Genomic DNA, 56,780 nt, shown 5'->3' with positions numbered 1-56,780 from the left:
CTGGGTCTGGCCTCGCTGCACCTGTCGCTCCAGGCGGCGGAGCGCCGGGCCCACGCGGAGCTGCTGCTGGAGCGGCTGGCCGGCATGGACGTGCCGTACGCGATCGCCGCGGGCGACCTGAACGAGGGGCCGGACGGGCCGGCGTACGGGCGGCTGGCCACCGAGCTCCAGGACTGCCGGGCGGTGGCCCCTTGGGGCGACGGACCGACCTTCCCGGCGGTGGCGCCGGACCGCAGGATCGACGCGGTCTTCGCCACGAAGGGGGTGGAGGTGCTGGCCTGCGGTGTCCCCGCGGGGCTGCCGGGCCTCTCCACCGAAGACCTGCGGTCGGCGACGGACCACCTGCCGGTGCTCGCGGCCCTGCGCCTCGCGGCTGCGCCGTAGCGCGGCGATTCAGGGGGTCCGGGTGCGGGCCGGTTGCCGGGGGCGCCGCCCCCGGACCCCCGCGCCTCGAACGCCGGCGAGGCTGGAATTGCCCTCCGGGCAGCCAGGGCCACGGCATCAGCCGAATAGAGCCCCGCCGGCGATCGAGGCGCGGGGGTCCGGGGCGGAGCCCCGCGAAGCCTCGGTGTCAGACGACCGCGCCGCGGCCCGGGTCGTCGTCGTCCTCGTCGTCGTGCTGCATGCGCGCGATCAGCGTCGCGAAGCCGCCCAGGAAGCCGCCGATGCCCAGCGTCGTCAGCCACCAGGTCATCTCCCATTGCAGGAGCACCGCGAGCAGCAGCAGCACCGGGCCGCCGACGACCGCCAGCCACGCGAACTTCGCCGTCGTGTCGGCCGGCGGGAGCTCCGGCTCCGGGGGGACGAAGTGGCCCTCCTCCGCCGAAGTCAGGTCGCCGTCCTTCGGCTCCGCCGGCGAGTGGTCCCGGGGACCCGCCATGCCCACGCCCGGGGCGAAGACCACGGAGCTGCCCAGCGTCGCCGGAGGCTCCGGCTCCGCAGTCGGCTTCGGGTCCGGCTTCGGCTCGGCCTTCGGGTCCGCCTTCGCGTCCGGTCCGGTCTCCGGCGGCAGCGGCTTGACGTCCTCCTCCGGCAGGAGGAGGTTCTCGATCGGTCTGAACGGCCGGGCCCCCGGCGGGTCCGGCGGCTCCTGCCCGTACCCGGCGACGATCGCCGCCCACGCCGCTTCCTCGTCCAGCGGCGGAACCCCGCCCGACTGCTCCTCGTGCTCAGCCACCGGCCTCCGCCCCCTCCCTGCCCACGCTCTCCGCCAGTCGGCCGATGAACGCATAGCTGTCCGCGAAGATCCGCTCCGCGTCATGGTCCAACGTCGCCACGTGGTAACTCTGTTCCAGCAGGGTCTCGGTGACATCGGTGGAGGAGACCCGGGCCAGCACCCGCGCGGAGTCCACGGGCGGTACGACATGGTCCTGCGGGCTGTGCAGCAGCAGCAGCGGCTGCGTCACCTGCGGCAGCTCGGCGTCCACGAGCCGCAGGAACTTCTTCAGCGAGTGCGCGGCGTGGGTCGGCACCCGGTCGTAGCCGACCTCCTCCGAACCCGGCTTCGCGATGTCGCTGGCGATGCCCGGCGTCGACCGGATCAGGTGCTTGGTCACCGGCAGGGTCACGGCCAGCGGGTCGTGCACCTTGTTGGCCGGGTTGACGAGCACGAGGCCGCTGATCGCGTCCCCGTGCTTGGCCGCCAGCCGCAGGGACAGGGCCCCGCCCATCGACAGCCCGAAGACGAACACCTGCTCGCACCGGTCCAGCAGTTCCCGCAGGGCGCGGTCCACCTCGGCGTACCAGTCCTGCCAGCCCGTGAGCTGCATGTCCTGCCACCGCGTCCCGTGCCCGGGGAGCAGCGGGAGCGACACCGTGAGGCCCCGCCCGGCGAGGTACTCGGCCCAGGGCCGCAGGGACTGCGGGGAGCCGGTGAAGCCGTGGCAGAGGAGGACGCCGACCTCTCCGCCCTCGTGGCGGAACGGCTCGGCTCCAGGGAGGACGGGCACCAGGGTCTCCTTGATCACGATGTACGTCGGGTGGGTGCGTTGCTCTGTGTGACTTCACCGTACGCGACCGGGGTGGCACCGGCCAGGGTCGTCGGGCCCCTGCCGGTGTAGGCACGGGATATGGTCTGTTCGACAGACACAGGAAGGCTTTCGAGTTGATCTACGGCGCAATGAAGTTCTCCATCGGCGGTTCACTGAAGCTCGCATTCAGGCCGTGGGTGGAGGGCCTCGAGAACATTCCCGCGGAGGGGCCGGCGATCCTCGCGAGCAACCACCTGTCCTTCTCCGACTCCTTCTTCCTGCCGGCGGTGCTGGACCGGAAGGTCACCTTCATCGCGAAGGCGGAGTACTTCACCTCCCCAGGGGTCAAGGGCAAGCTGACGGCCGCCTTCTTCAAGGGCGTCGGCCAGCTCCCGGTGGACCGCTCCGGCGCCCGCGGGGCCGGCGAAGCCGCGATCCAGAGCGGCATCAAGGTCATCGAGGCCGGAGAGCTGTTCGGTATCTACCCCGAGGGCACGCGTTCACCCGACGGACGCCTCTACCGCGGCAAGCCCGGCGGTCTGGCCCGCGTGGCCCTGGCCACCGGCGCGCCCGTGATCCCCGTGGCGATGATCGACACGGAGAAGATCCAGCCGCCCGGCAAGGTGGTCCCCAAGCTGATGCGGCCGGGGATCCGGATCGGCAAGCCGCTGGACTTCAGCCGCTACCACGGCATGGACAGCGACCGCTTCATCCTCCGCTCGGTGACCGACGAGGTCATGTACGAGATCATGAAGCTCTCCGGCCAGGAGTACGTCGACATCTACGCGACGGCGGCCAAGCGCCAGATCGCCGATGCCGAGAAGGCCGAGAAGGCGGAGAAGGCCGAGAAGGCAGCCAGGACGGACAAGGCCGACAAGGCCGACGGCGCGTCGCAGTAGCTGCGCGCGGGCGTTACCGCCCGCGAGGGGTGGGGGAGATGGCGAAACGCGAACGCGTCGTACGCATGTCGGTCGAGCAGCCGCTCTGGCGTGCCCTGACCGGGTACCGACTGCTGACCATGGTCTACGCGGCGCTGCTGTTCGCGGCCGCGCACAAGGAGTTCCCCCGCCCGGGGGTCGCGATCGGCTACCTCGCGTTCCTCGCCGTCTGGACCCTCGCCACCTCCCACAAGGTGGCGAGCGCCGCCAGCTGCACCAAGGGCTTCCTCGTCGCCGACCTCACCGTCGCGGTCGTGGGCATCGCGCTGACCCCGGTCGCCGACACCCAGGCGCGGATCCACGCGGGCGGCTCCACCCTCCCCACCATCTGGACGGCGGGCGCGGTCCTCGCCTTCGCCATCAAGGGCGGCTGGCGCTGGGCCTGCTTCGCCTCCACCATCGTGGCGGCCGCCAACCTCGCCATCCACACCGGCCGGCCCACCGAGGACACCCTGCACAACGTCCTGCTCGTCTGGGTCGCCTCCGTGGCCATCGGCTACGTGGTCGAGGTCGCCCGGGCCAGTGAGAACACCCTCGCCCGCGCCCTGGAGATCGAGGCCGCCACCCGCGAACGGGAGCGGCTCGCCCGCGACATCCACGACGGGGTCCTCCAGGTCCTCGCCATGGTCCAGCGGCGCGGCAGCGAGCTGGGCGGCGAGGCCGAGGAGCTCGGTCGGATGGCGGGGGAGCAGGAGGTGGCGCTGCGCACGCTGGTCTCCAGCGGCCTGGCGCGGCCCTCCCGGGTCTCCAGCGACGAGTCGCGCGGCGCGCTGGTGGACACGTACGAGGTGGACGAACCGGGCGGCGAAGACGGGGAGTTGGACCTACGGACGCTGCTCGCCCCGCACGCCGGATCCCGCGTGAGCTTCGCCGAGCCGGGCACCCCGGTGCCGCTGCCGGTGCCCGCCGCGAAGGAACTGGCCGCGGCGGTCGGCGCCGCCCTGGACAACGTGCGCAAGCACGCCGGGGACGGCGCGCGGGCCTGGATCCTCGTCGAGGACTGGGGCGACGAGGTGATCGTGACCGTTCGCGACGACGGCCCCGGCATCCCGGCGGGCCGACTCGACCAGGCGGCGGGCGAGGGCCGGATGGGGGTGGCCCTGTCCATCCGCGGCAGGTTGCGTGATCTCGGCGGCAGCGCCGATCTGGTGTCCGTTCCCGGGCAGGGCACCGAAGTGGAACTGAAGGTACCCAGGGGGAGGACGGACAAGAGATGAGCGAGCGCACCGACGTGAACGACCCGAACCGGCCGAACGAGCTGCACCAGATCCGGGTGATGGTCGTCGACGACCACCCGATGTGGCGGGACGCGGTCGCCCGCGACCTGGCCGCCGCCGGCTTCGAGGTCGTCGCCACCGCCGGCGACGGCCCCGAGGCGGTCCGCCGGGCCCACGCCGTCACGCCCGACGTGCTGGTCCTCGACCTCAACCTGCCCGGCATGCCGGGCGTACAGGTCTGCAAGGAACTGGTCGGCGCCAACCCGGCCCTGCGGGTCCTGGTCCTGTCGGCCAGCGGTGAGCACGCGGACGTCCTGGAAGCGGTGAAGTCCGGCGCGACCGGCTACCTGCTGAAGTCCGCCGGCGCCCAGGAGCTGATCGACGCCGTCCGCCGCACCGCGGCCGGCGACCCGGTCTTCACCCCGGGCCTGGCCGGGCTGGTGCTCGGCGAGTACCGGCGGCTGGCCACCGACCCGCTCCCGGCCACCTCCGACGAGCCCAAGGCCCCGCAACTGACCGACCGCGAGACCGAGGTGCTGCGGCTCGTGGCCAAGGGGCTGTCGTACAAGCAGATCGCCGAGCGGCTCGTCATCTCCCACCGCACGGTGCAGAACCACGTCCAGAACACCCTGGGCAAGCTGCAGTTGCACAACCGGGTGGAACTCGTCCGGTACGCCATAGAACGCGGACTCGACGACGCGTAACACCCCCACGAGGGACGCCCACACCGCCCGTCGATCGTACTTACGACCTCGTACGAGTGAACGGGCGTACGCAACGCCTCACGATTCCACCGGAATTGCCCTCTCCAACCCCCTTGCTGTGACCTGGGTCACCACTAGCGTGACCGTCATGGCGATTGGAGATTCCATGAAGGTCGGAGTGCTGACCGGCGGCGGCGACTGCCCCGGGCTCAACGCGGTGATCAGGGCCGTCGTCCGCAAGGGCGACCAGGAGTACGGCTGCGGGTTCGTCGGGTTCAAGGACGGCTGGCGGGGCGCGATCGAGGGGCGGACCGTCCCCCTCGACATCCCCGCCGTCCGCGGCATCCTGCCCCGCGGCGGTACCATCCTCGGCTCCTCGCGCACCAATCCGTTCAAGACGGAGAACGGCGTGCGGGACATCAAGGAGAACCTCGCGAAGTACGAGGTGGACGCGCTCATCGCGATCGGCGGCGAGGACACCCTCGGGGTCGCCGCCCGGCTGTACGAGGAGTACGGCATCCCCTGCGTCGGCGTACCCAAGACCATCGACAACGACCTGTCCGCCACCGACTACACCTTCGGCTTCGACACCGCCGTCGGTATCGCCACCGAGGCCATCGACCGCCTGCACACCACGGCCGAGTCCCACATGCGGGTGCTGGTCGTCGAGGTCATGGGCCGGCACGCCGGCTGGATCGCCCTGCACTCGGGACTCGCGGGCGGCGCCAACGTCATCCTCATCCCGGAGCAGCGCTTCGACGTGGACGAGGTCTGCGCCTGGGTGACCTCCCGCTTCCGCGCGAGCTACGCGCCGATCGTGGTCGTCGCGGAGGGCGCGATGCCCAAGGACGGGGAGATGGTCCTGAAGGACGGCACCCTGGACTCCTTCGGCCACGTCCGGCTGTCGGGCGTGGGCGAGTGGCTGGCCAAGGAGATCGAAACGCGCACCGGCAAGGAGGCCCGTACGACGGTGCTCGGGCACATCCAGCGCGGTGGCACGCCGAGCGCCTTCGACCGGTGGCTCGCGACCCGGTTCGGGCTCCACGCCATCGAGGCCGTGCGCGACAGGGACTTCGGGAAGATGGTCGCGCTCAAGGGGACGGACATCGTCCGGGTGCCGATCGCGGAGGCCACGTCGAAGCTGAAGACGGTCGATCCCGCGCTCTATCAGGAGGCGGGAGTCTTCTTCGGCTGAGCGGCGACCCGCCACCATGGGCCGTATGGTGACGAACGGCCCATGGTTCGAGGTGCGGGAGCAAGCGTGGAGATCCTGGCATTCGGTGTGACCGCCGACGAGAAGCCGCTCCTGGAGCACGCCTTCGCGGGACAGCACGAGATCCGCTGCCTGGACGTCTTCCTCGACGAGGACACCGCGCCGATCGCCGCCGGGTACGAGATCGTCTCCTCCAGCGTGAACGCCGACCTGAACGGCCGGGTGCTACGGGTCCTGGCGGCCGGCGGGACGAAACTGATCGCCCAGCGGTCCACCGGCTTCAACAACATCGACCTGGACGAGGCCCGACGCCTCGGCATGACGATCAGCCGCGTCTCCGCCTACTCGCCCCACTCGGTGGCCGAGTTCGCCTGGGCCCTCGCCATGGCCGTCAACCGGCGGATCGTCCGGGCCTCGATCCGCACCCGGGACTTCGACTTCCGGCTGAACGGACTGATGGGACGCGACTTCCACGGACGCACGGTCGGCGTGCTCGGCACCGGCAAGATCGGCGAGGCGTTCACCCGGATCGCCCACGGCTTCGGCATGCGCCTGCTCGGCTGGGACGTGGTGCGGAACCCGGCCTGCCTGGAACTCGGCATGACCTACGTGGACAAGGACGAGCTGCTCGCCTCCTCGGACCTGATCAGCCTGCACGTACCGCTGCTGGAGTCCACCCGCCGCCTCCTCGACGCGGCGGCGCTGCGCCGGATGCGGGACGACGCGATCCTGATCAACTCCAGCCGCGGCGGACTGATCGACACCGAAGCGCTGGTCGACGAGCTCCGGGCGGGCCGCTTCACGGGCGTCGGCCTGGACGTGTACGAGGCGGAGGCCGGCGTCTTCTTCCTGGACAAATCCCTGGAGGCCGTCGAGGACGACACCCTGGCCCGCCTCGTCACCTTCCCGAACGTCGTGGTGACCTCCCACCAGGCCTACTACACGACGGACGCGGTCGGCCAGATCATCGCCACCACCGTCGCCAACGTGGCCGACCACCTCGCCGGCCGCCGCTCCGAGAACACCCTCGTCCCGCCCGAACAGGCTCCCGGAACCGGGAGTTCACCCGGACTTCGGCATCCGGCCACACCGACGGGCCGGGGCGGGGCTTAGATTCGGCCCCGTGGACGTCCCTTCCGTGTTCCGCTGGATCCTCGCGGCCTTCGCCGCCGTCCAGCTCCTCTACGCCCTCCGCGCCCTGCGGCCCGCCCTGCGCGCCGAGCCGGGCCGCCGGGTGGACCCCTGGCTGACCTTCGCCGATCACGTGGTGGGCGCCGCGGCGTCGGTGGCGCTGGCCGCCGGCGACCTCACCGCCTTCCTGTGCGCCTCGGTCGTGCTGGGACCGATCCTCACCTGGCAGCTGGTACGCCACCTCCGGCCCGGCGGATCCCCGGGCATCGAGAGCCGGACGGGCTGACGGCCCAGGGGGCGCCGGGCCCCCCGGAGCCCGGCCCGCCCGGCGTGCGGCCCCTCAGACCGGGGACACCGCCCGGATCCCGGCGAGCAGCTCGCGCAGCAGCTCCGCACCCCGCAGGGTGAGCACCGACTCCGGATGGAACTGCACCCCGGCGAAGCCCCCCGCCGCGGACCGCAGCGCGTGCACCTCGCCCGTGGCCGGATCGCGGGCCACCTCCACCCCCTGGGCCGCCAGCCGCCCGGCCAGGGCGTCGTCGCAGTGCGCGGTGTACGTGTTGTAGAAGCCGACCACCTCCTCGGCCCCGAACAGATCGATCCGGGTCTGCGCCCCCTGCGCCGGTTCCGCCTTGCGGATCAGCGGGAGCCCCAGCTCGGCCGCCAGCAGCTCATGGCCCAGGCAGACCCCGACCAGGCCGTGGCGGTGCCCGGCCAGCAGCTCGGCCGCCAGCGCGCGCAGCATCCGCATCTTCGGGTCCGACGCCTCGGCCGGATTCCCCGGACCGGGGCCCAGGACCACCGGGCCCTCCCAGGCCAGGGCCGCCGCCCGCAGCCCCGGATCGTCGAAGCGGCGTACGGTCACCTCCAGGCCGGCCACCCGCAACACATGGGCCAGCATCGCCGTGAAGGTGTCCTCACCGTCCACCACCAGGGCGTGCCCGGCCGGGGCCACGGGCCGCTCCTGCATCCGGAGCCAGAACGGCGCCAGGTCCAGGCGGCGAGCCGCCAGGGCCGCCCGCACCCGCGGGTCGTCCCCCGGCCGGGCCCCCTCGAACGCCGGCCGCGGCGCGGCCGGCCGCACCCCGAGCGCCGCCAGCACCCCCGCCGCCTTCGCATGGGTCTCCGCCACCTCGCCCGCCGGATCCGAATGCCGGACCAGCGTCGCCCCCACCGGCACCCGCACCGCGCCGTCCGCCGCGATGTCGGCGGTGCGGATCAGAATGGGGGAGTCGAGGGTCTGCGCCCCCGAGGCGTCCTGGCCCAGCAGGGCCAGCGCGCCCGCGTAGTAGCCGCGCCCACCCGCCTCGTACCGCTCGATGACGCGGCAGGCGTTCTGCACGGGGGACCCGGTGACCGTCGCCGCGAACATCGTCTCGCGCAGCACCTCCCGCACGTCCAGCGAGGACCGGCCGCGCAGCTCGTACTCGGTGTGCGCGAGGTGGGACATCTCCTTCAGCCGCGGTCCGACGACGACCCCGCCCATGTCGCCGACGGTGCACATCATCTTCAGTTCCTCGTCGACCACCATCGACAGCTCTTCGGTCTCCTTGCGGTCGCCGAGGAAGGCGAGCAGGGAGTCGACCGTCGGCCCCCCGGCCGGATAGCGGTACGTGCCGCTGATCGGGTTCATCACGACGGTCCGGCCGGACATCCGCACGTGCACCTCCGGGCTCGCCCCGACGAGGGTCCGCTCCCCGGTGTGGACCACGTACGTCCAGTAGGCGCCCCGCTCGCCCTCCAGCAGCCGCCGGAACAGCGCGAGCGCGTCCGCCCGGCCGAATCCGTCGATGTGGCCCTCGTAGGTGCGCCGGATGACGAAGTTCGCCCCCTCGCCACGGCCGATCTCGTCCTCGACGACCCGCCGGACGGTGGCCGCGTACTCCTCGTCGGGCACGTCGAAGCGGCCACCGTCGACCCGCACCCGATGGCTCGGCAACGTGGCCAGCGCCTCGGCGAGCGGGACCTCGTACGCCTCCTCGGCGACCAGCACGCTCAGTGGCGTGCCGTCGTCACGGACCTCGAAGCCACGCTCCCGGATCTGCCGGAAGGGAACGAGGGCCAGGGTGGGCGGCTCGCCGACGGGCAGGTCGGCGAGGTGTTCGACCTCGCCGACCTGCCCGATCAGCACCTCGACGGTGTCGTGGTCGCGGCCGGGCGTCCGCCGGCGCAGCAGGGCGAAGGGCGGACCGCAGGGGTCGAGCAGTCGGCTCAAGCGGTCGGGTCGGGTGGGGTTCATGGGGCGGAGCGTCCTTCCGGTGGGAGGAGCGGCCCCTGGGATCCGACAGCATGGTCGAAAACGCGGAAGGCCGCCCCTCGGGGCGGCCTTCGCGTCGTGCGTGTCTTCAGGTACGCGCGAGAAGTGGGCCGCCGGGAGCGGGCCACCACCAGTTCTGGTTCGTGTGCGCGTACATGGCGGCCACCTTAGCCCAGAGCGCCTCCGCGGGGCAGGATCTGTCTCGCGGCGTGAGCTGAACCATGGATTCCGTTCCGTCGGGCGCCCGCGACCTTTGAGCTGGTTCGTCTCACGTTGTGGGCGGGGGGCCGAACGCGGCGTGTGACGCCGTAATGTGTACGAGGTGACCGTGAACGCTGAAACCCAAGCCCCCGCCGCCAAGGCGACCTGGCGAGACCTTCCCGCGGCGCAGCAGCCTTCGTACCCCGATGCCGAGGCTCTGCGCGCTGTCGTCGCGGACCTCGAGTCGTATCCGCCCCTCGTTTTCGCGGGTGAGTGCGACCAGCTGCGCGCCCGTCTGGGAGCCGTCGCCAAGGGCGAGGCGTTCCTGCTCCAGGGCGGCGACTGCGCCGAGGCCTTCGACGGTGTCTCCGCCGACCACATCCGCGCCAAGCTGAAGACGCTGCTCCAGATGAGCGCCGTCCTGACGTACGCCGCCTCCGTGCCCGTCGTCAAGGTCGGCCGCATCGCCGGCCAGTACTCCAAGCCGCGCTCCAAGGACACCGAGACCCGCGACGGCGTCACCCTGCCGACCTACCGCGGCGACTCCGTCAACGGCTTCGCCTTCACCGAAGAGGCCCGCATCCCGGACCCCGAGCGGCTGAAGCGCATGTACAACGCCTCCGCCTCGACGCTCAACCTGGTGCGCGCCTTCACCACCGGTGGTTACGCCGACCTGCGCCAGGTGCACGCCTGGAACCAGGACTTCGTGAAGTCCTCCCCGTCCGGGCAGCGCTACGAGCAGCTCGCGCGGGAGATCGACAACGCGCTGAACTTCATGAAGGCCTGTGGCACCGACCCGGCCGAGTTCAAGGCCGTCGAGTTCTACGCCTCCCACGAGGCGCTGCTGCTCGACTACGAGGGCGCGCTGACCCGCACCGACTCGCGTACCGGCAAGCTGTACGACACCTCCGGCCACATGGTCTGGATCGGTGAGCGCACCCGCCAGCTGGACCACGCGCACATCGAGTTCTGCTCGCAGATCGCCAACCCGATCGGCATCAAGCTCGGCCCCACCACCACGGTGGACGAGGCGCTCACCTACATCGACCGCCTGGACCCCGAGCGCGAGCCGGGCCGGCTGACCTTCGTCGTCCGCATGGGCGCCGACAAGGTCCGCGACAAGCTCCCCGAGCTGGTCGAGAAGGTCACCGCCTCCGGCGCGATCGTCGCCTGGGTCACCGACCCGATGCACGGCAACACCTTCGAGGCGGCCTCGGGCCACAAGACGCGCCGTTTCGACGACGTGCTCGACGAGGTCAAGGGCTTCTTCGAGGTCCACAAGGCGCTGGGCACCCACCCGGGCGGCATCCACGTCGAGCTCACCGGTGACGACGTCACCGAGTGCGTGGGCGGCGGCGACGAGATCTTCGTCGACGACCTGCACCAGCGCTACGAGACGGCCTGCGACCCGCGGCTCAACCGCAGCCAGTCCCTGGACCTGGCGTTCCTGGTCGCCGAGATGTACCGCGACCAGTAAGGATCACTCAGTACCTTCGTACGACGATGGGGCGCGGATCGATGTGATCCGCGCCCCATCGTCGTACAGGGGGCTTTTAGGCCACCCTAACTTTGGGTACGGTTAGGTAAGCCTCACCGAAATGGGGATGGCTCGCTGAATCGCAGAACCATTCCGCCCAGGGAGGTGAACCGCGTGTACGTCTGCTCTTGCTTCGGTGTCACCGACAAGCAGGTCAAGGAGCACGCGGCCGCCGGGGCCTGCACCCCGCGCCAGATCGCCTCGGCCACCAAGGCCGGCACCGACTGCGGATCGTGCGTGCGCACCATCCAGGGCATCCTCGGCCGTGGCGCGTGCCCCCGCCGGGAGCTGCTGGAGAAGGGCCAGACGGCGGCCGTGCTCGCCGCGGAGCCGGGTGCGGCCCGTTCGGCGGAGCTGGCGGAAGCCGCCTAGAGCGGAAGCGGCCCGGAGTCGGGTCAGCTCGGCTGCTCGATCAGCTGCGCGATGTAGAGCGGCTCGCCCAAGGACTCGATGAGCTCCAGCTGGGTGTCGAGGTAGTCGATGTGGTGCTCCTCGTCCTCCAGGATCTCCTCGAAGAGCCGGGCCGAGGTGATGTCACCCTTGCCGCGCATGACCTCGATACCCCGCTTGAGCCGGTCGATGGCCTCGACCTCGACCTGGCGGTCCGCCTGGAACATCTCCGTGAGCGTCTGCCCGACGCGCACGTGGAAGAGGCGCTGGTAGTTCGGCAGACCGTCGAGCATCAGGATGCGCTCGGTGATCTTGTCCGCGTGCTTCATCTCGTCGATGGACTCTTCACGCGTGTACTTGGCGAGCTTGGTCCAGCCCTTGTTGTCCTGGATGCGGTAGTGCAGCCAGTACTGGTTGATGGCCGTCAGCTCGCCGGTCAGCTGCTCGTTCAGAAACTCAAGGACCTCGGGGTCGCCCTGCATCGCAGAGGCTCCTTCCAGGCAATGTCAGCTATGTGACGGGGCAGTTGCGCGCATCCTTGCACCGCCACCGGAGAGCGTCCAGTAAGTGCCTCCTTAGTGGGAGTTACCGCGACTTGCCCGAATCGACCCAGACCTGGTCATGACCACCCTGCCCAGTCTGTCACCATGGAGTCATGGGTCAGCCGGAAAGCCGGGAATCTCCGGGAGCAGAGCAGCTGGAGCTTCCACCGGGGCAGCGGCTGCAGAGGGGCTGGCCGGTCACCCACTACGGGCCCGTACCCAAGTTCAAGCCGGACCGTTGGGAATTCCGCGTCTTCGGCGCGACCGCCGACGGGGACAAGCACTGCTGGAACCACGAGGAGTTCACGGCCCTGCCGTTCGACTCCGTCGTGGCCGATCTGCACTGCGTCACGAAGTTCAGCATGCAGGGCGCCGAATGGGGCGGTGTACTCGCCCGCGAGATCCTCGCCCTGGCACCCCCCGCCCCCCAGGTCACGCACGTGATGGTGTGGGCCGAGTACGGCTTCAGCTCCAACCTGCGGCTGGCCGACTTCGCCTCCGACCGCACCGTCTTCGCCACCCACGAGGGCGGTGAACTGCTCACCGCCGAGCACGGGTTCCCCGTACGGCTGGTGGTCCCGCACCTGTACGCCTGGAAGGGCCCCAAGTGGGTCCGCGGCATCGAGTACATGACCGCCGACCGCCGCGGCTTCTGGGAGGAGCGCGGCTACCACAACATCGGCGACCCGTGGCGCGAGCAGCGCTACTCGTACCAGGAGGAGCCCGGGGAGGGCCCCGAACTCTGAGGCCCCGCCCCCGGCGGCGTCCAGAACGTCGATCGAAAGAGTGTCCGCGGCCGGCGCCACCCGGATGGCCGTACGGAGGTCCACGCCCCCGGGCATTCCTCGAGGGATCGGCGGATCACTGCGAGCCGCGCAGCTCCTTCAACAGCGCCACGTCCGCCGCATGCCCTTCCTTGCCCCCGGGCGTCTCGATGATCAGCGGTACGCCGTCCATCGCGGGGTGCGAGATCAGCTCCGCGAAGGCCTCCCGGCCGATGTGCCCCTGATCGATGTTGGCGTGCCGGTCCTTGTGGGCGCCGACGCCCTCCTTCGAATCGTTCGCGTGGACCAGCTTCAGCCGACCCTCGCCCACCGTGTCCACGAGCAGGTCCAACATCACCTTCGAACCGCCCGGCTCCGCCAGATCATGACCGGCCGCGAAGATGTGGCAGGTGTCCAGGCAGATCCCCAACTTCGGGTGGTGGTCGAGCGCCTCGAAGTACGGGCCGAAGTCCTCGGCGAGCGAGCACAACGAGAAACCCTGCCCGGCCGTGGACTCCAGCAGCAGGAACGGGTCGTCGTCATGCGTCAGCTCGTCCAACAGCGGCAGCATGTGCTCCCTGACCTGTGCGTACGCCACCTCGCGCGGGCGGCCCCCGGTCGCCGACCCGGTGTGCACCACCACCCCGAGCGCGCCGATCTCCCGGCCACGGCGCAGCGAGTGGCGCAGCGACTCCACCGACTTCTCCACGGTCGCCTCGGTGTGCGAACCGAAGTTGATCAGATACGGGGCATGCACGTACGCCGGGATCGACTCGGCCGCGCACTCCGCCCGGAACCGTTCGTCCTGCGCCGGATTGCCGACCGGCGTGGCCCAACCACGCGGATTGGCGACGAAGACCTGGACGGCCTCCGCCCCCATCTCCCGGGCATAGGTCAGCCCGACCGAGGCGAGCCCCCCGGCCACGGGGACGTGCCCGCCCACTGGATTGCGCATCACTACGACTTACAGCCCCTTGGTCTTGATCGTGATCGTGCTGCCCTCGGGAGCGTTCTGGCCGCCCGGCACCGACTGGGTGTCGATCGTGTTGCTGAAGGAGATCAACGGCCGGTCCACCTTCACCTTGAAGCCGGCGGCCTCCAGCGCCTTACGGGCCGCGTCCAACTCCTGACCGGTCACATTCGGGACCGGGACCTGCCGAGGACCCTTGGACACGGTCAGCGTGACCGTGTCCCCAGCCGCGGCCTGAGCGCCGGCGCCGATCGACTGGTTGGCGACCGTACCGGCCGGGAACGGGGCGTTGACCTGCTCGGGAGCCGTAGCGACCGTGAGGCCCAGAGCCTCCAGAGCCGCCTTCGCCTGGTCCACGGGCACCCCGGTCACGCTCGGCACCGCCACCGGGCGGCCCTTGCTGACGAGGAGCGAGACCGCCGTGTCGGGCGCCCGCTTCTCACCGCCCGCCGGATTCGTGCTGATCACCGAACCCTGGGCGATGTCCTGACTGAAGGCCTGCGTCACCATGCCGGGCGCCAGCCCGGACCGGGTCAGCTCCGCCTTCGCCTCCTCCAGCGGCCGACCCTTCAGATTGGGCACCGCCACGACCTCGGGGCCTCGGGAGATGGTGATGGTCACCGCGCCGTTGCCACGGATCCGCCGGCCACCCGGAGGATCGGTGTTCATCACCGTCCCGCGGTCGAACGCGTCACTGAACTTCCGGTCCACCCCCTTCACCCCGAGCCCGGCCGCGGACAGCTGGGAACGGGCCTGCGCCTCGGTCTTGCCGAGCAGGTTGGGGACCTTGGTGAACTGACCGGAGTTGATGTACCAGACCCCGACCCCGAGCCCGAGCGCGAGCAGCACCCCCGCGACGACGAGCAGCACCCCTCGCCGGGGCCGCCGCGCGGCGCCCCCGACGGGCCGGTGCGTGGGCGGAGCGGGTGGGGCGGCGGGCATCTCCAGACGGGAGGTGTGCTGCACGGGCTGCTGCGCGACCACCGGACGCGGGATCACACCCGTACGGTCCTCGGCGGACGAGCGCTCCTGCGCGTGCGCCTGCGGCGGTACGGCGTCCAGCTCGGCGTCGCTGAGCTGCGCGCGGGCCTCACGGGTGAGGCCGAGCAGGGCGGCCGCGTCGTAGGGACGCAGATCGGGATTGCGGGCGGCGGCCTGCGCGACCAGCTCGTCGAGCCCGACGGCGAGGCCCGGGACCACGGCCGACGGGGGTGGCACGTCCTCGTGCAGGTGCTGATAGAGCACCTGCGCGGCGGTCCCGCCGAGGTGGGGCTTGGAGCCGGTGAGCATCTCGTAGAGGACGACACCGCAGGCGTAGACGTCCACGCGGGTGTCGGTGATGCCGTTCTCGATCTGCTCGGGGGCCAGGTAGGAGACCGTCCCCAGGACGGACCCCGTGGTGTTGGTCACCGAGTCGACCGACCGGACCAGCCCGAAGTCGGCCACCTTCACCCGGCCGTCGTCCCCGATCAGGACGTTCTCGGGCTTCATGTCGCGGTGCACGAAACCGGCCCGGTGCGCGGCGCCCAGGGCGGCGAGCACCGGTTCGAGGATGTCGAGGGCGGCCCGGGGCTGGAGCGCGCCGCGCTCGCGCAGCACGTCACGCAGGGTGCAGCCGGAGACGTACTCCATGGCCAGGTACACGTACGGTCCGTCCGTGCCCTGGTCGAACACGGCGACCACGTTCGGGTGCGCGAGCCGGGCCACGGACTTCGCCTCGCGGATGAACCGGTCGACGAAGGCGGCGTCGGCGGCGAGTGCCGGGTGCATCACCTTCAGGGCGAGCACCCGGTCGAGGCGGGTGTCGACGGCCCGGTAGACCGTGGCCATGCCGCCGGCCGCGATGCGGGCGTCGATGCGGTAGCGGCCGTCGAGCACGCGCCCGACGAGGGGGTCATCCAGGGTCGTATCCACCCGGCGATTCTACGAGCCGCTACGCGGCACCCGTCCTGGGCGGGGTGCGTTGCAGCGCAGCTGTGACGTGTACGGGTCCAGGGGGGCGGGGCCATCGCCCCCGCGACCCCCGCCCCCGCCCGGCGGCTGCCCACCCGCCCCCTCGGCGCCGGGCGACATCCGGAGCGCCCTGCCGGGCGGGGACGAAAACGGCGCGAACGGCGAGGCGGCGCGTAGTACCGGGCGGGGGCTTCGGGGGGCGGGAGCCTGTCGGGCGGCATCGGGGAGGGGTATGGGGGTTTCCCGTCAGTCCCATCGTCCCTCCGGGGCGGACCGGTCCCTCAAGGGCGCTCCCTGCGGTCGCGTCGCTTCGCGATGGCCTGCGGCCACCCTTGACCGACCGTCCCGCCCCGGAGAAACGAAAGACTGCCGAGAAGCCCCCAAAAGAACGAGCCGGTCGTTCCTTTCAGGGACGGGGACATCACAGAAGCCCAGGCAGGCCCGGGTGGGCGCGGTCCCGAGACGGGCCCCCAGGAGGCCGTCCGTGTCGGTGGGGCGCGCCCGATCGCTACGCGCTCCCCACCTCTCAGCGTCCGACCACCGTCTGTGGCTGGACATAGGCCGCCCACGCCTCATGCATGCTCCCCATGCGAGGCGTCCGACGACCGTCCGGGGTGCAAGGGCGTGGAAGCACGGCTGTTCCGTGGTGGATGCGGGTCAGCGCGCGTGGACAGTCCGGACGACTGAAGGTTTGCCCTTATTGCCCCGCTTTGGGGGTGGGTTGGTGGTGCCGGGCTCGCGCTGACCCGGATCCACCACCGATGGGCCGAGCTGTCGGCCGTCCGCCCCTCTCATCGCCTCTCGTCAGCCCCCGACGGCCGCCGGTCGCGGTCAGCGAGAAGCGCCCAAGGGGGATGGCGGCCTATGTCCGGCCCCGGTCAGCCTGCGGGCGCCTCGGACGGGAAGCATCTGCGGGTCGTGGGTGGCCTATGTTCAGCCCAGTCGGCCTGCGGGCGCCTCGGACGGGAAGCGTCTGCGGGTCGTGGGCGGCTTATGCCCAGCCCAGGACGGTCGTCGGACGCTGAGGGATGAGGAGCGCGTAGCGATCAGGTGCGCTTCACCCGACCCAGGCCGGGGTACGGACGGGCCCCGTCTCGGGGCCGTGCTCACCCGGAGCAGGGGCGGGGGGCTGTGATGTCCCCGCCCCTCAGGCCTTGGACCGGCTCGTTCTTTTGGGGGCTTCTCGGCAGTCTTTCGTTTCTCCGGGGCGGGACGGTCGGTCAAGGGTGGAGCGCAGCGACATCGCGAAGCGACGCGACGAAGGAGCGCCCTTGAGGGACCGGCCCGACCCGGAGGGACGATGGGACTGACGGGAAACCCCCATACCCCTACCCGACGCCGCCCGAGCGGCTCCCGCTCCCCGAAGCCCCCGCCCGGCAGGGCGCTCCGGATGTCCCCCGGCGCCGAGGGGGGCGGGTGGGCAGCCGCCGGGGCGGGGGCGGGGGTCGCGGGGGCGATGGCCCCGCGCGCGTGGGACCGTACCCCCTCAGAACGCCGGGCGTTCCGGGTCCAGGTCGGCCCGGCCCTCGGTGGGGGAGGACGCTTCCGCGAAGCGGCGTTGGGGGATGCGGCCCGCGCGGAAGGCGAGGCGGCCCGCCGAGACGGCGTCCCGCATGGCCGATGCCATGAGGACCGGTTCCTGTGCGCGGGTCACCGCCGAGGCCAGCATCACCGCCGCGCAGCCCAGTTCCATCGCCAGGGCCGCGTCGGACGCGGTGCCCGCGCCCGCGTCCAGGATGACCGGGACGGACGCGCGTTCCGTGATCAGCTCGAAGTTGTGCGGGTTGCGGATGCCCATGCCGGATCCGATGGGGGACCCGAGCGGCATGATCGCCGCGCAGCCCACGTCCTCCAGCTTCCGGGCGAGCACCGGGTCGTCGTTGGTGTACGGGAGGACGGTGAAGCCTTCGTCGACCAGGGTCTCGGCGGCGTCCAGCAGTTCGACGCCGTCGGGCAGGAGGGTTCGTTCGTCCGAGACGACCTCCAGCTTGATCCAGTCCGTGCCGAGTGCCTCGCGGGCCAGCCGGGCCGTGAGGACGGCCTCGCCCGCCGTGAAGCAGCCCGCGGTGTTGGGGAGGACGGAGATGCCGAGCTTGGTCAGTACGGACAGGACGGAGCCCTGGACCGTGGGGTCCAGCCGTCGCATCGCGACCGTGGTGAGTTCGGTGCCGGAGGCGACGAGGGCGCGTTCCAGGACGTCGAGGCTCGGGGCCCCGCCCGTGCCCATGATCAGGCGGGAGGTGAAGGTCCGGCCGCCGAGGGTGAAGAGGTCGTCCGCCATGTCGGTCAGCCCCCCTGTACCGCGGTCAGGATCTCGACCCGGTCGCCGTCGCCCACGACGGTGGCCGACCACTGCCCGCGCGGGACGACGATCTCGTTGAGTGCGGCGGCGACGCCGGAGGGGGCGGTGGTCAGGGTGGCGACGACCGCGTCGAGCGTGGCGCCGGCGGCGACCTCGCGCGGCTCGCCGTTGACGGAGATGGTCATGCGTACGACTCCTGACGTTCGGCGGAGAACCGGCGGGGGGTGAAGGGGCGCGCGATCTCCGGTAGTTCGCCGGTGGCCAGCAGCTCGGCGAGGACCTCGCCGGTGAGGGGGGTCAGCAGCACCCCGTTGCGGTAGTGCCCGGTGGCCAGGTGCAGGCCCGGTAGGTCGGTCGGGCCGAGCAGCGGGGCGTTGTCGGGGGATCCGGGGCGCAGTCCCGCCCGGGTCTCGGTGAGGGGGAGTTCGGTGATGCCGGGGACCAGTTCGTGGGCGTCGCGCAGGAGTTCGTAGACCCCGCCCGCGGTGACGGTGGTGTCCCAGCCGAGTTCCTCGCTGGTGGCGCCGACGACGAGTTCGCCGTTCTCGCGCGGGACCAGGTAGACGTGGCTGCCCCGGACGACGGCTCGTACGGTCCGCGACAGGAACGGCGCGTAGGCGGCCGGCACCGTGAGTCGTAGGACCTGGCCCTTGACCGGCCGTACGGGGGCCACGACCTCCGGTGGTACGCCCGCCAGCCGGCCTGTGTACGAGCCCGCGGCGAGGACGACCTGGTCGGCGAGCAGCTCCGTGCCGTCGTCGAGAAGGGCTCCGGTCGCCCGGTCGGTGGTGGTGAGCAGCCGCTGCGCGGCCGCCCGGTGGATGGTGACGCCGGCGCGTTCGCAGGCGGCCAGCAGGGCGGCCGCGAGTCGGCGGGGGTCGACCTGGTGGTCGCCGTCGACGCGGAGGCCGCCGCGTACGCCGGGGGCGAGCATGGGTTCCAGGCGGCGGCATTCGCGGCCGGTGAGCCACTCGGACTCCAGGCCGCAGCGGCGCTGGAGGGCGTGCAGTTCGCGCAGGTGGAGGCGGTCGTCGGCGTCGAGGGCGACGGCGAGGGTGCCGCAGGCGCGGTAGCCGATGTCCAGGCCGCCGCTCGCCTCGGCGAGCTCGGCGGCGAACTGCGGATAGCGTGCGGAGGAGGCGAGGCCGAGGCCGAGCAGGGCTTCCTCGCCGTAGTGCAGTTCGGTGACGGGGGCGAGCATGCCGGCCGCGACCTGGGCGGCGCCGCCGCCGGGTGCGGGGTCGGCGAGTACGGTGCGCAGTCCGCGCACGGCGGCCCGCCAGGCGGTGACCAGGCCGATGATTCCGCCCCCGATGACGAGGACGTCGGATCCCGTGGCGGAATCCTTCCGAGATGAGTGCATGGGCGTCCAGCCCCTCCCTTCGCCGGCATGACCCGGATCAGGTTCGTACGGTCGGAGGCCGTCCAGCCTCCCTCTCAGCCCGGTGCGCCGGACTCCCGCGATAGGTACGGTGGCCAGACTAACCCGGCCGTGGATGGCGGGTAAGGCGGCACCTATTCCTGACGGAGCGTCAGGTGATTAGGGTGGCGGCGTGAGCGAGCAGACGGAACAGAATCAGCACGGCGTCGTGATCGTCGGCGCCGGAATGGCCGGCGTGCAGACCGCCGTGGCCCTGCGCGAACAGGGCTTCACCGGCCCCGTGACCCTGCTGGGAGCCGAACCCCACCAGCCCTACGACCGGCCCCCGCTGTCCAAGGCGGTACTCCTCGGCAAGGCCGAGGACTCCGCCTTCGACGTGGACTTCCAAGGCCTCGACATCGACCTCAGGCTCGGCGTCGAGGTCACCGGACTGCGTGCCGCCGTCCACGAGCTGGACACCGAGAGGGGACCGGTCCCGTACGGAACCCTCGTGCTGGCCACCGGCGCGGAGCCGCTGACCGTCCCCGGCACCGAGGACGTGCCGGGCGTGCACCTGCTGCGCACGCTGGACGACGCCGCCCGGCTGCGCCCGGTGCTGGCCGCGTCGCCCCGGGCCGTGGTCGTCGGGGCGGGCTGGATCGGCGCCGAGTTCGCCACCGCCGCCCGGGAGGCGGACTGCGAGGTCACCGTGGTCGAGGCGGCGGACCGGGTCCTGGCGGGGGCGTTGCCCGCCGAGGTCACCGAGCCGATGGCGCGCTGGTACCAGGAGGCCGGCGCGGAGCTGATCACCGGGGCGAAGGTCGCCGGGATCGAGGAAGGGCGCGTCCTGTTGGCGGACGGGCGGGCCCTGCCCGCCGGTGCGGTGGTGGTGGGCATCGGTGCGCGCCCCGCCACCGGATGGCTGGACGGGACCGGCGTGGAGCGCGGCTCCGACGGCTCGATCACCGCGGACGCGTACCTGCGGACCTCGCTGCCCGGGGTGTACGCGGTCGGCGACTGCGCCTCCTTCCCCTCCGGGCGGTACGGGACGCGGCTGCTCGTGCACCACTGGGACAACGCCCTGCAGGGGCCCCGGGCGGTCGCGGCGAACATCCTGGCCGGGGAACCGGCCCAGGTGTACGACCCGGTGCCGTACTTCTGGTCGGAGCAGTTCGGTCGCTTCGTCCAGTACGCGGGCCACCACGGTGGGGCCGACACCCTGCTCCTGCGGGGGGACCCGGCCGGCCCCGCCTGGTCGGCGTGCTGGCTGCGCGAGGGCGCGCTGGTCGCCGTCCTGGCCGTGGGGCGGCCGCGGGACCTGGCGCAGGGCCGCCGCCTGATCGAGACGGCGGTTCCGGTGGACCCGGCCAAGGTCGCGGATCCCGGGACCCCGCTGAAGTCGGCCACCGCCTGACGGGCCGGGCCGTCCCTCCGTTCCCGGGCGCCGGCGGGGCCGGATGGTCGGGGGTGGGACCCGGACGGGGTCGCTCAGGTACCGGCGGCGGAGCCGAGATGGCAGGCTTGTGCCTGTGACCGAGATTGACGCAAAGATCGATGCCCTTGTCCCCTCATGGCTGTACCTCCCCGACATCGCGGAGATGCTGAACATCGAGGTGACCCGGGTCCGCCAGATGGTCAAGGAAGGGCAGCTCATCGCCGTCCGCCGGGGCGAGAACCGCTCCCTCCAGGTGCCGGCCGCCTTCATCGACGGCGACAAGGTCGTCAAGGGCCTTGTCGGTCTGCTGACCGTGCTGCGCGACGACCGCTTCACCGAGGAGGAGATCCTGGAATGGCTCTTCACCGCGGATCCGACCCTGCCCGGCACCCCTGTGCAGGCGCTGAGCGAGAATCGCGGCACGGAGGTGAAGCGCCGCGCTCAGGCGCTCGCCCTCTGACCTGATCGCTTTCGCTCCACAGCGGTGTACGGGCCGGGCCGCGGCCCGGCCCGTACACCGCGTCCACCACGGGGGGTACCACCCATGCAGCTGTCCGACGCCCGGCTCTACCTCTGCACGGACGCCCGCAAGCGCCAGGGTGACCTCCCCGAGTTCCTCGACGCCGTGCTGTCCTCCGGCGTGGACATCGTCCAGCTCCGCGACAAGGGCATGGAGGCGGGGGAGGAGCTCGAACACCTCCAGGTCTTCGCCGAGGCCGCCCGCCGCCACGGCAAGCTCCTCGCCGTGAACGACCGCGCCGACGTCGCCCACGCCATCGGTTCCGACGTCCTGCACCTCGGCCAGGGCGACATCCCCGTCCCCGCGGCCCGCGCCATCCTCGACGAGCGGGTGCTGATCGGCCGGTCCTGCCACGCCGAGGACGAGGTCGACGCGGCCGTCGCCGAAGCCGGCGTGGACTACTTCTGCACCGGCCCCTGCTGGCCCACCCCCACCAAGCCCGGCCGCCACGCCCCGGGCCTGGACCTCGTCCGGTACGCGGCCTCCCTGGAGCAGGAGCGGCCCTGGTTCGCCATCGGCGGCATCGACGGCTCCAACCTGGACGAGGTACTCGACGCCGGCGCCACCCGCATCGTGGTCGTCCGCGCCCTCACCGAGGCCACCGACCCCGGCGCGGCCGCGGCGGAGCTCGCCGAGCGGGTCCGGGCCCGCCTCGGCTGAGTCCCGTCCGCCCGGACGACGGGCGATCGCGGCGGTCGCGGTACCCCGTACGGACGTCTTCCGGCCGGAGCAGGCCCGACAGGTGTCCAAAAACGTGTCCAAAAGGCGGACAAGGCTTCGGCGTCCGCCGGGCCACGTCTAACCTGCCCCCATGGCCTCTGGTACCGCTTCCACCTGGTCGGACCGTGCACACACCGTCCGCGACCTCCTCGCGTCCGGGCGCTCGTACTCCTTCGAGTTCTGGGCCCCGAAGACCGAGAAGGGCGAACGCAACCTCTGGAACGCCCTGCGCCGGGTCGAGGCGGTATCCCCGAGTTTCGTCTCCGTGACCTACGGCGCCGGCGGCTCCACCCGCGGCGGCACCGTGAAGGCCACCCAGGAGATCGCCGCGGACACCACCCTCACGCCCGTCGCGCACCTCACCGCCGTGGACCACTCCATCGCCGAGCTGCGCCACGTCATCGGCCAGTTCGCCGACGCCGGGATCCGCAACATGCTCGCCCTGCGCGGAGACCCGCCGGGTGACCCGATGGCCGACTGGGTGGCCCACCCCGAGGGCGTGCACTACGCCGCCGACCTGGTGCGGCTGCTCAAGGAGTCCGGAGACTTCTGCGTCGGCGTCGCGGCCTTCCCCGAGATGCACCCGCGATCGACCGACTGGGATACGGACATCCGGCACTTCGTGGACAAGTGCCGTGCGGGCGCGGACTATGCGATCACCCAGATGTTCTTCGATCCCGAGAATTATCTGCGGCTGCGCGACAGCGTCGAGAAGGCCGGCTGCGAAACCCCGATCATCCCCGAGGTCATGCCTGTTGTGGGTATCAAGCAGCTCGACCGACTGCCGCAACTCAGCACCGCGCTCTTCCCCGAGGACGTGAAAGAGCGCATGCTCGCCGTCAAGGACGATCCGGCCGCTGTACGCTCCATTGGCATCGAGTTCGCCACGGAGTTCTGCGCGCGGCTGCTGTCCGAGGGTGTCCCGGGGCTGCACTTCATCACGCTCAACAATTCCACGGCGACTCTCGAAATCTACGAGAACCTGGGCCTGCACCAGCGGGCCTGAGCGGCCGTCCCCGTTCCCGCGCCGGCGGCCGTACCGAGAGGGGCCATGCATGGGAATGACGGTCCTCTACATCGCGTTCGGTTTCGTCGCGCTGTGGCTGCTTGCCGAGGTCCTGATGCAGTACAAGGCCCGGCTCCGCTGGCGCCTGCTCGCCTTCGCCGGCTTCCTCGGCGTGGTCGCCGGCGTCATACTGCCGTCGGTGCCGGTCATCGGCGCCGGCGCGTTGGCGTTCGCCCTGGGCCAGACCCTGGTGACGCTGTCCTTCCGCAAGGGCTTCGTCGCCGGCTGGGCGCTGCGCCGCGGCGGTGAGCCGGTACGCCGGACACGCCGCCGTCGGGGCTCGGGCACCAAGGCGGAACCGGCCCTCCAGGTCACCGCGCTGGAGTACGAGGACACCGACAGGTCCGGATCCGAGGACCGGGACGGGGCCACGGAGGAGCGGCCGTTCCGCGACGCGCCCCCGGTGGTCTACGACACCGAGCCGGTACCCGAGGACACCGGTTCCTACGGGATACAGAGTTTCGCGCCGCCCGCGGTCGACCGGACCGCGGCCTTCGCCTCGCCCTTCACCACGGCCGAGCAGGACGCCCACCAGTACGCGGCGTACTACGACCAGCAGAACCAGGGCGGCTACGACTACTCGGGCGGCTACCCGACGGGCGACCAGCAGCAGGTCTACGCCGCCTACTCGGACCCGTACATCGGCACCGGCGGCGGCGTCGCCCCGCCCCAGCCGTACGACTACACCCCGTACGCCGACTACGGGCAGCAGCAGTACTCCACGGACACCCCGCCCGGCGGGGTCTGGGTCCCGCAGCAGCGGTCCACCGACGGGGCCGGCCAGTCCTACCCGATGGAGGACCAGGGCGAGCAGCCGCAGCAGTACCCGTACCCCCAGCAGGGCGGGTACGAGCAGTACCGCTACTGACGCCCACCACCGCCGGTCACTGGGAGCCGCGGAACTCCGCGCCCTCCACGATCAGTCCGGCCACCAGGGCTCCGGTCATCCCGGCGTGCGCCAGCCCGCCGCCGGGGTGGGCCCAGCCGCCCGCCAGGTACAGCCCGGGCAGGTCCGTGGTGTTGGCCGGCCGGAGCAGTCGACCCCCGGCCCCCGCGAGGGCGGGCGGGGGTACCGCGCCGCCCAGCGCCCCCGTCGCCGCCTCGACGTCGGTCGGGGTGCGCACCTCCTGCCACAACAGCCGCTCCCGCAGGCCCTGTACGGCCTTCTCCGCCAGGTTCAGCAGCTCGGTGGGCTCCGAGGTGCCGGGGCCGGGTACGGCGCTCACGGTGACCGCCTCGTGCTCCTCGTCGGGCCGGGTGGCCGGATCGTCCGGACGCATGACGGTGACCTGGGTCCCGGGAGCGTGGACGACCGTCCGGTGCACGGCCGTGGCGGGGCGGGCGCCGCGCAAGGCGAGCAGCAGGGTGATCCGTCCCGGTACGCCGTCCCCGCTTGCGGGAACCGCGTCCGACGGCCACGGCGGCGAACCGGCCGGCAGCTGCCGGGGGTCGATCCCGCACACCACGGTGTCGGCGGCCGCCTCGGTGCCGTCGGCCAGCCGCACACCGGCCGCCCGACCGTCCGAGACCAGGACCTCCCGGACCTCCGCCCCGAAGACGAAGGCCACCTGGCGCTCCAGGCAGCGCTCGTACACGGCGGTGGCCAGCGCCCGCATCCCCCCGCGCACGTACCAGCTTCCGAAGGTCTGCTCCATGTAAGGCAGCACGGCCGCCGACGCGGGCGCGGTGGTGGGGTCGATCCCGTACCCGCGCACCAGGCCGGTCAGCAGCTCCGCGAGGGCGCCGCCCAGCTCCCGGTCGGCCACCTCGGCGAGGGTCGGCGGGCGGCGGCGCAGCAGACCGCTCCTGCGCAGGGCCGGGTACGGGTCCTCGCCCAGGCTCCGGCGGGCGCCGGGCCGCAGGGGCTCTTCCAGCAACGGGCGCCGGGTGGCGTCCCAGGCGTCGCGGGCGCGGCCCAGGACGGCGTTCCAGCGCTCGCCCGCGCCCGGGCCGAAGGCCGATTCCAGGGCGGCGGCGACACCGCCGTGCGAGGCGCCGGGGAGGGTGACGTCGATGCCGTGGTGGGGGAGGACGTGCCGGACGGCCGGGTTCACCTGGACCATGTCGACGCAGGTCTCCAGCGGCCGTTTGCCGGTCTTCACGAAGAGGTCGCGGTAGACGGCCGGCAGGTGCAGCAGCCCCGGGCCGGTGTCGAAGACGAAGCCCTCGCGCTCGTACCGGCCCACGGATCCGCCGTAGGTCGTCCCGCGTTCGTACACCGTCACCCGGTGCCCCGCCACGGCCAGCCGGGCCGCTGTCGCCATCGCGCCCATGCCGGCGCCGATCACCGCAATTCGTGCCATGCGGCCGAGCCTATCGACCCAGGTGGGGGCGCTGTGGTCAGCGGGGTGGTGCTCCGGTGGTCTCGCGGACCTCGGCGGCCAGCCGCTTCTCCTCGCGGCGCTGGGCGCGGCGGCGCAGGAAGCGGCGGATCCGGCTCCAGAGGAAGACCACTATGGCCAGTCCGGCGGCCAGCAGCACGGCGGCGATGATCGCGGCGGCCTCGGGATGGAACATCGCGAAGGTGACGAGCCCGGCCACACCGAGGTCCTCGGCGATGCTCATCCCCACGTTGGTGAAGGGTTCGGGCGAGGTGTTGATCGCCATCCGGGTGCCGGCCTTGACGAAATGGCTGGCCAACGCCGTGGAGCCGCCGACGGCGGCAGCGGTGATCTCGGGGAGCGACCCGGTCTGCCCGGCCAGCAGCGCACCGATCACCGCACCGGACACGGGCCGGATCACCGTGTGGACGGTGTCCCATATCGAGTCCATGTACGGGACCTTGTCGGCGATCGCCTCGCACAGGAACAGCACGGCCGCGACGATCAGCACGTCCGTGCGCTGCAGGGAGGCGGGGACGTCGTCGGTCAGGCCGGTGCGGCCGAAGATGCCGAGCAGGAGGACCACGGCGTAAGCGTTGATCCCACTGGCCCAGCCGCTGGTGAAGACCAGGGGGAGCACACTCATCGGATCATCATGCCGTACGGGAACGCAGAAAAGTGAGGGGACGGCCGCACGGCGGCCATCCCCTCACCCACGTTGTCGGGGGCTAGTGCCCCTGTTCGTCACGGCGGCGCTGCCACCGTTCCTCGATACGGGTCATCATCGACCGACGCTGGCGGTTCCGGCCACGGGCCGGACCGCCGGTACTTCCGGAGACGGGCTGCTCGCCAGGCTTGGGTGCCTTGCGCCAACCGGTGACCACCAGGACCGTACATCCCAGCATGACGAGGAAACCCACCACGCTGATCCAGAGCACGTTCGGAATGATCACACCGGTCATGAGGAGCGCGATACCCACCACAATGCCTGCGACTGCTTGGTAGACCCGTCGCCGGGTATACGTACGCAGTCCGCTTCCCTCAAGCGCTGTCGCGAACTTGGGATCTTCGGCGTACAGCGCTCGCTCCATCTGCTCGAGCATTCGCTGCTCGTGCTCCGAGAGCGGCACGGGAGTCCTCCTCATCCGTCGGTCGCGGGGGTGGCGACCAGGGGTCCCCTTCAGGATAGGCGGGGAATCGCCCCCGTGACACCCGCCCTCTGTGCCGCGTTCCAAAAGGACACGACTCAGAAATGACGCAGCCGATGAAGGCGCTGCGTGAAACCGTACCGCCGAGGGGGCGGTCACTGAGGCCCTTATTCCCCAATGGTCCGTCCACCATGCCGGTCCTGCACCTGATCATACGGGGCCGACCGGCGGATCGGAGGGTGTGCGGCCGACTCCGCCCGCGGAAGGTCGCAGTTCAGGCCCGCTTCTCACCCAGGACGTGCAGCTGGGTGGCGACCGCGTGGAAGGCGGGCAGCTCGGCCGCGGCCTCCTCCAGACGCAGCAGCGCCTCCACGGCGCCGGGCTCGGTGTCCACCAGGACGCCGGGCACGAGGTCGGCGAAGATCCGTACGCCGTGGACCGCGCCGACCGCGAGGCCGGCGCCGCCGACCAGCTCGGAGAGCTGCTCGGCGGTGAAGCGACGGGGTACCGGATCACCGGAGCCCCAGCGGCCGGCCGGGTCGGTCAGGGCGGTACGGGCCTCCGTGAAGTGCCCGGCCAGCGCGCGGGCCAGCACGGCCCCGCCGAGGCCGGCGGCCAGCAGGCTGAGCGTGCCGTCCGTGCGCAGCGCGGCCACCGTGTTGGCCACACCCTCCGCGGGGTCGTCCACGTACTCCAGCACGCCGTGGCAGAGGACCACGTCGTAGGCGTCCCGCTCGACGACGTCCAACAGGCCCTGGGCGTCGCCCTGGACGCCGCGGACGAGATCGGCGACGCCGGCCTCGGCCACCCGGCGCTCCAGCCCGAACAGCGCGTTCGGGCTGGGGTCGACCACGGTGACCCGGTGGCCCAGACGGGCCACCGGCACGGCGAACTTGCCGGTGCCGCCCCCGGTGTCGAGCACGTCCAGCACGTCCCGCCCGGTCGCCTTCACCCGGCGGTCGAGTGCCTCCTTGAGGACCTCCCACACCACGGCGGTGCGGAGGGAGGCACGGGGGCGGGAAGTGTCCGACACGGCTGATGGCTCCTCGGCGCGGTAAAGGGTGAGCGGTCCTGGCCCACCCTATTGCCTTCCGCCGCCGGGCAGCTCATCCCGCGTCCGGATGCTCCGGGCGTGGTGGGGGCAGGGTCTGTCCCAGGGGCTGGGGTGGTGTCCGGACGGTGAGCATCCGCTCCACCAGGCGGAGGAACATCGAGGCCGCCCGCACCAGATCGTCCGCGTCCCGGGGGCTCGCCGCGTCCGCTATCCCCGCCTCCGCCTTGGCCCGGCGGGCGGCGCCGGAGGCGAAGAGCGCGCTCCACTCGGTCAGCTCCGGGGCTATTTCCGGCAGCACCTCCCACGCGCTGCGGATCCGGGGCCGCCGCCGCGGGTTCACCGGCTCGGGCCGGGCGCGCGCGGCGAGCACGGCCGCGGCGGTGCGCAGCGCGGCGAGGTGGGCGGTGGCGTAGCGCTCGTTGGGGCGGGTCAGCCGGGCGGCCTCGGCCAGGCCGCTGTGGGCCTTGGCGAGCAGGTCGAGGGCGGCCGGTGGGGCCGTCGACTTCCGCAGGACGGGGTGGACAGGGGACGGGGACGGTGTGGCCATGACGAACCTCCTGTCGATGCGTTGCCCCCATCGTGACGGGCCCCACTGACAATTGCGCTGACCTGGGCTTTTACGGTCACGAACCGGGCAACTGCCCCCTCCTGCGCACCTGGTGCGAAGAAGGATGCTAGTTTTTGAACTGACCGGTCAGTTCAAAAAGAAGGGGGACGGTGTGGACAGCCCGCACGGCGCGGCCGTCAAGGCCGAGGACTTCGGACTCAAGGGCCCGCGCGGCTGGGCCTTCCGGGGGGTCGGCATCGACGCGGCGCCAGGCTCGCTCATCGCGGTCGAAGGCCCCTCCGGCAGCGGCCGTACCTGTCTGCTTCTGGCCCTCACCGGGCGGATGAAACCCACCCGGGGCCACGCCGAGGTCGGCGGCCACCGGCTGCCGAAGCGGATGACGGCGGTCCGCCGGATCACCGCACTCGGCCCGGTCTCCGGGGTCAACGAGCTCGACCAGGCCCTCACCGTCGCGGAACAACTGCGCGAGGGCGCCCTGCTCCAGCGCCACTACGGCGCTCCGGTCCGCGCCATGTTCAGGCCCCGGGCCGAGCGCCGCGCCGCCGCCGAGGCGCGGATCGCCTCCGCCCTGGAGGCCGCCGGACTGGACCTCGCCACGCTGCCCAAGGGCGAGCGGACCTCCGTACGGGACCTGGAACGCCTGGAGGCCGTACGGCTGTCGGTCGCCATCGCCCTGCTGGGCTCCCCGGGACTGCTCGCCCTCGACGACCTCGACCTCAAGCTGTCGGACACCGAACGTGCCGAGGCCTGGGACCTGCTCCGCTCGGTCGCCGCCCGCGGGATCACCGTCCTCGCGGTGTGCAGCGAGGCGCCCTCCGACGCGGTCGTCCTGCGGACCTCCCCCGAGGAGCCGGACGCGGGGGACGACTCCGGGAACGACGGGGAGGACGACTCCGGGAGCGCCCCGAAGAACGACTCGAAGAACGACTCCGCGAACGACGACACGAAGGGGGCGGACGATGCGCTCGCCGAAGCTGGCCGCGCTTGAGCTGAAGCGGTTCGGGCGGGGGAAGCTGCCCCGAGCCGCTCTCGTCGCGCTGCTCCTGCTGCCACTGCTCTACGGAGCCCTGTACCTGTGGTCCTTCTGGGACCCGTACAGCCGTCTCGACAAGGTGCCGGTCGCCCTCGTCAACGCCGACCGGGGCGCGACCGTCGGCGGGGAGCGCTTCGACGCCGGCGCCGAGATAGCCAAGAAGCTGCACGGCAGCAAGAAGTCCTTCGAGTGGCACGACGTGAGCGCGAAGGAGGCGGCCGAGGGCCTGGAGAACGGTACGTACTACCTGACCCTGACCATGCCCGCCGACTTCAGCGCGAAGATCGCCTCCAGCTCCGGCGACGACCCCACCACCGGGGCCCTCCAGGTCCGCACGAACGACGCCAACAACTACATCGTCGGCTCGATCTCGCGCTCCGTCTTCGCCGAGGTCCGCTCCGCGGCGTCCACCAACGCCTCCCGGAAGTTCCTCGACAAGATCTTCGTCAACTTCTCCGACCTGCACGACAAGACCGCCGAGGCGGCCGACGGCGCCGACCAGCTCAAGGACGGCGCGGGCAAGGCCCAGGAAGGCGCCAAGGAACTCGCCGACGGCCTGGACACGGCGCAGGAGAAGTCCGGCGAGCTCAACAGCGGTCTGCAGAAGCTGAACACGGCCGCGGGCAAGCTGGAGACCGGCTCCAAGGACGTCGCGGACGGTACCCAGGCACTGGCCGACAAGGTCAACGGGGCCGCGGACAAGGCCCGCCCCTTCGTCAAGGACCCCAAGAACCTGGCGGACACCGCCGAACTCGTCGCCGACAGCGCGAAGGTGGTCAACAACCACCTCGGCACCTTCGCCGAGAAGGCCCCGGCCGCAGCGGCCGCCGCCAAGAAGGCCGCGACCGGCGCGGACGCCTACTACACCAAGCACTGCGTCACCCCCGGCGCCGAACCGCACCTGGCCTCCTGCCCCGACCTGAAGAAGGTCCGGGACAGCGCGGCCGAGGCCGCCGAGCTCAGCGGGGACGTCAACGCCCTGGTCAAGAACGCGAACGGGGACGTCGGCAAGCTCCGCACCCAGCTCACCGACCTGGAGAAGAAGGCCCGCGAGCTCGTCGACAAGGCTCCCCAGCTCGCGGGCGACCTCGACGCGGCCGTCGCCAAGGTCAACGCCCTCAACAGCGGAGCCCACAAGGTGTCCGCCGGCATGGCCCAGCTGCACACCGGACTCGGCACCGCCACCACCGGCTCCGGCGCCCTCACCGACGGCGTCGGCAAGCTCGGCGACGGAGCCCACAAGCTCGACGGCGGCATGTACAAGCTCGTGGACGGCACCGGCGAACTCGCCGGCGGCCTGCACGACGGCGCCGGCAAGATCCCCGACTACGACCAGCAGCAGCGCGACGCGCGCACCCAGGTCATGGCCGACCCGGTCCAGCTCGCCAACCAGTCCCTGCACAAGGCGCCCAACTACGGCACCGGCTTCGCCCCCTACTTCATCCCGCTCTCCCTCTGGGTCGGCGCGATGGTCGCCTACATGCTGATCGCCCCGCTGAACCGGCGGGCCCTCGCCGCCGGCGCCTCACCCTGGCGGGTCGCCCTCGCCGGCTGGCTGCCCGTGGCGGCCCTCGGTACGGCGCAGGTGGCCCTGTTGATGTCCGTCCTGCACTGGGCGTCCGGCCTCGGGCTGAAGATGGCCCACCCCGCCCTGACCATCGCCTTCCTGGTGCTGGTCACCAGCTGCTTCGCGGCGATCGTCCAGTGGTTGAACGCCAAGTTCGGCGCCGCCGGCCGCATCCTGGTGCTGGCCGTCCTGATGCTCCAGCTGACCTCGGCGGGCGGCACGTACCCCGTCCAGACCAGCCCGCACTTCTTCAACGTGATCCATCCGTACCTGCCGATGTCGTACATCGTCGAGGGCCTGCGTCGCCTCATCACCGGCGGCGACCTCGCCCCGGTCTGGCAGGGTGGTGCGGTCCTGCTGGCCTTCACCGCCGGCGCCCTGGCCCTCACCGCGCTCGCCGCCCGCGGCAAGCAGGTGTGGACCATGGACCGACTGCACCCGGAACTGAGCCTGTAGGGACGTGTTGACCTGTGACAATCAGCGCCATGGAAAGCAGCAGCACCGGTACGGGTACCGGCGGGGGCCGTCGTGCGATCACCCGGCAGAAGCTCTACGAAGCGGCCGTCACCCTGATCGCCGAGCAGGGCTTCTCCGCGACCACGGTCGATGAGATCGCCGAGCGGGCGGGCGTCGCGAAGGGCACCGTCTACTACAACTTCGCCAGCAAGAACGAACTCTTCGAGGAGCTGCTGCGGCACGGCGTCGGCCTGCTGACGGCCTCGCTGCGGGCGGCCGCGGAGGAGACGGAGGCCCGCGGCGGCAGCCGGGTCGAGGCGCTCGACGCGATGATCCGGGCGGGGCTCGTCTTCATCGACCGGTACCCGGCCTTCACCCAGCTGTACGTCGCCGAGCTGTGGCGCACCAACCGCACCTGGCAGTCCACGCTCATGGTGGTCCGGCAGGAGGCGGTGGCCGTCGTGGAGAAGGTGCTGCGCGAGGGCGTGGAGCGCGGTGAGCTGAGCGCCGAGATCGATGTGCCGCTCACGGCGGCCGCGATGGTCGGAATGGTGCTGGTGGCCGCCCTGGACTGGCAGTCCTTCCAGAGCGAACGGTCCCTGGACGACGTGCACTCGGCCCTGTCGCTGCTGCTGCGGGGCCGGGTCAGCGGCAACCGCTGAACCCCCCGGTCGGCGGTGCCGCGCGGGCGCGCCGGCCCGTAGAACTGGTGGGGCCGGCCGCGGCGGCTGAGTATCCGTACCTAGGCACGGATTTGAGTACGTGCGCGGATGGGCTCCCACCTGCGCGGACGCCAGACTGGGAGCAACGGACAGGAGACCCGGTCCGCACCGCCGGCACGGGGCTGCGGAGCGGACCGGGTGCCTCCTTCCGTCACCGGGACGGGGGAACGACGGGGGATCGGCGACCCGGTGGAGAGGTACGTGGAACGGCGGGGCTCGGGGGGATCGAGCCTCGCCGTTCCGCGTCCACGGGTTCGCGTCCGCGGGTTCGGCGGTTCGTGCGGTTCGTGCGGTGGCCCGCGGTGCGCGGGCGGGCCGGCGTTGCCCTCAGCCTCGGCTCCGCAGCGGGAGTCGGAGGCGGATGGTCGTCAAGCGGGTCGACACCGCCGTGGTCACCGCCGTCCGGCGGGCCGTGAGGGCCCAGGAGACGCGGGCCGCCGAGCGGGGCAGCAGCAGGGAGCGCAGCCGGGGCAGTCGGTCCGCGGACGCCAGCAGGCCCGCCCGGGCCAGCAGGACGTCGTCCGCCAGCTCCGGGTACGAGACCTCCGCGCCCGGGGGCGCGTACAGGGCCCGTTCCACCGCACCGGCGACCCGGTGCACGGCCGCCGCGGACTCCTGGTCCAGGCGGCCCAGATCCACGATCCGGTCGGCCGCCCGGCGCGGGGACAGCGCCTCGTCCGGGAGCACACCGGCGTCCCAGGCGGTGTCGCCCAGTTCCCGCCAGGCCGTCAGGACCTCCCCGGTCGCCAGACGCCGGGCCCGCAGCCGGGTCCGCCACAGCAGCGGGAGCAGGGGCAGGCCCAGGACCGCCACCGCGAGCGCCACCCAGCCGAGGACCGCCGTCACCGAAGGCCCGCCACCGTCACCCGTGTTCTGCGCGGCCGCGGCCGCCCCGCACTCGCCGAGCTTCTTCAGGTTCGGCGGGCACTCGGGGGTCGCCGAGGGCGCCGTCGAGGGCTGAGCCGCGCTCTGCGAGGGCAGCGGCGCCGGTGCGGACGGCTGGGCGGCCGGGGTCTGTGCCCGGGAATACTCCGGGATGTTGATGCCGGAACGGGGTGTCGGCTCGAAACGGGTCCAGCCCACACCCTCGAAGTAGAGCTCGGGCCAGGCGTGCGCGTCGCGCATCGACACGTTCACATTGCCGTCCGACTGCTTCTCGCCGGGCGTGAAGCCCACCGCGACCCGGGCCGGAATGCCCAGCGAGCGGGACATCGCCGCCATCGAGAAGGCGAAGTGGACGCAGAAGCCCTCCTTGTCGGCGAGGAACCGGGCGACCGCCTGCGGACCCGTGCCCGAGGCCGTTTTCGTGTTGTAGCGGAACCCGCCGTTCACCGCGAAGTAGTCCTGCAGCTTCACGGCCCGCGTGTAGTCGTCCTTCGCCCCCTGCGTCACCTGGCGGGCCGTCTCGGCGACCACGGGCGGCAGGTTGTCCGGGAGCTTGGTGTACTCCTCCTGCACCGCCGGGTCGGGCTCCGGGGCGTTCTGCAGCTGCTGGGCCGTCGGCTTCAGCAACAGGCTGCGCACCGTGTACTCGGCGCCCTGGACGTTCTGGAATTTGTCGCGGCCCAGCTGGTCGCCGACGAGGGTCCGGCCGGTCGGCTCGAACCGCCACTTGCCGCCGATGTTCACCGACGTCGCCGGATACGGCATGGGGAGGTAGCGCTGGGTGTAGTAGTCCGCCGCCGAGACGCTGGTGGTGACCTCGATGGCGGAACGGCTGACCGGGCCGCGGAGTCCCGGCGGGTCCGGCAGCTCCTCCGGCACGTCCACCAGGGCCCGCCCGGAGGCCTCCCACTTGACGCCGTTGAACTCGTCCAGGGCCAGGATCCGCAGGTACTGCTCGCCCTGTTGCGGGCTGTTCGTCCGGTACTTGAGGATCACGCGGTTGTCCTGCGCGTTGAGGTTGCTCTGCAGGGAGACCAGCGGGTTGACCGCCGAGATCGTCCCGCCCGCGCGGTCGCCGCTCTCGTCGGCGTCCTGGGTGCCGCCCAGCAGCCCGCCGCCGAGCGAGGGGAGCACGGCCGGCACCACCAGCGCGAGGCCCAGGGTCACCGCGCCGATCCGCCGCCCGAACTTCACGGGAGCCGTGGCCTGCCCGCCCGCCCCGTTGGCGAGGCCGGAGTCGGTGGCGCCCCGGCGCGGGGCCGCGCCGAAGACCCGGCCCCACTGGGCGAGTCGGTCACGGCCCTCGGACAGCAGCAGCATCAGGTAGCCGCAGCCCGCGAGCAGGAAGGAGAACCAGGAGGCGTCCCCGCCGCCCGCCAGACCCGAGGCCACCGAGTACAGCGCCAGCAGCGGCAGCCCGGCCGCGGCGGCCGTGCGCAGGGTCACCGCCAGCATGTCCACCAGCAGCCCGATCAGCAGCACGCCGGACACCAGCAGCAGCTTGATGCCGTCCGTCAGCGGGGCCGGGATGGCGAACTCGCCCACGTCCTGGATGCCCTGACCGAACAGTGCGCCGAAGTCCGTCACCAGGTACGCCAGCGGCCCGTCCCCGTGGGACTCGCCCTTGCCGGCGTAGAGGAACGCGAGCAGCAGCAGCGACACCAGTGCCTGCGCGGCCACGGTCAACGTCCGGGCCAGCGGCACCCGCCGGGCCCCCGCGCCCACCGCGCTCTGCACGGCGAGCAGCAGCGCCGCCTGGAGCAGCCAGGCCTGCGAGTCCACCAGTGCGTTCAGCGACCACGACGTGAACAGTGTCGCCAGTGCCGCGAACAGCGTCAGTTTCGCCCGCCCGCTCATTCCCGACCTCCGGAGGTTCCCGTACCGACGCGCGCGGTCCCGGCCTGGCGCCACAATTGCCCGAAGGCCACCCCGGGCGGGACGGCCAGTGCGGTCCATCCCGCGTCGCGCAGCCTGCGCAGCCGCTCCTCCAGCGGTGGCACGGCATGGCCCGGAGCGGGCTCGCCGCCCCAGCTCGCGGAGTCCAGTACGAAGGCCACCGCGCCGGAGGTGCGCTGACGCATCCGGGCGGCCAGTTCTGTCTGTACGTCGTCCAGGTCGCCGAAGAAGGCGATGAGGAGCCCGTCACCGCCGGCTCCGCCGAAGCCACCGCTGCCGCCGGCGCGCACCGCGTCGTAGGCGCGGGAGAGCCCGGCGCCGTCGGAGTGCCCGACGACCGCGAGGGTGTCCATCATCAGCCCGGCGGCCTCCGCGGACTCCTGCCCGCCGGAGGAGAAACCGCCGCCGCCCTCACCGGGCACCGAGCTGCCGGTGTCGGTGAGCAGTCGTGCGGAGAAGCCCTGTTCCAGGACGTGCACCAGGCTGGAGGCGGCCGCCGAGACGGCCCACTCGAAGGCGGAGTCGGGACCGGCGCCGTCGAAGGCCAGGCGCCGGGTGTCCAGCAGGACGGTGGCCCGGCTGCGCTGCGGCTGCTCCTCGCGGCGGACCATCAGCTCGCCGTAGCGGGCGGTGGAGCGCCAGTGCACGCGGCGCAGGTCGTCGCCGCGCCGGTAGCCGCGGGGGATCACGTCGTCGTCGCCGGCCAGGGCCAGGGAGCGGCGGCTGCCGTCGCCGTAGCCGTTGGACTCGCCGGTCAGGCGGACCACCGGGAGGGGCTCGGTGCGCGGGATGACGGTGAGGGTGTCGTAGGTGCTGAAGGAGCGGGTCAGCTCGACCAGCCCGAAGGGGTCGGAGAGACGCAGCTGGAGCGGGCCGAGCGGATAGCGGCCGCGCAGGTCGGAGCGGACCCGGTAGGACACCTCGCGGCGGCCGCCGGGCTCGACCCGGTCCAGTATGAAGCGCGGGCGCGGGCCCAGTACGTAGGGCACCCGGTCCTGGAGCATCAGCAGGCCGGTGGGCAGCCGGGAGACGTTGTCCATGCGCAGCTGCACGCGGGCCTCGCTGCCCGCGGGGACCCGCCCCGGGCTCAGCCGGCGGCTGCCGGAGACCCGGAAGCGGGTGCGGTGGAGGGCGTAGACGCAGATCAGCGGCAGGAGGGCGAGCAGCAGACCGACGCGCAGCAGTTCGCCCTGGCCCAGCACGTACGCGCAGGCCGCGGCGGCCGTCCCGGCGGCCAGGAACGAGCGGCCGCGGGTGGTCAGACCGGACAGCGACGCGCGCAGTCCGCCGCCGTCCCCCGGGCCACCGGCGCCGCGCGGGGCACCGGCGCTCATCAGAAGCCCCGGATGCCCGCGCCGGGCGGCATCTCGCCGCGGGCGTGCGCGGCCGGGACGGGGGTGCGCTGCAGGATCTCGCCGACGACCTGCTCGGCGGTGCGGCGGTTGAGCTGGGCCTGCGCGGTGGGCAGCAGCCGGTGCGCGAGGACCGGCGCGGCCAGGGCCTGGACGTCGTCGGGCAGGACGTAGTCCCGGCCGGCGAGCGCGGCGGAGGCCTTCACGGCGCGCAGCAGGTGCAGGGTGGCGCGGGGCGAGGCGCCGAGCCGCAGGTCGGGGTGGGTGCGGGTGGCGGAGACCAGGTCGACGACGTAGCGCCGGACGGGCTCGGCGACGTAGACCTCGCGGACCGCCTCGATGAGCTTGACGATCTCGTGGGAGTGCGCGACGGAGGTGAGGTCGTCGAGCGGGGAGACCCCACCGTGCACGTCGAGCATCTGGAGCTCGGCCTCGGGGCTGGGGTAGCCGACGGAGACGCGGGCCATGAAGCGGTCGCGCTGGGCCTCGGGCAGCGGGTACGTGCCCTCCATCTCCACCGGGTTCTGGGTGGCGACGACCATGAAGGGGCTGGGCAGCGTGTAGGTCGTGCCGTCGATGGTGACCTGGCGCTCCTCCATCGACTCCAGCAGCGCCGACTGGGTCTTCGGCGAGGCGCGGTTGATCTCGTCACCGATGACGATCTGCGCGAAGATCGCGCCCGGCTTGAACTCGAACTCGCGGCGCTGCTGGTCGTAGATGCTGACACCGGTGATGTCGGAGGGCAGCAGGTCCGGCGTGAACTGGATGCGCTGGACCGAGCAGTCGATGGACTTGGCGAGCGTCTTGGCGAGCATCGTCTTGCCGACGCCGGGGACGTCCTCGATCAGCAGGTGCCCCTCGGCGAGCAGCACGGTGAGCGCGAGGCGGACGACCTCGGGCTTGCCCTCGATCACGCTCTCGACCGACTGGCGCACCCGCTCCACCGTGCTGGTCAGATCCGCGAGGCTCGCTCGGTCGTCGTACGTCGTCACCTGGTTCTCCTCGGCCCTTTCCCAGGGCCGACGCCCTTGGCGCATGAACCGGCCCACCCCGAAACACGGACACCGGCCCGGGGGATCCCGGGTGGTGCCACCCCGCATTCTTGACGGCGTTAAGGCCTCGTGTCACTCAAGAGCTGGGATCGATCTCCCGCAGGAGCCCGGTGTGCACATCGAAGACGAAGCCTCGCACATCGTCCTTGTGCGGCAGGAAGGGGTTGGTGCGGACCCGCTGCATGGACTGGCGGACGTCCTGGTCGACGTCCCGGAAGGCCTCGACGGCCCAGGCGGGACGCTGGCCGACCTCGTCCTCCAGCTCGTGCCGGAAGTCCTCGGTCAGGTTCTCGAGACCGCAGCCCGTGTGGTGGATGAGTATCACCGTGCGGGTGCCGAGGGCCCGCTGGCTGATGGTGAGCGAGCGGATCGTGTCGTCGGTGACCACACCGCCCGCGTTGCGGATCGTGTGGCAGTCGCCGAGTTCCAGGCCGAGGGCCTTGTGCAGGTCGAGGCGGGCGTCCATACAGGCCACCACGGCGACCTTCAGGACGGGGCGGGCGTCCATGCCGGGATCGGAGAACTGCGCGGCGTAACGCTGATTCGCCTCGACCAGTCGGTCGGTGACGGATCCGCCGACGGATGCCACGGACGCGGACTCGGCAGGCAGGGATGCGGAAGTCGTCATGGGTACGACGTTAGTGGTCACGGCGGGTTGTGGCCTCGCGTGAGAGCGGACAAAGAACGTCAACGAGGCTTGTTGTGAGCTACCCCACAGGGGTGGGCGTGAGGCGGCCGTCCGGGTGATTCACGGCATTTGCCGGTTCGGTCCGAGAGCCGCGCACGGCGCGCGAGGCGGTTCGTTGACCGTGGCGACCGTTGCACTAAAGTGACGCGAACCGGCCGGAGCCCGGCCCTGACCGGCCGCCCGGCCCCCGATGAACACTCCGCGTGCGCGGCGCGTACGTACGGCCCGGCCCTCTCCCGCTCACCGGCCGGCCGGCGCCACCTTCCCCGGCGCCGGTCGCGGATACGGGAACCAGGTGGTACGTACGCCGGCCGCGCCGTTATCTGAGAGGGCGCTTTGACTAGCGAGTCCCGACATGTTCCGGTGATGCTCCAGCGGTGCCTGGACCTGTTGGCCCCGGCACTGGAGAGGCCCGGGGCCGTCGTCGTCGACTGCACCCTCGGCCTCGGCGGCCACAGCGAGGCCCTGCTGACCCGGTTCCCCGAGGCCCACCTGATCGGCCTCGACCGCGACAAGGAGGCCCTGCGGCTCTCCGGCGAGCGACTCGCGCCCTTCGGCGACCGGGCCACCCTCGTCCACGCGATCTACGCCGACCTCGCCGAGGTCCTGGACGGGCTCGGCATCCCGGCGGTCCAGGGCATCCTCTTCGACCTGGGCGTCTCCTCCATGCAGCTGGACGAGGCCGACCGCGGGTTCGCGTACGCGCAGGACGCGCCGCTGGACATGCGCATGGACCAGACGACGGGCATCAGCGCCGCCGAGGTCCTCAACAGCTACGCGCCCGGCGAGCTGGTCCGGATCCTGCGCCAGTACGGCGAGGAGAAGCAGGCCAAGCGGATCGTGTCCGCGATCGTCCGGGAGCGGGAGAAGGAGCCCTTCACCAACAGCGCCCGGCTGGTCGAGCTGATCCGCGACTCCCTCCCGCAGGCCGCCAAGCGGACCGGCGGCAACCCGGCGAAGCGCACCTTCCAGGCGCTGCGGATCGAGGTCAACGGAGAACTCTCCGGGCTGGAGCGGGCCATTCCGGCCGCGGTGGACAAGATCGCCGTCGGCGGCCGGATCGCGGTGCTCTCGTACCACTCGCTGGAGGACCGCCTCGTCAAGCAGGTCTTCGCGGCCGGCGCGACCTCCACGGCCCCGCCCGGACTGCCGGTGGTGCCGGAGAAGTACCAGCCCAAGCTGAAGCTGCTCACACGCGGCGCCGAACTGCCCACCGAGGAGGAGATCGCCGAGAACCGGCGGGCCGCCCCGGCCAGATTCCGCGGTGTCGAACGCATCCGGGAGGCGCGACTGTGACCAAGGCCGGGAAGGTCGCCACGCTGACCCGCGGGCAGGCGGCCCGCCTCGGCCGGGCGCTCGGCGGCCGCCCGGCCCGCCCACGCCCCGGCGGGCAGGCGGCCCGGATGCCGTTCGTCCTGCTGGTCGTGGCCCTGCTCGGCGGCGGCCTGATCAGCCTGCTGCTGCTGAACTCGGCGCTGAACGAAGGCTCCTTCCAGCTCAGCAAACTGCGGAAGGAGACCACCGCCCTCACCGACGAGGAGCAGGCGCTGCAGCGCGACGTGGACGCCTACTCCGCACCCGACGCGCTCCAGCGCCGGGCGCACGAACTGGGCCTGGTCCCCGGCGGCAGCCCGGTCTTCATCGGCCAGGACGGCAAGATCGCGGGCAGCCCTGCGGTCGCCGAGGCCCCGCCGCCGCCCACCCCGACCGCCCCGGCGGCCTCGGCCGCACCCCCGGCGGCGGCTCCGGCCGCCTCAGGGGCCCCGGCCCAGCCGGCCCCGTCCGCCGCGCTCCCCGCGGCCGGTGGTTCCCCGCAGCCCAGCCAGACCCCCGGAAGGTGACGCCGTGATCCACCCTTCCCACCCGGCCTCGCCGGCGTTCGAGGCGCGGGGTCCGGGGCCGAGCCCCAGGATCCCCGCCCCGGCGGTGGCCGCGTGAGCCCGCAGGAGCCGCCCCGGCGGCGGGTGCCCGGACCGGCCAGGCCGTCCAGGCCGGGCGACCGGGCCAGGGCCGCCGGCGCCCGCCCCGCCTCGCGCCCCGCGACCCGGCGGCCGACGGGCCCCCGTACCCCGCACACGATCCGGCTCGGCAGCCCGCGGCCCCGGCTGCGCCTGGTCGGCGTCGGCCTGACCCTCGTCATGGTGGCCTTCGTGGTCCGCCTGCTCCAGGTGCAGGCCGTCGACGCCTCGGCCTTCTCCGCCGCCGCCTCCAAGAACCGCTACACCAGCGTCAAGCTGGCCGCCGAGCGCGGCGAGATCACCGACCGCCGGGGCGTGGCCCTGGCCACCAGTGTCGACGCGTACGACATCACCGCCGACCCGAAGATGTTCACCCCGCAGGACAGCAAGGCGCCGGACGCCCCGCAGCAGGCCGCCGCACTCCTCGCGCCCATCCTCGGCAAGGACGCCAAGGAGCTCACCCAGCGGCTGAGCACCAAGAACTCCCGGTACGTCGTCCTCGCCCAGCGCCAGACCCCCCAGGTCTGGAACCAGATCAAGGACCTCAAGCGGGTCTTCGCGGACAAGGCGGCGGCCGACAAGCGGAGCAACGGCCCCGGCGCCAACGTCCTCGCCGGCGTGTTCAAGGAGACCAGCAGCAAGCGCGTGTACCCGAACGGCGATCTCGCCGCCGGGATACTGGGTTACGTCAACGCCGAGGGCAAGGGCGCCGGCGGCCTGGAGTCCTCCCTCGACAAGAAGCTGTCCGGCAAGGACGGCGAGATCACCTACGCCCAGTCCGGCGGCCGCCAGGTCCCCACGGCCGACTCCAACGAGAAGCCCGCCGTCCCCGGCGAGGACATCGAGCTGACCATCGACCGGGACATCCAGTGGGCGGCGCAGAGCGCCATCGCCGAACAGGTCCAGAAGTCCGAGGCCGACCGCGGCTACGTCATCGTCCAGGACACCCGCACCGGCGAGGTCCTGGCCATGGCCAACGCCCCCGGCTTCGACCCCAACGACCTGACCCGCGCCCGCTCCGCCGCCATGGGCAACGCCGCGCTCCAGGATGTGTACGAGCCCGGATCCACCGCCAAGGTCATGTCGATGGCCGCCGTGCTGGAGGAGAAGAAGGCCACCCCGGAGACCCGGGTCGAGGTCCCCAACCGACTGCACCGCGGCGACCGGCTGTTCAAGGACGACATCGACCACCCGACCTGGTACCTGACGCTCAACGGGGTCCTCGCCAAGTCCTCCAACATCGGCACGATCCTGGCCACCGGCCAGCTCGGACCCACCCAGCCCGAGGCCAACGAGGTCCTGCACTCCTACCTGACCAAGTTCGGCATCGGCCGGCCCACCGGCCTGAACTACCCCGGCGAGTCCCGCGGCATCCTCGCCGCCCCCAAGGACTGGTCCACCTCCCAGCAGTACACGATCCCCTTCGGCCAGGGCCTCTCCCTCAACGCCATGCAGGCGGCCTCCGTGTACTCCACCATCGCCAACGGCGGGGTCCGCATCGAACCGACCCTCGTACGCGGCACCAAGGGCCCCGACGGTCGCTTCACCCCGGCCCCGGCCCCCGAGCAGAGCCGCGTGATCAGCCCGGAGACCGCCAAGACCCTCGCCGAGATGCTCGAATCCGTGGTCGACGACCAGGAGGGCACCGGCACCAAGGCGAAGATCCCCGGCTACCGCGTCGGCGGCAAGACCGGCACCTCCAACCGGGTGGATCCGGCCACCGGCCGCTACAAGGGCTACACCGCCTCCTTCGCCGGTTTCGCCCCCGCGGACAACCCCCGCATCACCGTCTACTGCGCCATCCAGAACCCCACGAAGGGCAGCTACTTCGGCGGCCAGATCTGCGGCCCCATCTACAAGAAGGTCATGGAGTTCGCGCTCAAGACCCTCCAGGTGGCCCCCACGGGAACCGCGCCCGCCGGGCTCCCCGTCACCTACGACGCCGCTCCTGCGCCCGCTCCTCAGCCCGCCCCGCAGCCCAGTCCGCAGCCCGGTCAGTGACCCACCAGCCAGGCCGGCCCGCCAGAAAAGCGTGAGGCACCTTCAGTGACAACCATCACCCCGAAACCCGGGAACCCGACGACCGCCGGGGCCGAGGCCGAGGCCCAGGCCGGGGCCTCACTTCGCGAGCGGCCCGCCGCGCCCGGTACGCTCACCGCCGTGCCCCACGCTGATCAGCCCAGAACGACCCAGAAAGCCCCGGCAACGCCGCCGGGAGCGCCCCGGCCCGCGTCCGCCAGCCCGAGCCCGCTGGGCGAGCTGGCCACCCTGCTGGGCATCCCGACGCCCGGCGCGGCGCAGATCACCGGCATCACGCACGACTCCCGTGCGGTGCGCCCCGGTGACCTGTACGCGGCCCTGCAGGGAGCCAGGACGCACGGCGCCGACTTCGCCGCCCAGGCGGCCGGCCTCGGCGCCGCGGCCGTGCTCACCGACCCCGCGGGGGCGGAACGTGCCGCGGCGACCGGCCTGCCGGTCCTGACGGTCGAGGACCCGCGCGGCCGGATGGGAGAACTCGCCGCCGCCATCTACGGGCGCCCCGGCGAGGACCTGCTCCAGATCGGCATCACCGGCACCTCCGGCAAGACCACCACGGCGTACCTCGTCGAGGGCGGCCTGCGCGCGGCTGGCCGCAGCACCGGACTGGTCGGCACCGTCGAGATGCGCATCGGCGACGAGCGCATCAAGTCCGAGCGGACCACCCCCGAGGCCACCGACCTCCAGGCCCTCTTCGCCGTCATGCGCGAACGCGGGGTCGAGGCCGTGGCCATGGAGGTCTCCAGCCACGCGCTGGTGCTCGGCCGGGTCGACGGCTGCGTCTTCGACGTCGCCGTCTTCAACAACCTCAGCCCGGAACACATGGAGTTCCACTCCGACATGGAGGACTACTTCCAGGCCAAGGCGGGGCTGTTCACCGCCCGCCGGGCCCGCCTGGGCGTGGTCAACCTCGACGACGAGTACGGCCGCCGGCTGGCCAAGGAGACGACGATCCCGGTCGTCACCTTCTCCGCCGCGGGCGACCCGGCCGCCGACTGGCGTGCCGAGGACGTGGTCTTCGGCCCGGCGACCTCCACCCTGACCCTGCTGGGCCCCGAAGGACAGCGCGTACGGGCCACCGCGCCGCTGCCCGGCCCGTTCAACGTCGCCAACACCGTCGCCGCCATCGTCACGCTCGCCGCCGCCGGCATCGACCCGCAGACGGCCGCCGACGGCGTCGCCGCGGTCCCCGGGGTCCCCGGCCGGCTGGAGCGGGTGGACGCGGGACAGCCGTTCCTCGCCGTCGTCGACTACGCGCACAAGACGGACGCCGTGGAATCGGTGCTGCGCGCACTGCGCGAGGTCACCGAGGGCCGGCTGCACATCGTGCTCGGCTGCGGCGGCGACCGCGACACCACCAAGCGCGGCCCGATGGGGGCCGCGGCCGCCCGGTTCGCCGACGTGGCCGTCCTGACCTCCGACAACCCGCGCTCCGAGGACCCGCTCGCGATCCTCGCCGCGATGTTCGAGGGCTCCGTGTCCGTACCGCCCGCCGAGCGGGGCACCGTCCTGGTCGACGCCGACCGGGCCGCGGCCATCGCGGCCGCCGTCGCCCGCGCCCGGCCCGGTGACACCGTGCTGGTGGCCGGCAAGGGACACGAGCAGGGCCAGGACACCGCCGGTGTCGTACGCCCCTTCGACGACCGCACGGTGCTCCGCGCCGCGATCGAGCGCCAGGCCGTGCTCGACCGGACCGCCGCGCTCGATGAAACGACCCAGGTCCGACAGGCCGAGGTGAACCAGTGATCGCCCTTTCCCTCGCCGAGATCGCCGACATCACCGGCGGGCGGCCCCACGACATACCGGATCCGTCCGTCCAGGTCACCGGCCCCGTGGTCTACGACTCCCGCGAGGTCCGGCCGGGCAGCCTGTTCGCCGCCTTCGTCGGCGAGCGGGTCGACGGCCACGACTACGCGGAACGCGCCGTGGCCGCCGGAGCCGTGGGGGTCCTCGCGACCCGCCCCGTCGGCGTACCGGCCATCGTGGTCCCCGACGTGGTGGCCGCCCTCGGCGCACTCGCCCGCGCCGTGGTCACCCGCCTGGGCACCGACGTCGTGGCCCTCACCGGATCCGCCGGCAAGACCTCCACCAAGGACCTGATCGCGCAGGTGCTGCAGCACCACGCGCCGACCGTGTGGACCCCCGGCAACCTCAACAACGAGATCGGCCTGCCGATCACGACGCTGCGCGTCACCGAGGACACCCAGCACCTGGTCCTGGAGATGGGCGCCCGCGGCATCGGCCACATCCGCTACCTCACCGGACTGACGCCCCCACGGATCGGTCTGGTCCTCAACGTGGGCACCGCCCACATCGGCGAGTTCGGCGGCCGCGAGCAGATCGCGCAGGCCAAGGGGGAGCTGGTCGAGGCCCTGCCGGCCGAGGCCGAGGGCGGCGTCGCCGTCCTCAACGCCGATGACCTGCTGGTTCGTGCGATGGCCGGGCGCACGAAGGCCCGTACGGTCCTCTTCGGCGAGGCCGAGGACGCCGAAATCCGGGCCACCGAAGTCCGCATGACGGACAGGGGGCAGGCTTCCTTCACACTGCACACACCGACCGGGTGCAGCGACGTGACCTTGCGGCTGTACGGTGAGCACCACGTGTCGAACGCGCTCGCCGCGGCCGCCGTCGCCCATGTACTGGGCATGTCCGCACAGGAGATCGCCACGGCGCTCTCCGGGGCGGGCACGCTGTCCCGGTGGCGGATGGAGGTCACCGAGCGGGCGGACGGTGTGACGATCGTCAACGACGCCTACAACGCGAACCCGGAGTCCATGCGGGCCGCACTCCGCGCGCTCGCCGCGATGGGGGGTGCCGGCAGGGCGGACGGGGGACGCACGTGGGCGGTGCTCGGCCCGATGGCCGAGCTCGGAGACGACGCTCTCGCCGAGCACGACGCGGTCGGACGACTTGTCGTCCGGCTCAACGTGAGCAAGCTCGTCGCGGTCGGGGGCAGGGAAGCCTCCTGGCTGCAACTGGGCGCATATAACGAGGGTTCGTGGGGTGAGGAGTCGGTGCTCGTGTCCGACGCGCAGGCGGCGGTCGACCTGTTGCGCAGTGAACTGCGCCCGGGTGACGTCGTGCTGGTGAAGGCTTCCAGGTCGGCCGGTCTGGAGCGGGTGGCCCAGGGCCTTCTCGACAGCACCGTCGAGGGCGAGGTCGCCGACCGATGAGGCAGATTCTGTTCGCCGGTGTCATCGGCATGTTCCTGACCGTCGTGGGCACCCCGCTGCTGATCAAGCTGCTGGCCCGCAAGGGTTACGGCCAGTTCATCCGCGACGACGGCCCCCGCGGTCACGCCGGGAAGAAGGGCACGCCCACCATGGGCGGTATCTCCTTCATCCTGGCGACGCTCGTCGCGTACGCCCTGACGAAGGTCCTCACCGGCTCGGAACCGAGCTTCTCGGGCCTGCTCGTCCTGTTCCTGATGGCGGGCATGGGCCTCGTCGGGTACCTGGACGACTACATCAAGATCGTCAAGCGGCGTTCGCTGGGTCTGCGGGCCAAGGCGAAGATGTCCGGCCAGCTGATCGTCGGTATCGCCTTCGCGGTACTGGCCCTGCAGTTCAAGGACGCGCGCGGGCTGACCCCGGCCTCCACCAGGCTGTCGTTCGTCACGGACTTCGGCTGGTCGATAGGTCCGGTGCTGTTCGTGGTCTGGGCGCTGTTCATGATCCTGGCGATGTCCAACGGCGTGAACCTCACCGACGGCCTGGACGGTCTCGCGACCGGCGCCGCCGTGATGGTCTTCGGCGCCTACACCTTCATCGGCGTCTGGCAGTTCCAGGAGTCCTGCGCGTTCGCGGCGGACCTCACCAACCCGAACGCCTGCTTCGAGGTGCGCGACCCGCTCGACCTCGCGGTCGTCGCCTCCGCCCTCATGGGCGCCTGCTTCGGCTTCCTGTGGTGGAACACCTCGCCCGCCAAGATCTTCATGGGTGACACCGGCTCCCTCGCCCTCGGCGGCGCGCTCGCCGGCCTCGCCATCTGCTCCCGCACGGAGTTCCTGATGGCGCTCCTCGGCGGCCTGTTCGTGCTCATCACGATGTCGGTCGTCATCCAGGTCGGTTCGTTCAAGATGACCGGCAAGCGCGTCTTCCGGATGGCGCCACTGCAGCACCACTTCGAGCTCAAGGGCTGGTCCGAGGTACTCGTCGTGGTCCGCTTCTGGATCATCCAGGGCATGTGCGTGATCGTTGGTCTCGGTCTCTTCTACGCGGGATGGGCAGCCGACAAGTGACGTCCTGGCAGGACAAGAACATCACCGTCGCCGGTCTGGGCGTGAGTGGCATCAGTGCCGCCCGCGCCCTGGCCGGCCTCGGCGCAGTGGTGACCGTCGTCGACAACGGCGACGGTGACGCGCACCGCGCCCGGGCCGCCGAACTCCAGGCGCAGGGCATCACCGTGCGCCTCGGCCGGTTGGCGGACGGCGGACACGCGGGCGAGGTACTGCCCGAGGGCACCGAACTCGTCGTCACCTCCCCGGGCTGGAAGCCCGACAGCCCGCTGTTCGAGGCCGCCGCCGCGGCCGGGGTGGACGTGGTCGGGGACGTCGAGATCGCCTGGCTGCTGCGCGAGATCGGCCAGGAGCGCCGGGCCGCCGCGGGCGAGCCCCCGCGGGCCCCCGCCCCCTGGCTCGCGATCACCGGCACCAACGGCAAGACCACCACCACCCAGATGCTGGCGTCGATCCTGAAGGCCGCGGGGCTGCGCACCGCCGCCGTCGGCAACATCGGCACCCCGATCATCGACGTGGTGCTCGGCGAGCAGGAGTACGACGTGCTCGCCGTCGAACTCTCCAGCTACCAGCTGCACTGGGCGCCCTCGCTGCGCGTCCACTCGGCGGCCGTGCTCAACCTGGCCCCGGACCACCTCGACTGGCACGGCTCGATGGAGGCGTACGCCGCCGACAAGGGCCGGATCTACGAGGGCAACACGATCGCCTGCGTCTACAACGTCGCCGACCCGGCCACCGAGAACCTGGTCGTGGAGGCCGACGTCGAAGAGGGCTGCCGGGCGATCGGTTTCACCCTCGGCGCCCCCGGCCCCTCCATGCTCGGCGTCGTCGACGGCATCCTCGTCGACCGGGCCTTCGTGGAGAACCGGCAGAAGAACGCCCAGGAGCTCGCCGAGGTCGCGGACGTCAATCCGCCGGCCCCGCACAACATCGCCAACGCGCTCGCCGCCGCGGCCCTGGCCCGTGCCTTCGGAGTGGAGGCACGCGCCGTCCGTGACGGGCTGCGCGACTTCCGTCCGGACGCCCACCGCGTGGCGTACGTGGACGAGGTCGACTCGGTCACGTACATCGACGACTCCAAGGCCACCAACACGCACGCCGCCGAGGCCTCGCTCGCGGCCTTCGAACCGGTCGTCTGGATCGCCGGCGGCCTCGCCAAGGGCGCGACCTTCGACGAGCTCGTGCGGAACGCCGCGAAGCGGCTGCGCGGCGCCGTGCTGATCGGCGCCGACCGGGCGCTCATCGCCGAGGCGCTGGCGCGACACGCCCCCGAGGTCCCGGTCGTCGACCTCGACCGGACCGACACTGGGGCGATGCTCGCGGCGGTCCGGGAAGCCGCCGCGCTCGCCGAGCCCGGCGACACGGTCCTGTTGGCACCTGCCTGTGCCTCGATGGACATGTTCGCGAACTACAACAAGCGTGGGGACGCATTCGCCGACGCGGTGCGCGAACTGGCCGCCGAGAACGCTGCGGACACGGCCTAGGCCGGGGGCTCCGGGACAGGTTCCCTCCGGCCGGCAGCTCGCCTCGTACGAGTGGAGGGGAAGATCACAGATGCCGGCCAAGCAGATGCTGCCGGGGCGGCGGCCGTCCGCCGTGAAGGCGCAGGGCCGCAAACGCCCTGCGGTGAGTTCGAAGCGGCCCGCCGGGCGCGGGCCGCTGGCCCGGTTCCGGCGTACGCAGCAGCAGTTGCAGAAGGCCTGGGACCGCCCGCTCACCGCCTATTACCTGATTTTCGGCAGTTCCCTGCTCATCATCGTGCTCGGTCTGGTGATGGTGTACTCGGCCTCGATGATCAAGGCCCTCCAGCTCGGCCTCGGCGACGCGTACTTCTTCAAGAAGCAGTTCCTGGCCGCCGTCATCGGCGGCGTCCTCCTGCTGGTCGCCTCCCGGATGCCGGTCAAACTGCACCGCGCGCTCTCGTACCCGGTGCTCGCCGGCACGCTCTTCCTGATGGTCCTGGTCCAGGTCCCGGGGATAGGCGTCTCGATCAACGGCAACCAGAATTGGATCTCCCTTGGCGGTCCGTTCATGTTGCAGCCCAGTGAGTTCGGCAAGCTGGCACTGATCCTGTGGGGCGCCGACCTGCTGGCACGCAAGGGCGACAAGGGGCTGCTGAGCCAGTGGAAGCACCTGCTGGTGCCGCTGGTCCCGGTGGCCTTCCTGCTGCTCGGGCTGATCATGCTGGGCGGGGACATGGGCACCGCGATGATCCTCGGTGCCATCCTGTTCGGTCTGCTCTGGCTGGCCGGGGCCCCGACCCGGATGTTCGTCGGGGTGCTCGTCTTCGCGGGTGCGATCGTCGCACTGCTCATCAAGACGAGCCCGCACCGGATGGATCGGCTGGAGTGTCTCGGTGCGACAGAACCGGGCAAGAACGACCTTTGCTGGCAGGCCGTTCACGGGATCTACGCCCTCGCATCGGGCGGATGGTTCGGTTCGGGCCTGGGGGCAAGTGTGGAAAAATGGGGGCAACTACCCGAAGCCCACACCGACTTCATCTTCGCCATCACCGGGGAGGAACTGGGTCTGGCGGGGACGCTGTCGGTTCTCGCCCTGTTCGCGGCTCTAGGCTATGCGGGTATCCGCGTGGCCGGACGCACGGAGGACTCCTTCGTACGGTTTGCCGCGGGAGGCGTGACCACCTGGATCACGGCCCAGGCCGTGATCAACATCGGTGCGGTGCTCGGCCTGCTGCCGATCGCCGGGGTCCCGCTCCCGCTGTTCTCCTACGGAGGGTCGGCCCTGCTGCCGACCATGTTCGCGGTCGGACTGCTCATCGCCTTCGCGCGGGAGGAGCCGGCGGCGCGCGCGGCCCTCGCGATGCGCCGGCCGAAGACCGGCCGGTGGCGGACCGGGGTGAGATGGAAGTCGATGAGACGGCGCGTCAAGAAGCGTCCGTCCGGAGAGCGGTGAATTTCGGTGCATGTCGTACTCGCCGGTGGGGGGACCGCCGGCCACATCGAGCCGGCGCTCGCCCTCGCGGACGCCCTGCGCAGGCAGGACCCTTCAGTGGGCATCACCGCCCTCGGCACGGAGCGCGGACTGGAAACCCGCCTGGTGCCGGAACGCGGCTACGAGCTGGGCCTGATCCCCGCCGTACCGCTGCCCCGCAAGCCGACCCCGGAGCTGATCACCGTCCCCGGACGCCTGCGCGGCACCATCAAGGCCGCGGAGGAGATCCTGCTGCGTACCAAGGCCGACTGCGTCGTCGGCTTCGGCGGCTACGTGGCCCTGCCCGGCTACCTCGCGGCCAAGCGGCTCGGGGTTCCGATCATCGTCCACGAGGCCAACGCCCGGCCCGGACTGGCCAATAAGATCGGCTCCCGCTACGCGCACGCCGTCGCGGTCTCCACCCCCGACAGCAAGCTGCGCGGCGCCCGCTACGTGGGCATCCCGCTGCGCCGCTCCATCTCCACCCTCGACCGGGCCGCCGTCCGCCCGGAGGCGCGCGCCGCCTTCGGCCTGGACCCCAACCTGCCCACGCTGCTGGTCTCCGGCGGCTCGCAGGGCGCCCGCCGCCTCAACGAGACGATCCAGCAGGTCGCGCCGACCCTCCAGCGCTCCGGGATCCAGATCCTGCACGCCGTCGGGCCGAAGAACGAACTGCCGCGTGTCGACAACATGCCCGGGATGCCGCCGTATGTGCCGGTACCGTACGTGGACCGGATGGATCTCGCGTACGCCGCCGCCGACATGATGCTGTGCCGCGCGGGAGCGATGACCGTCGCCGAACTCTCCGCCGTCGGGCTCCCCGCCGCCTACGTCCCGTTGCCGATCGGCAACGGTGAACAGCGGCTCAACGCCCAGCCGGTGGTCAAGGCGGGCGGCGGCCTGCTCGTGGACGACGCGGAGCTGACGCCCGACTGGGTGCTCGGCCAGATCCTCCCGGTGCTGTCCGACCCGCACCGCCTGTACGAGATGTCCCGCGCCGCCGGTGAGTTCGGCCGCCGGGACGCCGACGAGCTCCTGGTCGGCATGGTGTACGAGGCGATCGCGGCCCACAGGTCCCGCTGAGGCGGGTAGCGCAGACGCAGGAGGCACAGGAGTGGCCGGAGGGACGACCGCGCGGCGCGGAACACCGTTTTCTGATCGGTCCGGCCCGGCTGCCCGCAAGGGCACCGGCGCTCCCATGCCCCCGAAGGACCCCAAGGGCTCCAAGGCTCCCGAGCCGCCGAAATCGGCGCGCGGGCCCGGCCCCCGGGAGCCCGGCGTACGCCTGCGTCGGGGCCCCGTGCTGGCCCTGGTGGCCGCCACGGCGGTCCTGCTCGCCGCGGGCGGCACCTGGGTGCTCTACGGGTCCTCCTGGCTCCGCGTGGAGAAGGTCGCCGCCACCGGCATGGACGTGCTCACCGCCGAACAGGTCCTCGGTGCCGCGGCCGTCCCGGTCGGCGCGCCCCTGGTGAGCGTCGACACCGACGAGATCGAGGGCCGGGTCCGCGGCCGGCTGCCCCGCATCGATTCGGTCGATGTGGTGCGTGCCTGGCCGCACGGGATCGGTCTGAAAGTGACGGAACGCAAACCCGTCCTGCTCATCAAAAAGGACGCCAACTTCGTGGAAGTGGACGCATCGGGTGTGCGATTCGACACGGTTCCGAAAGCACCCGCGGGTGTTCCGGTCCTCGAATTGAACGCCGGTCGATCGCCGAGCGCCCGACGCTTCGACGAGGAACGGCTGCTGCACGAGGCCGTACTCGTCGCGGGCGCCCTCCCGGAGCCGATCGCCAAGCAAACCGTGCAGGTCAAGGTGGGTTCCTACGATTCGGTCGTGCTGGAGCTCACCGGCGGTCGGTCCGTCACGTGGGGGAGCGGTGAACAGAGCGATGCGAAGGGGCGTGCTTTGAACGCTTTGTTGAAAGCCGCTCCCAAGGCCGCGCGCTTCGACGTGAGCGTCCCCACCGCCCCTGCTGCGTCCGGGAGTTGACGTCCGGTCCAACAGCGGCGCACCCTGGTTGGCCAGCGATACGGGTGATCACATAGGGTGAAAAGAAAAACGGGAGGTTCGGCGTGTTCGTTGAACACGCGCTACTTGTCGACTTAGTGTCCTGTTCGGAAGAGTCCGAGGAACAGGCACACCCCTAACCCTAAACTTCAGGGTGAGGGTTCGGGTCGGCGCGTTCGGACCGTCCCTATTTCGGCATCAGTCGTCGCAACGCAGGCCCGCGAGGCGGCGACACGTAACTCGAGGCGAGAGGCCTTCGACGTGGCAGCACCGCAGAACTACCTCGCAGTCATCAAGGTCATCGGTGTCGGCGGCGGTGGTGTCAATGCCATCAACCGAATGATCGAGGTCGGTCTCAAGGGCGTCGAGTTCATCGCCATCAACACGGACGCGCAGGCGCTGTTGATGAGCGACGCCGACGTCAAGCTCGACGTCGGCCGTGAACTCACCCGTGGCCTCGGCGCCGGCGCCAACCCGGCCGTCGGTCGCAAGGCGGCAGAGGACCACCGCGAGGAGATCGAGGAGGTCCTCAAGGGGGCCGACATGGTCTTCGTCACCGCCGGTGAGGGCGGCGGCACCGGCACGGGCGGCGCACCTGTCGTCGCCAACATCGCGCGCTCGCTGGGCGCCCTGACGATCGGTGTGGTCACCCGACCGTTCACCTTCGAGGGCCGGCGCCGCGCGAACCAGGCGGAGGACGGCATCGCCGAGCTCCGCGAAGAGGTCGACACCCTCATCGTCATCCCCAACGACCGATTGCTGTCCATCTCGGACCGCCAGGTCAGCGTGCTCGACGCCTTCAAGTCGGCCGACCAGGTCCTGCTCTCGGGCGTCCAGGGCATCACCGACCTCATCACCACCCCGGGTCTGATCAACCTCGACTTCGCCGACGTCAAGTCCGTGATGTCCGAGGCCGGCTCGGCCCTGATGGGCATCGGCTCCGCCCGCGGCGACGACCGCGCGGTGGCCGCCGCCGAGATGGCGATCTCCTCGCCGCTCCTCGAGGCGTCCATCGACGGCGCCCGTGGCGTGCTGCTCTCCATCTCCGGTGGCTCGGACCTCGGTCTCTTCGAGATCAACGAGGCCGCGCAGCTGGTCAGCGAGGCCGCGCACCCCGAGGCGAACATCATCTTCGGCGCCGTCATCGACGACGCGCTCGGCGACGAGGTACGGGTCACCGTCATCGCGGCCGGGTTCGACGGCGGACAGCCCCCGGCCCGCCGGGACAATGTCATCGGCGCCGCGTCCACCAAGCGCGAGGAGCCGGCCCCGGCTCCGGTCCGCGCCGCCGAGCCGGCCCGCCCGGCCTTCGGCGGACTCGGCTCGGTCACCCCGCGCGAGGAGCCCCCGGCTCCGGTCGAGGCGGCCCCGGTCGAGGTCCAGGCCCCCGCGCCGCAGGTCCCCACGGCTCGGCCGTACCAGGACAGCCCGGCCGAGGAGCTGGATGTCCCGGACTTCTTGAAGTGACATCGGAGCAGCATCACGTGGGCGGCGCCCACTTCGCCTTCACCGACCGGTGGGGCGGAGTGAGCGCCGTTCCGTACGAGGAGCTCAATCTCGGCGGCGCGGTCGGAGACGACCCGGCCGCCGTTCTCGCGAACCGGGCCCTGGCGGCGAAGTCCCTGGGACTGGCGCCGGACCGGGTGGTCTGGATGAAGCAGGTGCACGGCCGGGACGTGGCGGTGGTGGACGGGCCCTGGGGCCCGGACGAGGAGATCCCCGCGGTGGACGCGGTGGTGACCGCCCGTCGGGGGCTCGCACTCGCGGTGCTCACCGCCGACTGCACGCCGGTCCTGCTGGCGGACCCCGTCGCCGGGGTCGCGGCGGCCGCCCACGCCGGGCGGCCGGGGCTGGTCGCCGGGGTGGTACCCGCCGCCGTCGAGGCGATGGTCGCCCTCGGGGCCGATCCCGGGCGGATCCTCGCCCGTACCGGACCCGCGGTCTGCGGACACTGCTACGAAGTGCCCGCCGAGATGCGGGACGCGGTGGCCGAGGCGGTGCCCGCCGCCCGGGCGGAGACGAGCTGGGGGACACCGGCCGTGGACGTGGTCGCCGGGGTGCACGCCCAGCTCGTGGAGGCGGGGGTGGTGAACGGCGGCCGATCCGCGGTCTGCACACTGGAGTCGCGGGACCACTTCTCGTACCGCCGCGACCGGGTGACCGGCCGGCTTGCCGGATATGTCTGGTTGACGGAGCTTTCCCGGGGGGAGACCCCCGGACCCCCGGGGGAAAAGAAGAATGACGGATCGTAAGTCGGAGCTCGCCGAGAACCTGGCGCGGGTGGAGGAACGTATCTCGTCCGCCTGCGCCGCGGCGGGGCGGGGACGGGACGAGGTGACGCTCATCGTGGTCACCAAGACCTACCCCGCGAGCGACGTACGACTGCTGGCGGACCTGGGTGTCCGTCATGTTGCGGAGAATCGTGACCAGGATGCCGCCCCCAAGGCCGCGGCTTGCGCGGATCTGCCCCTCAGCTGGCACTTCGTCGGTCAGTTGCAGACGAACAAAGTCCGTTCCGTGGCGGGATACGCGCACGTGGTGCAGTCGGTCGACCGACCGAAACTCGTGACCGCCCTCTCGGCGGCCGCGGTGAACGCCGGCCGGGAACTCGGGTGCCTCGTGCAGATCGCTCTCGACGCGGAGTCGGGGGAGCGGGGGGCCCGTGGCGGCGCGGCACCGGAGCAGCTCGCGGAGTTGGCGGACCTCGTCGCCGGGGCTCCGGGACTGCGCATCGACGGCCTGATGACGGTCGCTCCGTTGTCCGGCCACTACGCGGGACGCGAACAGGCCGCTTTCGAGCGGCTGGTGGAATTGTCATCCCGCATGCGCGTGGACCATCCGGCTGCCACGATGGTGTCGGCCGGGATGAGCGCAGACCTGGAACAGGCCGTGGCGGCCGGTGCGACACATGTACGCGTCGGCACTGCGGTACTCGGCGCGAGACCCCGGCTCGGGTAACGTCGCGAAGAAAGTCGGACCACAGCAGAAAATATGGTCATTCCCGCTGATGGGCGGGCAGACCTAGTGGATCGCGGGCAGTTGGTGACATTCGTGACACGGCGGCACCTGCGACAGGGCGATCCACCACAGAGCGGAGGACTCGGAGAATGGCCGGCGCGATGCGCAAGATGGCGGTCTACCTCGGCCTCGTGGAGGACGACCGGTACGACAACCCGGGGTACGACCCCGACGACGAGTTCGAGCCCGAGCCGGAGATGGAACGGGCTCGGGAGCGGGATCGCCGACAGCAGCCCGTGCACCAAGCGCCCGTACCGGACGAACCGGTACGAGCGGCACAGCCTCCGGCGCAGCGCGAACCTATCCCAATTCCGGCGGAAAGCGGACGTCCTGCGCGAATCGCCCCCGTGGCATCCATCACACCTGATCGCACCAACCTGGAGAAGAACGCCCCCGTGATCATGCCCAAGGTCGTCTCCGAGCGGGAGCCGTACCGCATCACGACGCTGCACCCCCGGACCTACAACGAGGCCCGTACCATCGGGGAACACTTCCGTGAGGGCACTCCGGTGATCATGAATCTCACGGAGATGGACGACACGGACGCGAAGCGTCTCGTGGACTTCGCCGCCGGACTCGTCTTCGGTCTGCACGGCAGCATTGAACGCGTGACACAGAAGGTGTTCCTGCTGTCGCCTGCTAACGTCGATGTCACGGCGGAGGACAAGGCCCGCATCGCGGAGGGCGGGTTCTTCAACCAAAGCTAGACCGATCCGTCAGACACGGGGCCGGGAACAGAACGGGGAGAGGGAAGCGCGGGATGGGTGTCGCACTGCAAGTGATCTACTTCGCCTTGGGGTGCTTCCTCGTCGTGCTGATCTTCCGACTGGTCATGGACTACGTGTTCCAGTTCGCACGTTCATGGACACCCGGCAAGGCGATGGTGGTCGTTCTGGAGGCCACCTACACTGTCACCGATCCACCGCTCAAGCTTCTTCGGCGGGTCATTCCGCCGTTGCGTCTCGGGGGCGTGGCACTCGACCTGTCCTTCTTCGTTCTGATGATCATCGTTTACATCCTCATCAGTTTCGTGAGCACCGCTGCGAGAAGCGTGTGAACGATGAGCTCCCCCGCACGCGCGGGGACAGTCCCGATACGGTCTTGCCGACTGCCGACGACTACGTAGAGGTGAAGAAGACATGCCGCTGACTCCCGAGGACGTGCGGAACAAGCAGTTCACGACCGTCCGCCTCCGAGAAGGCTATGACGAGGACGAGGTCGATGCCTTCCTCGACGAGGTCGAGTCCGAACTGACGCGCCTGCTGCGCGAGAACGAGGACCTGCGCGCGAAGCTGGCAGCCGCCACGCGTGCCGCCGCGCAGAACCAGCAGCAGCAGGGCATGCGCAAGCCGGAACCCCAGGACCAGCGCGGCCCCGGCGCCCCCGTGCCCGCGGCCATATCCGGCCCGCCGCAGCAGCAGCAGCCGCAGATGGGCCCGCCGCAGCTTCCGGGTGGCGCCCCGCAGCTTCCGCCGGGCCCCGGCGGCCAGGGCCAGCAGGGCCCCGGCCCGATGGGCGGCCCCATGGGCGGTCCCATGCAGCAGCACCCCATGGGTGGACCCCAGGGCATGCAGCAGCAGCCCATGGGCGGCCCCCAGGGCATGCAGCAGCAGCAGTCGATGGGCGGCCAGAACCCGCTCGGCCAGCAGATGCAGCCCATGGGCCAGCAGATGCAGCCGATGGGCCAGCAGATGCAGCCCATGGGTCAGCCGATGCACCAGCAGCAGCCGCAGCTCCCGCAGCAGGGCCCCGGTGGCGACAGCGCCGCCCGCGTCCTGTCGCTGGCGCAGCAGACCGCCGACCAGGCGATCGCGGAGGCCCGCTCCGAGGCCAACAAGATCGTCGGCGAGGCCCGGTCGCGCGCCGAGGGCCTGGAGCGGGACGCCCGCGCCAAGGCCGACGCGCTGGAGCGGGACGCGCAGGAGAAGCACCGCGTCGCGATGGGCTCCCTGGAGTCCGCCCGTGCCACGCTGGAGCGCAAGGTCGAGGACCTGCGGGGCTTCGAGCGTGAGTACCGTACGCGTCTGAAGTCCTACCTGGAGTCGCAGCTGCGCCAGCTGGAGACCCAGGCCGACGACTCGCTGGCTCCGCCGCGGAACCCGGCCGGTCCCGCGCTGCCGCCGTCGCCGTCGCCCTCGATGGCTCCGGCCGGTGCGATGGGCCACTCCATGGGCGGTCCCTCGATGGGTGGCCCGTCCCCCATGGGCGGTCCCTCCCCGATGGGTGCCCCGTCCTACGGCGGCAACCAGCAGCAGATGTCCCCGGCGATGACCCAGCCGATGGCTCCGGTGCGGCCGGCCGCACCGCAGCCGATGCAGGCGCCGTCGCCGATGCGGGGCTTCCTGATCGACGAGGACGACAACTAGGCGCCGCCGCCGATTCTGCGGTCGGCAGCCGCGCTCTACGGGCCGGGCCCGGTTCCCCCACGGGGGCACCGGGCCCGGCCCGTTCCCGTACCTTTGCCCTGGCCGGGCGGTGCCGTTGCCCTGGCCGGGCGGTGCGGGTTCGTTGTCCGGGTGCGGTCCGGTGGCCGTGCCCTTGCCCTGGCCGGGCCCTTGTTTTCCGGGTGCGGTCCGGTGGTCGGGGCGCCAAACCCGGCGGGGGGGGGGGGGGGGTGGGGGGGGGGGGGGGGCCCGCCCGGGGGGGGGGGGCGGGC

The 56,780-nt window shown here is 71.8% G+C and carries 52 protein-coding genes and 1 riboswitch (1 of these 53 running past the window's edge); of the genes, 34 read left to right on the top strand and 18 right to left on the bottom strand.

All coding sequences use genetic code 11. The annotated features are described in order from the left end of the window. Window positions 1-384, top strand: the 3' portion of a protein-coding gene (locus ACGFYY_RS33620; protein ID WP_393715233.1) for an endonuclease/exonuclease/phosphatase family protein. 366 nt of this gene lie to the left of the window's left edge; only the last 384 of its 750 coding nucleotides appear in the window; its start codon lies off the left edge, out of view; its stop codon occupies window positions 382-384. A gap of 187 nt (window positions 385-571) precedes the next feature. Here the strand turns inward: ACGFYY_RS33620 and ACGFYY_RS33615 are convergent, their stop codons facing one another. Further along, complete coding sequence (locus tag ACGFYY_RS33615) at window positions 572-1,177, bottom strand: hypothetical protein (RefSeq protein WP_365275043.1); 606 nt, start codon at window positions 1,175-1,177, stop codon at window positions 572-574. Further along, window positions 1,170-1,949, bottom strand: a complete 780-nt coding sequence (locus ACGFYY_RS33610; protein ID WP_030731208.1) for a carboxylesterase — start codon at window positions 1,947-1,949, stop codon at window positions 1,170-1,172. Before ACGFYY_RS33610 ends, ACGFYY_RS33615 begins: the two co-directional genes overlap by 8 nt. Before the next feature lie 170 nt (window positions 1,950-2,119). Here ACGFYY_RS33610 and ACGFYY_RS33605 point away from each other — a divergent pair, with 170 nt between their 5' ends. The 6 genes from ACGFYY_RS33605 to ACGFYY_RS33580 all read left to right on the top strand — a co-directional run bounded on the left by ACGFYY_RS33605 (window position 2,120) and on the right by ACGFYY_RS33580 (window position 7,459). Continuing rightward, window positions 2,120-2,869, top strand: coding sequence for a lysophospholipid acyltransferase family protein (locus ACGFYY_RS33605; protein WP_393715255.1), 750 nt, complete (start codon window positions 2,120-2,122; stop codon window positions 2,867-2,869). A 38-nt stretch (window positions 2,870-2,907) separates the two neighbouring features. After that, window positions 2,908-4,125: a MacS family sensor histidine kinase gene (gene macS / locus ACGFYY_RS33600; protein WP_393715230.1), complete on the top strand. Its 1,218-nt coding sequence runs from the start codon at window positions 2,908-2,910 to the stop codon at window positions 4,123-4,125. Then, entirely contained in the window at window positions 4,122-4,829 is a 708-nt protein-coding gene (locus tag ACGFYY_RS33595; RefSeq protein WP_365275049.1) for a response regulator transcription factor, read from the top strand. Before macS ends, ACGFYY_RS33595 begins: the two co-directional genes overlap by 4 nt. Window positions 4,830-4,995: 166 nt before the next feature. Then, the gene (locus ACGFYY_RS33590) at window positions 4,996-6,024 is read left to right on the top strand and encodes a 6-phosphofructokinase (protein ID WP_365275075.1); all 1,029 of its coding nucleotides are present in this window, start codon (window positions 4,996-4,998) and stop codon (window positions 6,022-6,024) included. Between the two features lie 66 nt (window positions 6,025-6,090). Continuing rightward, window positions 6,091-7,155, top strand: coding sequence for a 2-hydroxyacid dehydrogenase (locus ACGFYY_RS33585; RefSeq protein ID WP_365275052.1), 1,065 nt, complete (start codon window positions 6,091-6,093; stop codon window positions 7,153-7,155). Window positions 7,156-7,165: 10 nt separating this feature from the next. After that, a complete protein-coding gene (locus ACGFYY_RS33580; protein WP_393715227.1) occupies window positions 7,166-7,459 on the top strand; it encodes a hypothetical protein in 294 nt (97 codons plus the stop codon). 54 nt (window positions 7,460-7,513) lie between these two features. Here ACGFYY_RS33580 and ACGFYY_RS33575 read toward each other — a convergent pair whose 3' ends face one another. After that, the gene (locus ACGFYY_RS33575; RefSeq protein ID WP_393715225.1) at window positions 7,514-9,412 is read right to left on the bottom strand and encodes an anthranilate synthase family protein; all 1,899 of its coding nucleotides are present in this window, start codon (window positions 9,410-9,412) and stop codon (window positions 7,514-7,516) included. Between the two features lie 340 nt (window positions 9,413-9,752). Here ACGFYY_RS33575 and ACGFYY_RS33570 point away from each other — a divergent pair, with 340 nt between their 5' ends. Together ACGFYY_RS33570 and ACGFYY_RS33565 are read left to right on the top strand one after the other, a co-directional pair. Then, on the top strand, window positions 9,753-11,108 hold the full coding sequence (locus ACGFYY_RS33570) for a class II 3-deoxy-7-phosphoheptulonate synthase (RefSeq protein ID WP_030010523.1): 1,356 nt from the start codon (window positions 9,753-9,755) through the stop codon (window positions 11,106-11,108). A 165-nt stretch (window positions 11,109-11,273) separates the two neighbouring features. Next, on the top strand, window positions 11,274-11,540 hold the full coding sequence (locus ACGFYY_RS33565; RefSeq protein WP_030773564.1) for a (2Fe-2S)-binding protein: 267 nt from the start codon (window positions 11,274-11,276) through the stop codon (window positions 11,538-11,540). 23 nt (window positions 11,541-11,563) lie between these two features. Here ACGFYY_RS33565 and bfr read toward each other — a convergent pair whose 3' ends face one another. Continuing rightward, the gene (gene bfr / locus ACGFYY_RS33560) at window positions 11,564-12,040 is read right to left on the bottom strand and encodes a bacterioferritin (protein WP_030010525.1); all 477 of its coding nucleotides are present in this window, start codon (window positions 12,038-12,040) and stop codon (window positions 11,564-11,566) included. A 173-nt stretch (window positions 12,041-12,213) separates the two neighbouring features. Here bfr and ACGFYY_RS33555 point away from each other — a divergent pair, with 173 nt between their 5' ends. Continuing rightward, the gene (locus tag ACGFYY_RS33555; protein WP_365275063.1) at window positions 12,214-12,846 is read left to right on the top strand and encodes a sulfite oxidase-like oxidoreductase; all 633 of its coding nucleotides are present in this window, start codon (window positions 12,214-12,216) and stop codon (window positions 12,844-12,846) included. 115 nt (window positions 12,847-12,961) lie between these two features. Here the strand turns inward: ACGFYY_RS33555 and ACGFYY_RS33550 are convergent, their stop codons facing one another. The 5 genes from ACGFYY_RS33550 to thiO form a co-directional block, all read right to left on the bottom strand. After that, window positions 12,962-13,819: a deoxyribonuclease IV gene (locus tag ACGFYY_RS33550; RefSeq protein WP_393715222.1), complete on the bottom strand. Its 858-nt coding sequence runs from the start codon at window positions 13,817-13,819 to the stop codon at window positions 12,962-12,964. 9 nt (window positions 13,820-13,828) lie between these two features. Next, complete coding sequence (gene pknB / locus ACGFYY_RS33545) at window positions 13,829-15,748, bottom strand: Stk1 family PASTA domain-containing Ser/Thr kinase (RefSeq protein WP_365275069.1); 1,920 nt, start codon at window positions 15,746-15,748, stop codon at window positions 13,829-13,831. 1,525 nt (window positions 15,749-17,273) lie between these two features. Next, window positions 17,274-18,068 (bottom strand): thiazole synthase, encoded by a 795-nt coding sequence (locus ACGFYY_RS33540; protein ID WP_393715220.1) that lies wholly within the window; start codon window positions 18,066-18,068, stop codon window positions 17,274-17,276. A 5-nt stretch (window positions 18,069-18,073) separates the two neighbouring features. Further along, window positions 18,074-18,274 carry a sulfur carrier protein ThiS gene (gene thiS, locus ACGFYY_RS33535; RefSeq protein ID WP_393715218.1) on the bottom strand — a complete coding sequence of 67 codons (201 nt, stop codon included), beginning with the start codon at window positions 18,272-18,274 and terminating at the stop codon, window positions 18,074-18,076. Further along, on the bottom strand, window positions 18,271-19,452 hold the full coding sequence (thiO, locus tag ACGFYY_RS33530; RefSeq protein WP_393715216.1) for a glycine oxidase ThiO: 1,182 nt from the start codon (window positions 19,450-19,452) through the stop codon (window positions 18,271-18,273). The genes thiS and thiO overlap by 4 nt, the downstream gene beginning before the upstream one ends. Continuing rightward, window positions 19,450-19,561: riboswitch (TPP riboswitch) on the bottom strand. Its footprint overlaps the gene before it by 3 nt. 81 nt (window positions 19,562-19,642) lie before the next feature. Between thiO and ACGFYY_RS33525 the strand changes: the two genes are divergently transcribed. From ACGFYY_RS33525 to ACGFYY_RS33505, 5 genes are all read left to right on the top strand, one after another. Next, complete coding sequence (locus ACGFYY_RS33525; protein WP_393715214.1) at window positions 19,643-20,863, top strand: NAD(P)/FAD-dependent oxidoreductase; 1,221 nt, start codon at window positions 19,643-19,645, stop codon at window positions 20,861-20,863. A gap of 115 nt (window positions 20,864-20,978) precedes the next feature. After that, window positions 20,979-21,344 carry an Rv2175c family DNA-binding protein gene (locus tag ACGFYY_RS33520; protein ID WP_365276882.1) on the top strand — a complete coding sequence of 122 codons (366 nt, stop codon included), beginning with the start codon at window positions 20,979-20,981 and terminating at the stop codon, window positions 21,342-21,344. Between the two features lie 84 nt (window positions 21,345-21,428). Next, window positions 21,429-22,064 (top strand): thiamine phosphate synthase, encoded by a 636-nt coding sequence (gene thiE, locus ACGFYY_RS33515; RefSeq protein WP_393715211.1) that lies wholly within the window; start codon window positions 21,429-21,431, stop codon window positions 22,062-22,064. Between the two features lie 151 nt (window positions 22,065-22,215). After that, a complete protein-coding gene (gene metF / locus ACGFYY_RS33510; RefSeq protein ID WP_365276877.1) occupies window positions 22,216-23,130 on the top strand; it encodes a methylenetetrahydrofolate reductase [NAD(P)H] in 915 nt (304 codons plus the stop codon). A 49-nt stretch (window positions 23,131-23,179) separates the two neighbouring features. Next, the gene (locus ACGFYY_RS33505; RefSeq protein WP_365276874.1) at window positions 23,180-24,058 is read left to right on the top strand and encodes a hypothetical protein; all 879 of its coding nucleotides are present in this window, start codon (window positions 23,180-23,182) and stop codon (window positions 24,056-24,058) included. A 16-nt stretch (window positions 24,059-24,074) separates the two neighbouring features. Here the strand turns inward: ACGFYY_RS33505 and ACGFYY_RS33500 are convergent, their stop codons facing one another. The 5 genes from ACGFYY_RS33500 to ACGFYY_RS33480 form a co-directional block, all read right to left on the bottom strand. Further along, window positions 24,075-25,493: a phytoene desaturase family protein gene (locus ACGFYY_RS33500; RefSeq protein WP_393715209.1), complete on the bottom strand. Its 1,419-nt coding sequence runs from the start codon at window positions 25,491-25,493 to the stop codon at window positions 24,075-24,077. A 37-nt stretch (window positions 25,494-25,530) separates the two neighbouring features. Beyond that, on the bottom strand, window positions 25,531-26,157 hold the full coding sequence (locus tag ACGFYY_RS33495; protein WP_365276868.1) for a DUF4126 domain-containing protein: 627 nt from the start codon (window positions 26,155-26,157) through the stop codon (window positions 25,531-25,533). An 82-nt stretch (window positions 26,158-26,239) separates the two neighbouring features. Beyond that, a complete protein-coding gene (locus ACGFYY_RS33490; protein ID WP_301371672.1) occupies window positions 26,240-26,641 on the bottom strand; it encodes a DUF3040 domain-containing protein in 402 nt (133 codons plus the stop codon). A gap of 292 nt (window positions 26,642-26,933) precedes the next feature. After that, window positions 26,934-27,692, bottom strand: a complete 759-nt coding sequence (locus tag ACGFYY_RS33485; RefSeq protein WP_030772886.1) for a bifunctional 2-polyprenyl-6-hydroxyphenol methylase/3-demethylubiquinol 3-O-methyltransferase UbiG — start codon at window positions 27,690-27,692, stop codon at window positions 26,934-26,936. Between the two features lie 73 nt (window positions 27,693-27,765). Next, on the bottom strand, window positions 27,766-28,260 hold the full coding sequence (locus ACGFYY_RS33480; protein WP_365276865.1) for an SAV_6107 family HEPN domain-containing protein: 495 nt from the start codon (window positions 28,258-28,260) through the stop codon (window positions 27,766-27,768). A 172-nt stretch (window positions 28,261-28,432) separates the two neighbouring features. Between ACGFYY_RS33480 and ACGFYY_RS33475 the strand changes: the two genes are divergently transcribed. The 3 genes from ACGFYY_RS33475 to ACGFYY_RS33465 are packed head-to-tail and all read left to right on the top strand — an operon-like array spanning window position 28,433 to window position 31,999. Beyond that, window positions 28,433-29,269 carry an ATP-binding cassette domain-containing protein gene (locus tag ACGFYY_RS33475; protein ID WP_393715205.1) on the top strand — a complete coding sequence of 279 codons (837 nt, stop codon included), beginning with the start codon at window positions 28,433-28,435 and terminating at the stop codon, window positions 29,267-29,269. Further along, window positions 29,241-31,337 carry a YhgE/Pip family protein gene (locus tag ACGFYY_RS33470; protein WP_393715203.1) on the top strand — a complete coding sequence of 699 codons (2,097 nt, stop codon included), beginning with the start codon at window positions 29,241-29,243 and terminating at the stop codon, window positions 31,335-31,337. Before ACGFYY_RS33475 ends, ACGFYY_RS33470 begins: the two co-directional genes overlap by 29 nt. 29 nt (window positions 31,338-31,366) lie before the next feature. After that, a complete protein-coding gene (locus ACGFYY_RS33465) occupies window positions 31,367-31,999 on the top strand; it encodes a TetR/AcrR family transcriptional regulator (RefSeq protein ID WP_365276857.1) in 633 nt (210 codons plus the stop codon). Between the two features lie 387 nt (window positions 32,000-32,386). Here the strand turns inward: ACGFYY_RS33465 and ACGFYY_RS33460 are convergent, their stop codons facing one another. The 4 genes from ACGFYY_RS33460 to ACGFYY_RS33445 form a co-directional block, all read right to left on the bottom strand. Beyond that, complete coding sequence (locus ACGFYY_RS33460; RefSeq protein WP_393715200.1) at window positions 32,387-34,801, bottom strand: transglutaminaseTgpA domain-containing protein; 2,415 nt, start codon at window positions 34,799-34,801, stop codon at window positions 32,387-32,389. Next, window positions 34,798-36,174 (bottom strand): DUF58 domain-containing protein, encoded by a 1,377-nt coding sequence (locus tag ACGFYY_RS33455; RefSeq protein ID WP_393715198.1) that lies wholly within the window; start codon window positions 36,172-36,174, stop codon window positions 34,798-34,800. Before ACGFYY_RS33455 ends, ACGFYY_RS33460 begins: the two co-directional genes overlap by 4 nt. Next, complete coding sequence (locus ACGFYY_RS33450) at window positions 36,174-37,184, bottom strand: MoxR family ATPase (RefSeq protein WP_202201930.1); 1,011 nt, start codon at window positions 37,182-37,184, stop codon at window positions 36,174-36,176. The genes ACGFYY_RS33455 and ACGFYY_RS33450 overlap by 1 nt, the downstream gene beginning before the upstream one ends. A 136-nt stretch (window positions 37,185-37,320) precedes the next feature. Beyond that, window positions 37,321-37,935, bottom strand: a complete 615-nt coding sequence (locus ACGFYY_RS33445; protein WP_393715195.1) for a beta-class carbonic anhydrase — start codon at window positions 37,933-37,935, stop codon at window positions 37,321-37,323. 363 nt (window positions 37,936-38,298) lie between these two features. Between ACGFYY_RS33445 and rsmH the strand changes: the two genes are divergently transcribed. The 16 genes from rsmH (at window position 38,299) to ACGFYY_RS33365 (ending at window position 56,490) form a co-directional block, all read left to right on the top strand. Then, a complete protein-coding gene (rsmH, locus tag ACGFYY_RS33440; protein WP_030724419.1) occupies window positions 38,299-39,228 on the top strand; it encodes a 16S rRNA (cytosine(1402)-N(4))-methyltransferase RsmH in 930 nt (309 codons plus the stop codon). Continuing rightward, a complete protein-coding gene (locus ACGFYY_RS33435; protein ID WP_393715193.1) occupies window positions 39,225-39,773 on the top strand; it encodes a hypothetical protein in 549 nt (182 codons plus the stop codon). Before rsmH ends, ACGFYY_RS33435 begins: the two co-directional genes overlap by 4 nt. A gap of 93 nt (window positions 39,774-39,866) precedes the next feature. Then, on the top strand, window positions 39,867-41,891 hold the full coding sequence (locus ACGFYY_RS33430) for a peptidoglycan D,D-transpeptidase FtsI family protein (RefSeq protein ID WP_393715191.1): 2,025 nt from the start codon (window positions 39,867-39,869) through the stop codon (window positions 41,889-41,891). Window positions 41,892-41,936: 45 nt separating this feature from the next. Next, entirely contained in the window at window positions 41,937-43,673 is a 1,737-nt protein-coding gene (locus tag ACGFYY_RS33425) for a UDP-N-acetylmuramoyl-L-alanyl-D-glutamate--2,6-diaminopimelate ligase (RefSeq protein ID WP_393715189.1), read from the top strand. After that, complete coding sequence (gene murF, locus ACGFYY_RS33420; protein ID WP_393715187.1) at window positions 43,670-45,100, top strand: UDP-N-acetylmuramoyl-tripeptide--D-alanyl-D-alanine ligase; 1,431 nt, start codon at window positions 43,670-43,672, stop codon at window positions 45,098-45,100. The genes ACGFYY_RS33425 and murF overlap by 4 nt, the downstream gene beginning before the upstream one ends. Then, on the top strand, window positions 45,097-46,167 hold the full coding sequence (gene mraY, locus ACGFYY_RS33415; RefSeq protein WP_365275288.1) for a phospho-N-acetylmuramoyl-pentapeptide-transferase: 1,071 nt from the start codon (window positions 45,097-45,099) through the stop codon (window positions 46,165-46,167). Before murF ends, mraY begins: the two co-directional genes overlap by 4 nt. Continuing rightward, window positions 46,149-47,648: a UDP-N-acetylmuramoyl-L-alanine--D-glutamate ligase gene (gene murD, locus ACGFYY_RS33410; protein ID WP_365275285.1), complete on the top strand. Its 1,500-nt coding sequence runs from the start codon at window positions 46,149-46,151 to the stop codon at window positions 47,646-47,648. Before mraY ends, murD begins: the two co-directional genes overlap by 19 nt. Window positions 47,649-47,718: 70 nt before the next feature. After that, window positions 47,719-49,080, top strand: a complete 1,362-nt coding sequence (ftsW, locus tag ACGFYY_RS33405; RefSeq protein WP_365275282.1) for a putative lipid II flippase FtsW — start codon at window positions 47,719-47,721, stop codon at window positions 49,078-49,080. A gap of 6 nt (window positions 49,081-49,086) precedes the next feature. Beyond that, window positions 49,087-50,181, top strand: coding sequence for an undecaprenyldiphospho-muramoylpentapeptide beta-N-acetylglucosaminyltransferase (murG, locus tag ACGFYY_RS33400; protein WP_327262056.1), 1,095 nt, complete (start codon window positions 49,087-49,089; stop codon window positions 50,179-50,181). A 31-nt stretch (window positions 50,182-50,212) separates the two neighbouring features. Then, the gene (locus ACGFYY_RS33395) at window positions 50,213-51,088 is read left to right on the top strand and encodes a cell division protein FtsQ/DivIB (protein WP_393715183.1); all 876 of its coding nucleotides are present in this window, start codon (window positions 50,213-50,215) and stop codon (window positions 51,086-51,088) included. A 279-nt stretch (window positions 51,089-51,367) separates the two neighbouring features. Beyond that, the gene (gene ftsZ / locus ACGFYY_RS33390) at window positions 51,368-52,573 is read left to right on the top strand and encodes a cell division protein FtsZ (RefSeq protein ID WP_052872570.1); all 1,206 of its coding nucleotides are present in this window, start codon (window positions 51,368-51,370) and stop codon (window positions 52,571-52,573) included. A gap of 17 nt (window positions 52,574-52,590) precedes the next feature. Next, on the top strand, window positions 52,591-53,358 hold the full coding sequence (gene pgeF, locus ACGFYY_RS33385; protein ID WP_393715252.1) for a peptidoglycan editing factor PgeF: 768 nt from the start codon (window positions 52,591-52,593) through the stop codon (window positions 53,356-53,358). Next, entirely contained in the window at window positions 53,345-54,064 is a 720-nt protein-coding gene (locus ACGFYY_RS33380) for a YggS family pyridoxal phosphate-dependent enzyme (protein ID WP_393715181.1), read from the top strand. The genes pgeF and ACGFYY_RS33380 overlap by 14 nt, the downstream gene beginning before the upstream one ends. Window positions 54,065-54,213: 149 nt before the next feature. Further along, window positions 54,214-54,831: a cell division protein SepF gene (locus tag ACGFYY_RS33375; RefSeq protein WP_365275270.1), complete on the top strand. Its 618-nt coding sequence runs from the start codon at window positions 54,214-54,216 to the stop codon at window positions 54,829-54,831. A gap of 53 nt (window positions 54,832-54,884) precedes the next feature. Continuing rightward, a complete protein-coding gene (locus ACGFYY_RS33370; protein ID WP_393715178.1) occupies window positions 54,885-55,181 on the top strand; it encodes a YggT family protein in 297 nt (98 codons plus the stop codon). Window positions 55,182-55,263: 82 nt separating this feature from the next. Then, window positions 55,264-56,490 carry a DivIVA domain-containing protein gene (locus tag ACGFYY_RS33365; protein ID WP_352042314.1) on the top strand — a complete coding sequence of 409 codons (1,227 nt, stop codon included), beginning with the start codon at window positions 55,264-55,266 and terminating at the stop codon, window positions 56,488-56,490. Window positions 56,491-56,780 lie beyond the last annotated feature (290 nt).

The sequence above is a fragment of the Streptomyces sp. NPDC048331 genome (genome assembly GCF_043201215.1).
Taxonomy (GTDB): domain Bacteria; phylum Actinomycetota; class Actinomycetes; order Streptomycetales; family Streptomycetaceae; genus Streptomyces.
This window is presented reverse-complemented; position numbering and strand designations above follow the sequence as displayed.

Excerpts from the sequence above, each read along its gene's own strand:
- ACGFYY_RS33605 (WP_393715255.1), top strand. The coding sequence starts at position 2,120 with ATGAAGTTCTCCATCGGCGGTTCACTGAAGCTCGCATTCAGGCCGTGG.
- macS (WP_393715230.1), top strand. The coding sequence starts at position 2,908 with ATGGCGAAACGCGAACGCGTCGTACGCATGTCGGTCGAGCAGCCGCTC.
- ACGFYY_RS33595 (WP_365275049.1), top strand. The coding sequence starts at position 4,122 with ATGAGCGAGCGCACCGACGTGAACGACCCGAACCGGCCGAACGAGCTG.
- ACGFYY_RS33590 (WP_365275075.1), top strand. The coding sequence starts at position 4,996 with ATGAAGGTCGGAGTGCTGACCGGCGGCGGCGACTGCCCCGGGCTCAAC.
- ACGFYY_RS33575 (WP_393715225.1), bottom strand. The coding sequence starts at position 9,412 with ATGAACCCCACCCGACCCGACCGCTTGAGCCGACTGCTCGACCCCTGC.
- bfr (WP_030010525.1), bottom strand. The coding sequence starts at position 12,040 with ATGCAGGGCGACCCCGAGGTCCTTGAGTTTCTGAACGAGCAGCTGACC.
- ACGFYY_RS33555 (WP_365275063.1), top strand. The coding sequence starts at position 12,214 with ATGGGTCAGCCGGAAAGCCGGGAATCTCCGGGAGCAGAGCAGCTGGAG.
- ACGFYY_RS33550 (WP_393715222.1), bottom strand. The coding sequence starts at position 13,819 with ATGCGCAATCCAGTGGGCGGGCACGTCCCCGTGGCCGGGGGGCTCGCC.
- ACGFYY_RS33540 (WP_393715220.1), bottom strand. The coding sequence starts at position 18,068 with ATGGCGGACGACCTCTTCACCCTCGGCGGCCGGACCTTCACCTCCCGC.
- thiS (WP_393715218.1), bottom strand. The coding sequence starts at position 18,274 with ATGACCATCTCCGTCAACGGCGAGCCGCGCGAGGTCGCCGCCGGCGCC.
- thiO (WP_393715216.1), bottom strand. The coding sequence starts at position 19,452 with ATGCACTCATCTCGGAAGGATTCCGCCACGGGATCCGACGTCCTCGTC.
- thiE (WP_393715211.1), top strand. The coding sequence starts at position 21,429 with ATGCAGCTGTCCGACGCCCGGCTCTACCTCTGCACGGACGCCCGCAAG.
- metF (WP_365276877.1), top strand. The coding sequence starts at position 22,216 with ATGGCCTCTGGTACCGCTTCCACCTGGTCGGACCGTGCACACACCGTC.
- ACGFYY_RS33505 (WP_365276874.1), top strand. The coding sequence starts at position 23,180 with ATGGGAATGACGGTCCTCTACATCGCGTTCGGTTTCGTCGCGCTGTGG.
- ACGFYY_RS33500 (WP_393715209.1), bottom strand. The coding sequence starts at position 25,493 with ATGGCACGAATTGCGGTGATCGGCGCCGGCATGGGCGCGATGGCGACA.
- ACGFYY_RS33495 (WP_365276868.1), bottom strand. The coding sequence starts at position 26,157 with ATGAGTGTGCTCCCCCTGGTCTTCACCAGCGGCTGGGCCAGTGGGATC.
- ACGFYY_RS33480 (WP_365276865.1), bottom strand. The coding sequence starts at position 28,260 with ATGGCCACACCGTCCCCGTCCCCTGTCCACCCCGTCCTGCGGAAGTCG.
- ACGFYY_RS33470 (WP_393715203.1), top strand. The coding sequence starts at position 29,241 with ATGCGCTCGCCGAAGCTGGCCGCGCTTGAGCTGAAGCGGTTCGGGCGG.
- ACGFYY_RS33465 (WP_365276857.1), top strand. The coding sequence starts at position 31,367 with ATGGAAAGCAGCAGCACCGGTACGGGTACCGGCGGGGGCCGTCGTGCG.
- ACGFYY_RS33460 (WP_393715200.1), bottom strand. The coding sequence starts at position 34,801 with ATGAGCGGGCGGGCGAAACTGACGCTGTTCGCGGCACTGGCGACACTG.
- ACGFYY_RS33455 (WP_393715198.1), bottom strand. The coding sequence starts at position 36,174 with ATGAGCGCCGGTGCCCCGCGCGGCGCCGGTGGCCCGGGGGACGGCGGC.
- rsmH (WP_030724419.1), top strand. The coding sequence starts at position 38,299 with ATGCTCCAGCGGTGCCTGGACCTGTTGGCCCCGGCACTGGAGAGGCCC.
- mraY (WP_365275288.1), top strand. The coding sequence starts at position 45,097 with ATGAGGCAGATTCTGTTCGCCGGTGTCATCGGCATGTTCCTGACCGTC.
- murD (WP_365275285.1), top strand. The coding sequence starts at position 46,149 with ATGGGCAGCCGACAAGTGACGTCCTGGCAGGACAAGAACATCACCGTC.
- ftsW (WP_365275282.1), top strand. The coding sequence starts at position 47,719 with ATGCCGGCCAAGCAGATGCTGCCGGGGCGGCGGCCGTCCGCCGTGAAG.
- ACGFYY_RS33380 (WP_393715181.1), top strand. The coding sequence starts at position 53,345 with ATGACGGATCGTAAGTCGGAGCTCGCCGAGAACCTGGCGCGGGTGGAG.
- ACGFYY_RS33375 (WP_365275270.1), top strand. The coding sequence starts at position 54,214 with ATGGCCGGCGCGATGCGCAAGATGGCGGTCTACCTCGGCCTCGTGGAG.
- ACGFYY_RS33370 (WP_393715178.1), top strand. The coding sequence starts at position 54,885 with ATGGGTGTCGCACTGCAAGTGATCTACTTCGCCTTGGGGTGCTTCCTC.
- ACGFYY_RS33365 (WP_352042314.1), top strand. The coding sequence starts at position 55,264 with ATGCCGCTGACTCCCGAGGACGTGCGGAACAAGCAGTTCACGACCGTC.